This window comes from Paraburkholderia sp. BR10954 (genome assembly GCF_040965775.1).
GTDB classification, from domain to species: domain Bacteria; phylum Pseudomonadota; class Gammaproteobacteria; order Burkholderiales; family Burkholderiaceae; genus Paraburkholderia; species Paraburkholderia youngii.
Map to the genome: position 1 here is coordinate 114,453 of NZ_JBFRCK010000019.1, position 45,791 is coordinate 160,243.

Below are 45,791 nucleotides of genomic sequence, written 5' to 3' on the forward strand. Positions count from 1 at the left end.
ATCGAATACTGCGGGGCCAGCGTCACCCCCGACTCGTGCGTCGCGGGCGACCCATCGCCATACCCGCCGATGTCCCAATACTTCGCATTCGGATCGCAATATCCGGTCTTCTGGCCCTTCTGGTTCAGCGTCGGGTTCAGTGTGACCGTGTTCTGCAAGCCCGGAATGTTCGGATTGAGTCCAGCCACGGTGATATAGAAGGAGCGGTTTTGCCAGAACACGTTGTTCGTCAGCACCGGGTCGGAGAACGTCTGGCAGTCCGTCACGTTGCCAGGACACTTCAGGTTTTTCGAGCTCGCGAACGCACTGATGAAGTTCGCCGTATGCCGCGCGACCTCGAGACCTGCCGGCTGGAACGTCGACGTCGTGATCGGGCTGCAGGTCGTTTCGGCGCCCACCGTCGTGCAGTTCGGCGGCCCGACGTTCGCCTGTGCAGCCAGCGCCGTGTTGAACAGCACGCCGGCCGACGAGGTCGAATCGTTCGAGATCACCGTGTTATTGATGAATTTCACCGCCACCGCGTCCTGCAGCGACACGCCTCCGCCCGCCCAGCCCGCCACGTTGTTCGCGATGATGTTGTTGATGACGGTAACGTCGTTCCACGATTTGCTGTCACTCGGACTGCGCTGCACGTCCGTGCCGTTGATGTTCTGCAAGCGCAGACCGCCGCCTTTACCGCTTTCCGCGGTATTGCCGACAATCAGGTTGCCGTCGATCACGAGGCCCGGACCGACGCCATCGGAAAGCTGCGGCGCGCAGTCGATGTCGACCGTCGAGTTTTCACAGAAGGTGCCGTCCGGCGGCACGCCCTGGGCGATGATGCCGCCGCCGTACGTCGGCAACGTCGGGTTGTTGCTCTGGTTGAAGATCACCCAGTTGTGCGAGATGTCGCCGTTGTAGCTGAACCCGAAGTGAGCGATGCCGCCGCCGTCGCCGCTGCTGATATTGCCGCACACAAAGTTGTAGTTGAAGTGATAGTTGTCGGCGCCCGAGCAGAACGTCACGCCGGCCGCGGACGAAGGCGTCGTCGAGTTGATTTCATCGCCATACGACGCGTTCGAGGTCACCGCGTTGTGGTGCACGTTCACGAATGTGTTGTACCCGAACGGCAACTCCGTGACGCCGTTCGCCGAGATCGTGCCGTCCGGCACTTCGACCTGGCCGACCGTGATGCCGCCCGTGAGCGTACCGGCGTTGCTCGACACGCGGTTGTTCGACACCTCCGTGTAGTGGTTCCAGCCGTGCAGGAAGATCCCGCCGCCGCCTTGCGAACTATTCGTGAAGGTCATGCCGTCCACCCGCGACGGATTGCACAGGAAGTTGCTGGGGTTCTGAGCACAATCCGTTTTACTGCTGGTGAGCGGCGTGCAGATGCCGTTCGCCGTGCAGTTCGGATCTGCCTGCCGCACGCCGCCTACGGTCACGTCGGCCACGCCCTTGCCAAGCACCGTGATGGCGGCGCCTTCGTAGGCTCCCATCAGCGTGGGTTCGATCAGCAGTTCACCGAGATTGCCGTTGAGCGTGTTGTCCCAGCCTATCGTCGGTTCCAGCGGAATCGCATCCACTTGCCGTTGCATCGTGCTGCTGCACGAGTACGTGCCGGTCGGGTCGTACGAGTTACTGGAACTGATCAGGCCACCGTTGAGCGCCACGCCGAACAGGCAGTCGACCTGCCTGCGCCACGGGTCCATCTTGCCGGACGGGTGGGGATTCGCGTTGACCGTCACGGAGCTCGCGCCGACGCCTTGCAAACGAACCGGCTTCCACATCAACAGCATCTCCTTGTAGACGCCGGGGCCGACGATGATCATGTCGCCCGGGGTTGCTTTGTCGATGGCAGTCTGGATGGCGTTGCTCGTGCCGTTCTCGCCAGCTACATACGTAGGTGCCTTACCGCCGATCGTGACAGTGACGGTATCGATCGACTTCTTGCCGTTGCCGGCCGTGATCACCAGTTCACCGCAGCTCGTCGCCGCGGTTACGCCCATCTGCTGGATCGTGCAGCTCGACTGCGCCGGGCTCAGGTTCGGCACCGTCACCGTGATCTGCATGTCGCTCCACGAGGTCACCGTCGCGGCGGCACCGCCGATCGTGACCGTGCCAGTGCCCTGCGCGGCCCCGAAGCCATAGTGGCGCGTGACGAACTTCTGGTTGAACGGCGCCGTGGTCGCAGCCGGTCCGGTATAGGCATGGTTGACTACGGTCTGATCGCCGAGCGCTTTGATCGTCAGCGTACGGCCGGCCGCACTGACCCACGGACCTGCCCCGCCGCCGCTCGAGTCGCCGGTCACCGTCGAGATGGCGGGAGTTCCGTCTGGATACGCGCAGTCAGGCTGGTTGTAGCCATCCGCGAAGGCCTGGACCGGCACGACCGGGGTATCCATGTACTGCGTCTGACCGGGCATGAACGGAATCTCGTAGCAGAACTGGCTGTACGCCGGGTTAAAGAGCGGGTCGCGTATCGTCTGGCCGGGGTGCGCCGGATCGGGCTTGTCGGGATCGTTCATGCAGGCCACCATCATGTTCGGCGAGTAACCCGTCGGGTTCGGCGGATTCACTTCCCACGTCGAATATTGCAGCCCGTTGAAGATGCCCCACTGATCCGCATACACACGCGACACTTCATTGCCGGCGAAGTCCTTCAGCGAAACCGGCACGTTCGGCACCGCGAACTTTTCGCCGAACTGCGGCGAGTACGGGTCGAACTCCGACGAGAAGTCATCCAGCATGAAGCCCGTGAAGTGAGCGGCGACGTGCGTGGAGCTGAACACCCAGAACTTCACGACCGCCGACATCTGGTTGGTCAGCGTGACCTCCTTGCGGTCGCACAGGTGCCGGGACGCGCCCGCGAATGGTGCGACTTCCTGCGAACCCGGGAACAGGCTGATGAAGTCGGGCACGATCCGCAGCGCACCGACGCACGGCCAGGACGGTTGAATGACGCCCGTAACCTCTTCGTTGCGAGTCTGCATGCCGAGATCCGTGGTCGGGTTCTGCGCATTGTTGGCGTTGTAGCTCGAATTCACCGCCGCCTGGTCGGGCAGGATGAAGATGTTGCCGAGACTGCCGAACTGTTGCGTCACCGGCGCGATGTAGTTGTCGCCGATCAGGATGTTCTTGTCCTCCTCCTTCACGAGTTCATAACCCGGCGGCACGATGACTTCGACCACGTACTTGCCCGCGGGCAGCATCTTCGTGCCGTCGCCGGACGGATTCGCCACGCAGATCGTGCAGTTCGTGCCGGTCGGCTTGCCGGTGGTCGTGTGGCGGCCCGTCACGCTCGGGAACTGGTACATCCCGTCATACGGCGCGGGCTGCAACTGGTTGAACGCGTGCATGCCGTCATAGCACTTGAATTGCGAGTCGTACGGCAACGGGCGCTCGGGATCGAGCCACTGCTTCGAGCCTTTCAGCGTGAAGAAGAACGGGTCCGTGGTTTCCTGGCCCGGACAGTTCATGTTCGGCACACCGTCCGAGCGGAAGCCCTGCGCCCACTCGTCCCAACTACTCGTCTTGGTCGTATCCACGAGCGCGAGGCTCTGGGTGCCGTCCGCGGCAACGCTCTCCTGATAGAGGTTCACCGTGACGTTCGGCACATTCGGCGTCCAGCTATTGTGAGAGAGTTGGGCCGGGTCGTCGAACGGCCGTGTCGACGCATAGACCACTTCGCCACGAATGCCGCCATTCTCGGTCGGGCCGAACGGCGTCTTGCCGAATTCGAGGAACGAGCTCTGACCGGAGAAGCCTTGCCAGCCCATGGTCGTCACCCATGGCGGATCGATCCGTCCCGTCGATGGATTGGTGCCTGAGCGATCGTTGCAGTCCGCGTCGTTGCAATACACCGAGCCGGGGAAGCGCAGCTTGGTCGGCAGGTGTGCCGTCGCGGATTCCTTCGTATTGGCGTAGTGAGCCGCAATGGTCGAGGTACCGCCGCCAGGTGTGCCATCAGGCGGGCCGCCCGCGTCGTAGACCGCATGGACGCCGGTCTGCTTGTAGCGCGTCGTATCGGCCTCGGCGATGTACCAGTTGAACAGCGGGAATACTTCGTTAAACGACGCATATCCGTTCATGTCGGTGGTCAGGAAATTCGAAAAGCTGCCGTCGCGGAACCGGATCGTGGTTGGCACGAGCGCGAGACCGGGCTTGCTGGCATCCGACACGCCATTGCCATTGGTGTCGAGGAAGGTTCGCGTGTACAGATTGGTGTGCCATTGAAGCACCGACAGCTCGCCGACGTTCGCCGTCTGCCCCCCCTTCACCGCGACGGCCGTCGCCAGCCCGTCGACGATCTGATCGTTCCACTGATCGAACACCGTGATTCTGTAGGTGCCATCGGGCAAGCCGCTGATGCTGAACGAGCCGTCGGCCGCGCACTTGGTGAAGGCGACATCCTCGCCGTCCGGATCGCCGACGCTCACGTAGCACTGCGTGAAGCTGAGCGAGTTGCGCGAGCCGGCGCCGTAGAGGTTTTCGTTAGGCGGCCGGCTGTAGTGCAGGTTGGTGATCTGGCCTTTGATGCCGTTGTTGCAGGTCACGCCCTTGCAAAGAAGCGGCAGTCGCGCATTGATGATCTTCGGATTGGCAAAGCCGATCGTCACGTGAAAACCCGCCGGCCCGAATTCCTGGAAGTACGCCGGGCCGCCGACTTTGATGAACGCATCGTGCGCTTTCTGGCCGTCGAGCGTGTTGGTCTGCAGCCATTCTTCGCCGCGTGCGATGCGGTCGGCCGCAGGGTACGCGGCCACACCGAAGCGCCCCGGCATCAGATTGGCGATGATCGCCTGACCCACCAGCGGTGACAGCGTCTTGCCGTCGGACTCGTATTTCGGGCATGTCGGGATCATGCCGACGATGCCGTCACTTGACGTCTTCGAGATCGGGCAAGCGTCGAGACCGGTGGCCGGGTCCTTCATTCCCGCCAGCGAGTTGGACAGCGGATTGTTGAACATGTCATAGGTCATCTGTCCGGTCGCATCGCCCGTGCCGCCCGCGTCGTCGAAGAGCTTGATTTCGAAGCCGCCGAGGCCCGGTTCGCGCGCCGTGCCGAATGCATCCGTACCGCCGCTCACGTCCACTTCACCGTTGACCGGCGCGTCATCTTCAAACACGAACACCGAGATTTTCGCGGTCTGCAGCGGGGTCTGTTGCAACAGCACGTTCACTGCCGTTTGCGCTGCTGCGATCGGCGCGCCGCCCATTGCGTGACCGCATTTGCCGGTACCGGGCGCGAAGTCCGCGCCGCCCGGACCGGAGGGGCAGTCCTTCGAGATGTCGAATTGCCGTGGCTTACCGTTCGACCCCGTTACCGGCGCGCCGGAGCCTTGCGCGAACGTGTTGCCCGCGTCGCCTGGCAGGATCGAAATGTAATAGTGCTTCGTTGGATCGAGCGCGACTTGCGACGGATCGACCGCAGTCTGTTGCGCGGCGGTCGTGCGGCATGCTCCGTCGCCGACGTCGCACACGGCCGGCACATGCGAGTTGGTGGCCGGATCGAAAACCGTCTGCCCCGATTCGCACGCTATGGTTCCCACGCAGCCCGCCGCGACGACCGGCATGTAGCTGGTATGGAAACTGGTGCCGAGACTCGGCACCGGCAGCGGCGGGCAGGTAGGCGGACGCCCGGCGCCGTTCACCTGGCAGGCAGGATCGATCTGGAACGTGCGGTCCTCTTCGATGATCCACCGATAGTCGTTGAGCGCTATGCCGGTCGGCGCGTCCTTCACCGCCACTTTCAGTCCGCTGCCGCCCTTGAACGTCACGGTGACCTTCGCCGGTGAGCTAGCCGTGTTCTGCGAATTGACCGCCTTGTAGCGGAACGTGACCTTGGCCGTCGCGTTGCCCACCGGCGGCGTCGACGGGACGGCGTTGAACGAACCATCGGCGTTCAGCGTGACGGTGCCGCCCGGGTCTGTGCTCGTCAGGACCGCGGTGAGCGGCAGGCCAGACGGGTCCGTGTCGTTGGCGAGCACGCCCGGAGCGCCGATGTGCAGGAGCGAAGCGACATTGCTGGTGTACGTGTCGTCGTTTGCAACGGGTCCGTCGGACAGGCAATGAGCCTTTTCCGTGCAGGCCGCCAGCGTCACGGTTGCCGTCAGCTTGGGATTGCCGTTCGCCTGATAGACGAAGCTGTCCGTCGTCGTGCCGCTGTTCGGCACATACGTGAAGGTGCCGTTCTGATTCAGCGTGAGCACGCCGCCTTTCGGCGGGGTCTTGACCTGCACGCCGGAGACGCCCACATCGTTGGCGATCACGCCGCGGGCGGGATCCGTCACGCTCAAGGTCTTGCCGGGCACGAGGTAATACAGGTCGGGGTTGGCCTTGGCGCCTGTGTTGGCAGCCGCCGACAGCGACGTTGCGCCGCCGTTCACGCTGATGTACCCCTGCATGCCGCCATCGCGTTGATTATTGGTGGACAGGCTCAGCTGGCGATCGAACACAGGCAACGCGGGTGCGCCCGTTGCAGGCGCATTCATCAGCACGTCATAGGTTTTGCCGGCAGCGAGGAACACCTCCGACTGAACCCGCAGATTGCCCGGCAATACGTTGCCGTCTTCCGCCAGCAGCGAGAAGCCGGACACCGGGGGGGTGCCGGTTTGCGCGCCCACCACCGACGGCACGTGCATGCGCAGCCCGGCATTGACGAAGCGCAGCAGCACGAGCCCCGTCGAGGCCGGCGCGGCAGCCGCAAAGCTCGAAGCGGACGCGTTGGTGCGGTCGAACGCGATGCCGTTGATCAGGTAATAGCGCGGGTCGTAGTTCACCGCCGGCGGATAGCAGGTGCCAAACGTGGATGACGACGGATTGCCGCAACCGCCTGGCTGACCGGACCAGACTGTGGTCTCGCTGAAGCCGGACGTCGTCACCGCCGAGGCCACGGCGGCGTTCTGCACCGGATCGATTTCGCTCAACACGAGCGGCACGTCCGCGTCATAGCTGACGCCGGGATAGGCCAGCGCGCGCGTCGAGCCATTGGCCGGCGTTCTGACCACCAGTACGCCATACAGGCCCATCGGCCCCTGAATGGACGGATGCGTACCCGACTCGATCAGGTAAGTGCCGGGGCTGAGATTGTTCCAGGTCAGGGAGGTCGTCTTGCCATGCGTCACTTCGTTGGCGAACGACTGCACCCGCGGCGGCTGGGCGGGTGGCGTGAAACTCGCGCCGCTCGCGCTGCTGGAGATCGGCCAGGTGGTCGCGGTTTGCGTCGCATGCACCGGGCTTGCCGTGCTCGTCGCTGTCGTGCCTTGGCCGACACCGAGTTGGCCGACCACGACAAGCGAAGTCGGTATCGAGCCCGGCAGACTGTTCGTGAGATTGATGGTCAGCGAGCCGGGCGGCACCGTGATCACGACAGGCGACCAGTTTGCGCCCGCGCCCGCATTCGACGCCGCGCATGTAGCGGGCGCCGTCGCCGCCGCTGAACAGGCGTAACCCCACATCGGTACGACCTGTCCGTCGGGAAGCGCAATCGTCGAGGCCTGCGCCGTCAGACTGACACTTTGCGCGAAGGCCATGCCGCTCGCCGTGAGCAGGATCGTTGCGGCGACGCCCGCCTTGATCAGACCGAGGAGCGTCCCTCTGAACTGGGTGGATCTCATCGCGTTTCTCCCCGCCTCTAATTTCCTTCGTTGATCGTGAAAGCTTGTGGATCCACGAGCATCATCATCATCATTCCGCCTGGGAAGATGTTGTTCGTGGTGATCTCGCGTTCATTGTGTGAGTGCCACATAAAGGCGAAGCCGGCTTCGCTAGTCGGTGGGTTCGCGACCGTGCCCGTGGGCGGCGTCGACCCAGTGAAAGAAGTCGCGCGAATGGTGGCATCGGGCCCGAGGTAGGGACTGCCACCGTACCAGGCACCGTTGGTCAGCACACGCGCATCCGGCAAGGTGACCGGACCGCCGCTGCCTACGTTGCCAAATGGATGAGCTTCCAGCGGCTTGTTGTGATCGGCGCACCACTCGTAGTAATTCGGCGCTTTCGGGTCGGCCGTGTAGTAGCCGTTCGCATCCGGAATACAGACGCTGCCGTCGCCCGGCTTGTGCCCGTACACGTCCCAATTCAGGCCCTTGCCGGTCCAGTAGAAGATGCCGTCCATCGCGAGGCCCGGCGTCGTCGTGGTCGTGAACAGCAAGGGGCCGGCGAGCTTGGTCGCATCCGTCTTGCTCAGCAGCAGGTTGCCGTCACGCGCCAGCACGCGCACGTGATTGCCGTGTTCGTGGAACGGATGCTGCCAGCGCCCCGCGCCGATCACCCGCAGCAACACCAGTTCGCCAGGATGCATGTGCGGATTGCCGTTGTACGGCTGATTCGGATATTGCGGCGCGTAGTTCGCGTCCATGTCGTCAGGCATGGAGCGCCCGTTGATCAGGAAATAGGCCGGGTGATAGGGCTCGGTTTCGACGGTCATGCAACCGGTGGACTGGGTGCACGCTTTGGCCGCTTGCTGTTCCGCCTGCGAATGGATGCGCGGATCCATTTCGGCAAACTGGAACAGATACTCGCGGTCGTAGCAGGTCGCGCTATGGTTGTAGGCCGCCGCGGCATTCCGGTAATCGGGCTGGCCGTCGGGCAGCGTCGAGGATACGGCGCGGCAGCCCGTCGGCACCGCGAGGGTCCCGGGCGCGGAAGTCGGCAAGACGATCAGCGCGCCGGACAAGCCCATTTCGATCTGCAAATCGCCCTGCGTGCCGCTGTAGTAGCTATGCGTTCCCGGCGTCGCCGCCACGAAGCTGTAGGTGACCGTTTTGCCGTGGGTCGCCTCGCGTGTCAACACGCCTGGCACGCCGGTCTGCGTCGCTGGACAGGTGCCATCCGAATTCAGCACCGCCGCGCACACCTGGAAGCCCGGGAACAGGATCGAGGTATTGCCCGCGGCGGCCGGCAGGTTGTTGGTGAGCGTGACCGTCACGACGTCGCCCTGTTTGACGATCAGTGTCGGCCCCGGAACCTGCATGCTGGGACAGTTCGCGCCCGCAATGCCCGACGGCGAAAACCCCGTGGGCGCCGTGCGGCACCCGTAGCCCCACGCGTAAATGCTCGCGCCGTCCGGTTGATTGATACGGTTCGCCTCGGCGCTCAGATCGAACGACGTTCCGGTGATACCCGGCGCGGCAGCCTGCGCATGCAGGCAGAACAGTGCCGCCAGCAACGCGGCGCCGAATCGCGCGAAGCGTGTCAAACGCGCGATGCATGCGGGGTACGCACGCAGGGCGATCCACCTTGCGTTGATGAAGTTACCCACGGTTGTTCTCCTAGGAGCAGGACTTCGTGGTCGGGTCCACCGAGTGGCAGATGTGGACCTCGGTCATCAACCCGCCGAAGTTCTCGGCGTCGTTGGACAGGTGATCGAGGTTCGGCGTGTACAGGTAATAGACCGAGCCCGGCGCGTACCTGGTCGTATCGCTCGCGTCGAGAATCACGTCGATCGACTCGCCGCCGCCCAGGGTGACCGAGTTCGTGTTGTAGGTCATGTCGTTGCCGGCCAGGTCGCGCAGCAGCCGCGCATTCATGCCAATCACGTGCATTGGAATGCCGAGCGAAGCGAGCGTCTGAAACTCCGTGACGTCGAGGTCGGAGATTCTGAGCAGCGCGCGGCCGCCGGCCGGAATGTTGATCAGCGCGGGCAGCGGTTGCGAAAAGTGCTTCGTTCCGTCAGCCACCGGCGTTTGCATCGGTCCGGGCGTCACCGTGTCCGGATAGCTGCGGCCATTCAACATGAAGTGCTTGTCCTTCATGTCGACGAAGGGCTCCGGATTGAACGTCATGCCGATGAAGTGGAAGTTCGGATCGAAGCCGTGGATCTGGATCGGATACTCGACGTCGTACGCAGTCGAACCGTCGCCGTCGTTGTAGGCGTAAAGCGTCGGCGTGCCGCTCTTGTTGTTCATATGCATCACGCTGTTTTGCGGCGGCAGCGGCGTCGAGCACAGAATGTCGCTGCCGCATGCGGTGCGCGGATCGAGCTGCTGCGACTGCAGCGACGCGTAGAGCGTCCCCGTCGTGACGCGGTTCTGCCTGGGCCGCACGTAGATCTGCCCGACCATCCCCATCTGCAAATGCTCAGGCGGCGTGATGTGGCAGTGCCAGAAGTAGGTGCCGGCATCCGGTGCGAGGTAGTAGTACGTGAAGCTCGCACCGATGTTGATCGCCACCGACGCATCCGGCACGCCGTCGAAGAACGAGGACGCATTCGGATAGCCGTGGAAGTGCACCGTGTGCTGCTCGAAAAGGTCCGGGCGCATGATCATCCCGACGTTGGTGAGCGTCAGGAAGAACTCGTCGTCCTCGTCGATGGCCATCATCGGCGCGGGAATGTTGCCGTTCATCACGCCGATGTCCATGATCGGCCGCGGGTCGACGTGACCCGTCATCTGACCGGCCGGCACCGAATCCGGGTCGGGCGCGATGCCTACCGCGCCGTTGTAGTTCGGATTGGTTTTCGCATCGCCCTGGACATTGAACACCGAGGGGAACTCGGTGCCGGGCAGTCCGTTGCGAATATCGGCGAGACCGGATAACGGGCCGAACGAGAACATGTAGGTTTGCGTGCCGTCGCCCATTGTCGCGTAACCATCGCCGCCCGAAATCTGCTGGCACTTGATCGCGCCGTTGACGTTCTTCGTCGGGGTCGAGTTCGATCCGGTCACGGACGGACCGACGTAGGCCGGTTCGCCCGCACCAGCCGGCAGCGCGGTCGGATGAAGCGTCGTTGTCGGTGGACATTGCACGCGGAACGACTGAGCAAACGACGGCAACGAGAATAGCAATAACAGCAGCGCTGCAAAGCCGTTCCGACAGATTGGAATACTGAACATATGACCTCCGTCCAGGGGGCAGCCAGCGCGAACCGCGCTGGAGGTCATGCTCTACGGTGGGGCACTCACCGGGTACCGACGACCTGAACCCGTAGATTGATTCTGCAGACGCGTGCAGGCGTCTGGGATGGGTCAACTCCCTACACTTGCGGTAGGGGCGAACCCAGCGGGGGGCGGGAAGGTCTGCTGCAAGCGGGGCTCATATACCCGCCATGAGCTGCGACCGCACAAGGCGAAGCGGCGCTCGCGATGCCCAGTGGATCTCTTCGTGTTGGATCACACGCCCGGGATGCGATGAGGTTGACCCTTGACCGCGTTGCCCGCTAGATTTGAAGGTTCAAGCGCCGCCAGTGCGAAATCACTTCCCGTACAAGATATCTGTAGAAGAACTCGATGGGATTGCGATGCGGGTTGCGGGGTGACGGAAACGACACAGCGTTTCGCGATGTCACCCGAAGCGACGGCAGCGAACTCCTTGCTGTTCACAATACGCGTGTATCGGTGTCCGGCGCCTGCGTTAGAACGGCGCGCAACGCCAGTTATCAGGCGCCGGTCCTAGGCGCAAGGCGCCAAGTTGCCGGTTGCACTACCTGAATTCACCTATAACAAGGACAGAACAGGTGGCAAACATGCTTCAACCGGCTCTCGAATTGCGTATCGCCTATTGCCTGTTGGCCTTGCGCAAAGCACCGTCAGCCTCTCGGGCACAAGTCCTGAGGTGCTCTATCCGTCAGTTCGACCCACCTGCCACGACACTTCAATCAGCCGGAGAAACGGCCGGAGAAACGACATGAAGATGATTGCTTTGCTGGGACTGCTGGCGAGTGCCGCTGTGCAGGCTCAGGCCACCCTGCCGTTGCCAGAGGCATACCCGACGCTGCTCGGGGTCTCGTGCGGCGGTGTAAATGTGACCAGCTATGTGACGGGATTCGACGCGAACGGGTATATCCGCGGCGAGGTCTACGCGTGGACCCGCTGCGGCGCATCGGGGCGCGGCGGCGGCTACCACGCCCAAACCTATCAGTCCTGGCACACCATCGTGTGGGACATGCGCCAGAACTACAAAGTGCTGCCTTATGACAACATGGTTCCGGACCCGGCATTCACTGCCACCGACGCGTACGGCAATAGCATCCGGAACACCTGTTCCGTTACGACCGACGGGCAGCCGGCCTGCGTCGCCAGTGCCTATATCTACTATGCTCCGCCCACTATGACGCCGATTTCGGACACCGTGACCGTTAGCCCGGTGTGCGGGCAATAGCCGGCGCCGGACGCTGTCGTTAATGACCGTTCGACGGTCGGCGCTAGCTTGCCCCGACCGGCAGACAGCGCCAACTTTTTGCGCGCCGCTGAAATTTGTCCGAGAGCCGACGCGATTACGACCGCATGCGAAACGGGTCGACGAGTTCGTTCATCATGTCAAGCAGCATGGCGCGATCGCGTTTGATTTCATCGATTGGGCCGCCCAAACTCAGTGTCATCGCGTCGTAGCCGCGCTTCATGGGCAGAAGCATTGCCAGTGCAGCGGCTCCGGGCATGGACACGCCGGTGGAAAGAGCAAAGCCGTCGCGGAGCGTCTGCGCGATGCCTTTGCGTACGTCCTCCAGTGCAAGATGCAAGTCGGGATTGCGCTCGAGCGCGTTGACCTTGCGTAGCAGGTTCGCGACCTCCCTATCTGTTCTCGTGGTCAGCAACATCTTGCCGGCGGCGCTGTGAAACAGGGGACGCAGCGCACCGCTCGAACTCGTGAAGCTGCCGGCGCGGGTTGCTTGCAGCACGTGCAGATAACGCACATGGGTTCCGTGCTGCGCGCCGATCATGACCGTGTGACCGCAGCGATCGCGCACGCTCCTCATCAGGCGCAACAGGCTTTGCGCGCTGTACATCTCCTCCTGAATCCAGGCCGTTGCGAGCGCAATCCGCAGATTGGGCACATACAGCCCGGTGCGCGCTTCGTGATCGAAATAGCCCGCTTCCGTCAGGCTATTCATTAGGACCGAGGTACTCGATTGCGGATAGCCAAGCGATTGCGAAATCTCCTTGATCGTCGCGGGGCTTCGCGTTTCCGCGAAATATTCGAGCACTTCGAGAACCCGGTGGGCTGATTTGACCTTAGGAATGGAGTCCATAACGATGATTTTGAATCACATATGTGATTGTTGTGTTCCACGGATTATAGGCGGACTAAGCTGCATGCCAGCTCGCTGCAATCGGCGAGTGCAATGCACCGGACCAGCCATGTCATTGGTGCGCAGACATCCAGAAAAGGTCAGGGTCGCGCGGTTGCCGCGATCCATCAAGGCCAGGAGGAGGCAGAGTTCTATGGAAAACGTCGGAAACGTACTGTCCGCGGTTGAGGTCAAGAGAAGCTCGCGGTATCGTGCATGGCTCTTGTTGCTGCTCAGCCTGATCTACGCATCGAGCTTCATCGATCGTATTTTCATCGCCGTCGTGGGGCAGTCGATGAAGGTCGACATGAACCTGAGCGACCTGCAGATCGGGGTGCTCGGCGGCCTCGCATTCTCGCTGTTCTACGCGACGCTGGGCATCCCGATGGCCCGGCTCGCCGACCGGATGAGCCGGGTCACGCTGATATCCCTGTCGATTGCGGCATGGTCGGTGATGACCGTGCTGTGCGGCACGGCGGGCAATTTCGCGCAGTTGCTTCTGTACCGGCTTGGCGTCGGTATCGGCGAGGCTGGCAGCACGCCCACCGCTCATTCGCTGATCTCGGACGAGTTCCCCGAGGGACGCCGCGCGACTGCCCTCGCGATCTATGCGCTCGGTCCTCCGCTTGGTGCGATCGGGGGCGCGATCGGAGGCGGAATGATTGCACAACATTTCGGCTGGCGGCCGGCTTTCTGGGTCGTCGGCGCACCGGGGCTCGTCCTGGCCGTCATTGCTTTCCTGAGCTTGCGCGAGCCCGAACGCGGCGCCATGGACCGGATTACCGCCGTTGATGCGCAGCGCAATGCCTCGCTGGGGGCTATCGCGGCCATCCTCTTGCGCAGCCCGTTGTTCGTGCAACTCCTGCTGGGCACGGTGATCGGCGCGTTCGCACAGTACGGCATCAATCTGTTCATTCCGGCGTATCTAACACGCGAATTCGGCCTCAATGCCGCGCAGGCCGGGATGATGTTCGGTCTCACGATCGGTGTCGGTGGAGCGATCGGCACGACGCTCGGCGGATGGATTGCCGACAGGGCCGGATCAAGCGACAAGCGCTGGTATGCCTGGGTACCGGCTTGGGGCACGCTGCTTGGCTTCGTGCCGGCGTCCCTCGCGTTCATGCAGTCCGACTGGCATCTCGCGGCGGCGTTGCTGTTTCTCGCCACGATCCTGTTGAGCTCCTGGAACGGACCGACTTTCGCGGCGATTCACGGCCTCGTTGCGCCACGCATGCGCGCCACGACCTCGGCCTTCGTGTTCCTGATGATGAACTTCATCGGCCAAGGCGGCGGTCCGACGTTCATTGGTTTCCTTAGCGACCGCATTGCCGCCCATCTGTTCACGGCCGGCGACTACTCGAAAGTCTGCCGGTCCCCGCATGGCGCTCATGGTGCGATTGGAGCGGTGGCAGACTCGCCGCTCGCGCATGCTTGTGCGGACGCTTCGTCGGCCGGTCTGCGCTACGCGATGCTCTCGATGAGCATCGTCCTCGTGTGGGCTGCGTTCCACTACTTCCTCGCCGTGCGCCATGTCGACAAACGGCATTGACCCTGGCCTCCTCGACTCCCAATTACGAACACGATCATTATGCTTACCGAAGAACAGAATCGCCAACTGACTCAGGTTGGCCTGGGCACGCCGATGGGCGAGCTAATGCGGCGACACTGGCATCCGATCGCCGGCATCGACGAACTCGAGCGAGAGGCGATCAAGCCGGTGCGTCTGCTTGGCGAAGATCTGGTGCTTTACAAGGACCTGAGCGGACACTACGGCCTGATCGAGCGCTACTGCGCGCATCGCGGCGCAGATCTGGCCTACGGCTTTGTCGAAGACCATGGCCTGCGCTGCAACTATCACGGCTGGCAATACAACTATGGCGGGCAGTGCGTGGCGCAGCCTTACCAGGATCTGGTGGCACCGCAAGGCACCATGCGTGAGCGGATCAAGCTCAAGGCCTACGAGGTCCGTGCGTGCGCTGGCTTGCTGTGGGCCTATCTCGGTCCTAAACCGGCTCCTGAGTTGCCGGATTGGGAACCGTTCCACTGGCGCAACGGCTTCGTGCAGGCTGCGTTCGCAAGCGTGCCCTGCAATTGGCTGCAAACCCAGGAAAATTCGATCGATCCGCTTCATTTCGAGTGGATGCACGCCAACTGGGGACGCCGGCAGCGCGGCGAGCGCGACTATGCGCCGGCGCATCTCAAGATGGCATTCGAGGAGTTCGAGCACGGCTTCATCTACCGGCGCGTGACCGAGGATACCGACGAGTCGCATCCGCTCTGGACGGCCGGTCGTGTCTGTCTCTGGCCCAATGGCTTTTTTCTCGGGGACCATTTCGAGTGGCGGGTGCCCATCGACGACGAAAACACGCTCAATGTGACGTGGTCGTACGTACGCGTGCCCCGCGAGTCCGAGCCCTATGTCCAGGAGAGCATTCCAACCTGGCATGCACCGGTCATGGATCCGCAGAGCGGCAAATGGATCAGCTCGCATGTGATCAACCAGGACATCATCGCGTGGTGCGGACAGGGGCGTATAGCAGACCGTACCCGTGAAAACCTGGCTGCCAGCGACGCCGGCATTGTGATGATTCGCCGTCAGTACTTCCGGGACATGGAAGCCGTAGCGCAGGGGCGTGATCCGAAGGGCGTCCTGCGGGAGTCTGCCGGACCTCAGGGCATTCCGCTGCCCTGCGGCGACTGGCGGGATTTCTTCACCAACAGTCTGCCTCGCGGCGAGTATGAGCGTCATCCCAAGTGGAGCAAGCTACTGCATCATTTCCTGTTCCATCCGGGGCAGCCCCAGGCGGTTCGCGAGGCGTGCGAAGCTGCCACCGGTGTGGCCATGAAGGACGTTGAAAGCGCGGCTGTGGCTGTTTGAGGTTGGTCGCGGCTTCCGGTATGCCGGAAGTCGCGAGGCAGATTGAAACGCAACTCAGTGTTCAATGAACGCCACTTTGATGGAGAGGTTATCGCGATGAGGCTCACGTGAAGATCCGCGGCAATCGGGCCTATCTTTATTGCTCTTTTGCACAGACTCCAGGTCCCCATCCGCAGCTCTGATTTCCATCCCACGCGCGAGACCGCGTCGTCGCAACGTGCGCTATCACGCCAGTGCATCGAGATCGCTTATAAGTTCCGGCACGATGGTGAACAGATCGCCGACGAGGCCGTAGTCGGCCACGCTGAAGATCGGCGCTTCTTCGTCCTTGTTGATCGCGACGATGACCTTCGAGTCCTTCATGCCGGCCAGATGCTGGATCGCACCCGAGATGCCGACCGCGACATACAGTTGCGGTGCGACGATCTTGCCGGTCTGGCCGACCTGATAGTCGTTCGGCACGAAGCCCGCGTCGACGGCTGCGCGCGATGCGCCCAGCGCCGCGCCGAGCTTGTCGGCCAACGGCTCGAGCACCTTCGTGTAGTTCTCGCCATTGCCGAGACCCCGGCCACCCGACACGATGATCTTCGCGCTCGTCAGTTCCGGACGATCGAGCTTCGTCACTTCGCGGCTCACGAACTGCGAGATGCCTGCGTCGGCTGCGGCTTCGATCTTTTCGACCGCTGCGCTGCCGCCTTCGGCTGCAACGGCGTCGAAACCGGTCGAGCGCACGGTGATGACCTTGATCGGATCAGCCGATTGCACGATCGCAATGGCGTTGCCCGCGTAGATCGGACGCTCGAACGTGTCGGCGCTGTCCACCGCGGTGATGTCGCTGATCTGCGCGACGTCGAGCTTTGCGGCGATACGCGGCGCGACGTTCTTGCCGTACGCGGTAGCCGGCGCGAGGATGTGCGTGTAGTTCTTGGCCGCATCTTGCACAAGCGTCAGCACCGTCGCTTCGACGTTTTCCGCGAGACCCGCTTCGAGTTGCGGCGCGTCGGCGAGCAGTACCTTGGCGACGCCGGCGATCTTCGCTGCGGCATCGGCCGCGGCCTGCGCGTTGTGACCCGCGACCAGCACGTGAATCTCACCGCCGATCTTCTGTGCCGCTGCGATCGTATTCAGCGTCGCGGCCTTGATCGACGCGTTATCGTGTTCTGCTACTACCAGGTTAACCAGATTCGTCATTTCTTGCGTCTCCTCACAGCACCTTGGCTTCGGTCTTCAGCTTCTCGACCAGCGTCTTCACGTCCGGCACCTTCACACCGGCGGAGCGCTTCGGAGGCTCGGCGACCTTCAGCGTCTTCAGACGCGGCGTGACATCGACGCCGAGGTCTTCGGGCTTCACCGTTTCCAGCGGCTTTTTCTTGGCCTTCATGATGTTCGGCAGCGTCACGTAGCGCGGCTCGTTCAGGCGCAGATCGGTCGTGATCACGGCCGGCAGCGTCAGCGACAGCGTTTCCGCGCCGCCATCCACTTCACGCGACACCGTTGCCTTGCCATCCGCCACGACCACCTTTGACGCGAACGTCGCCTGCGGCAGGTTCGCCAGCGCGGCGAGCATCTGGCCGGTCTGATTCGAATCGTCGTCGATGGCCTGCTTGCCCAGAATGACGAGCGAAGGCTGCTCCTTGTCGACCAGTGCCTTGAGCAGCTTCGCGACCGCCAGCGGCTGCAGGTCTTCGTTCGATTCGATCAGGATCGCGCGATCCGCGCCGATCGCGAGCGCGGTGCGCAGCGTTTCCTGCGACTGCATCACACCGGCCGACACGGCGATCACTTCGGTCGCGACACCCGCTTCCTTCAGACGCACGGCTTCTTCAACCGCGATTTCGTCGAACGGATTCATCGACATTTTCACGTTGGCGATGTCGACACTCGTGTTATCCGACTTCACACGGACCTTCACGTTGTAATCGACGACGCGTTTCACCGACACCAAAACCTTCATTCATTTTCCTTTGACAATCAAATGAACAACCGAAGTTGCCCGAACGCTGGCGTCGGATCTCAGGCCATCAGGCTCAGTCATCACGATGACGGCCTCTAGAACGCAGGTAGAAACATCTGCAACCACCGTAACGGGCACACTCCCCCAACCGCAATGGCGCTACGATGCGACCGGTTCAGACGTCTCAGCCGAGCACCGCTGAAATCAGGCGACCAGATTGACCGCCGTTGCCGTCGCGAGCAGCTTGTCGTCCTGCCAGAGTTCGCCCTCGACATTGACGACGCGCGAACCCTGACGCACGAGGCTCGCGCGGCCGGTAATCAGGCCGGCCTTGCCCGGGCGCAGAAAAGACACATTCAGGCTCAACGTCGCGCAATGCTTGTCCTCGCGGAGCGAGGCCATGCACAGCAACGCCGTGACGTCGTCGAGCATCGCCGCGAGCATTCCGCCCTGAACCTGCCCGGCAGGATTCGCGAATGCGGGCAAGCCCTGATATTCGCATTCGATGCGGCCCGCCTCGATATCGACCAGGACAATCCTGTTGCCGAGCGTGGTGCTGATCGGCGGTGCCGCCAGTTCGCCGTCCATAATCTTGCGTATGTACGGATGGATCGCCGCAATCATTGCCAGATGAACCCCGAAGAAGATCGGGCGCAACATGCGCCCTCGATAAAAATGCGTTCAGCGCCTCTCAGCACCCCTTGAATGCGGGCGCGCGCTTTTCCTGCCAGGCCAGCGCACCCTCGCGCAGATCGTCGGAGGCATCGGCGCGGGCCAGATCCTGCGCGTAATCGACAGCATCGAAGCGACCCGCCGCGATGCGCGTCAGATGCTTCTTCATGCCGAGCAGCGCGAGCGGCGCCATGCCACCCAGTTGCGCGCCCAATGCGCCGGTCACCTGTTCCAGACGCGCGGGTTCGACCACCTCGTCGAGGAAGCCGCAATCGCGCATCTGCCCGGCATCGAAGCTCGCGCCCGTGAGCAGCAGACGCTTGGCCACGTTCACGCCAAGCCGCGAAACATAGCGGTGCAGTCCGCCCTGATAGAACAGCAGGCCGAGCTTCGCGGCCGGCACGAACATCTGCGAATTCGTGACGCCATAGCGAAAATCGCAGGCCAGCGCGAGATCCGTCGCGCCGCCATAGACGCCGCCGTTCACCGCAGCAATCGTCACCGGCCGCGCGGTTTCCAGCTCTCCCGCGAGGGCCTCGAAGGCTTCGCCGATATTGCCGGCGCCGACGCTGTGGATATTGAAGCCCGAGCAGAAATGCCTGCCCTCGGCGCGCAGATGCAGAACGAGCACGTGCTCCATCGCATTCACTTCGCGCAGGTAGCCGCGAATCGTCTCGAGATCGGAGAACTCAAGGCGGTTCGCGACCTGTGGACGGCGCAGCGTGATGACGGCCTCGCGGCCATTGACCACCAATTCCGGCGCCTGGCCCGGTGCCATCTCACTCATTGCCATCTCTCCCGTATGTTCGATTCAGTGAAAGCCGTAGATCTGCATCGTGGTCTCTCCGGCCTCGATGCGCTTGCAGATTGCCGCTTCATCGATTTCGCGCTGCGCGGCTTTCGCGACCACTTCGGACGCACGAGCACGCGGTACCGCAACCACGCCGTCGCGGTCGCCGACGATCAGGTCGCCGGGCTCGACCGTCGTGTTGCCGAGCAGCACCGGCGCATTGAGCCAGCCGATCGCGCCATAGTCCTTGCCCGTGCCGCGAATCGACAGACCGCGTGAGAACACCGGGAAGCCGATCTGTTCCAGCAGGTCGGCATCGCGCACGCAGCCGTCGATGACGAGGCCCGCAAGACCACGCACCTTGGCCGCCGTGGTCATGACCTCGCCCCAATAGCCATGATCGTACGCACCGTTCGCGTAGACGACGAGTACGTCGCCCGGCTTGGCCGCGAGGATGGCACGGTGCAGCCAAAGGTTGTCACCGCCCGGCGAATGCACGGTGAATGCCGTGCCGCAGATCCGGAAGCCCGGCGCGACCGGCCTGATCGAAGTCGGCAGCACGCCGATCTTGCCGCCGGCCTCGTGCAATGCGGCTGCCGGCACGTTGCGCGCGGCTTCGACGACCTTCGCGTCGACGCGCTCGAAATCGGTGCGAATCGTCGTCGACGAATCGTGTTCCTTGACGTTGTTCGTGGCGCTCATTACTTCCCCTTGGTCTGCAACTGGTGGTACTTGAACTGCCTGCGTGCCTCGTCGAGACGCATGCCGCCACGGCAGGCCTCGCGGATCGCTTCTTCAGCGTTGTGAATCGTTTCGGCAGCCTCGAGCACAGCCTCCTCATGCTCGCGCGGAATGACGATCACACCGTCGGCGTCGCCGCGCAGCAGGTCTCCCGCCGCGACACGCGCCTCACCGATGTTGACCGGCACGTTCACGGCTTCGACCTGCACGCGGTCCTTGCCGGTGCGCATCCAGTGGTCGCGGCTGAACACCGGGTAGCCGAGCTTCAGGCACAGTGCGACGTCGCGGCACACTCCGTTGATCACGGTGCCGGCAATGCCACGGCGGTGCGCGATCTCGGTCATGATGTCGCCCCACACGGTGGCGTCTTCACGGCCGTTGTTGTCGAGCACGACAATGCTGCCGACCGGCACGTCGTCGATGAAGTCGCCCACGGTGCCCGGCGGGTTCGAAGGCGGACCGTATTTGATCGTGTAGGCGCGGCCGGTGGTGCGAAAATTCGAGCTGCGGGGCTTGATCTTGTAGCACTGGCCCACGATGCCGAGCTTGTCGAGTGCGTCGGAAAGGGTCGCCGTGTCGAGCTTTGCTGCGCGCTCGACGTTCTTGTCCTGAGTCGTCATGGAATGGATTCCTGCGTATTTCGTGAGTTTGTCCGGATGCCGCTTACTTGAGCATATGCTCGTAGCTGCCGCCCATCACCTGCCCGACCGACGTGCCGGCCAGAATCGCCTTGGCCATCGCGGCCTCCTTGTTGACGATCATTTCGGCAACTTCCAACACGGCTTCCATGTCGGCTGCGCGAATGAAAATCGCGGCGCTGTTGTCCGCCACGACGTAGTCGCCGGCTTCCACGCGAACGTCACCGATCTGCACCGGAATATTCGTGCCCTTCTCGACCACGCGGCCGCGCGCGGTGCGAGCCGTCGTCGAGCGGCTGAACACGGGCAGCTCGTACGCCACGGCTTCGTCGATGTCGCGCACCGCGCCGTCCGCGACCACGCCGGCCACGCCGCGGACCTTCGCCGCGAGCGACAGCAGACCGCCCCAGCAACCGGCTTCCACGCCGCTCCTCTGCTCAATGACGATCACGTTCTCGCCGTCGGCCTGTTCGACAGCCGTGCAACCAAGGTGCACCGGCGGCCCCAGGGGCGCTTCGCCCGTGCCAAGCTTGACGGTGATCGCGCGGCCCGCGACGCGGCCCGCACCGGCGCGTTGCGGCAAACCGCTCACCACACCGCTCAGCTTGAGTTTGTCGAGCGCGTCCGAGACGGCGCAGCAATCGAGCCGGCGCAGGCGCTGTACGTTTTGGTCAGCCATGATGTGTTGTACTTTCCTGAAAGAAACTTGAAGTGCCATGCGAGCGCCCGTCCTGAACGGACCGCGCTGCCGCGTTCAGTCGAGCGTATGCCAGGCCGCGAAAGCGAGGCCCGTGCCGGTCAGGGCCGGCGTGCGGTAACCGGGCACGTAATTGACCCATTCGAGCTCGAGTGACTTCAGTGCCTCTACGCCAATGATCCAGTTACGGATCTCCGAGCTGCCAGCCTGCAGCTTCTTCGGATCCAGCGCGGCCAGCCATTCACTGTCCTTGCGGCGGATTGCATCGATGATGCCGGTGTCCAGGTCCTCGTCCACGACGAAGTGCGACAGGCCGCCGGAAGCCAGCACGCCCACTCGCAGGTCTTCCGGATAGGCCTCGATCAGCTCGCGCAGCGCACGGCCGAGCTGGATGCAGCGGCGCGGCGTGGGCTGGTTCGGCGGATCGAACGTGTTGACGATCACCGGAATCACTGGCAGGTCGAGACCCTGCAAATAGCGGCGGTGAATGAATGAGAACGCATGGCCCTCGTACTGGTCGCGCTCGAGACCATCCATCGCCGCGATGTCGAAATCGCGGTCGCACAGTTCGCGGATCAGCCAGCGCGCCATGTCGGCCTTAACGGGGTAGTGCACGTCGGCATCGGGCTCCTGGCGCATCGTGCGAGCGCGCGCATACCAGTTCGCGTTCGGGCTCACCTCGCGCTTCGCGTTGCGGATCGTCTCGCCGTAGTAGATCGCGAATGCCGGGTTGTTGGTCGTGCGAAACAGTTCGGTCTGGTCGTCGCCGACCACGAGCAGCACGTCGAGTTTCGCCGCGCGGATACGATCGCGCACTTCGTCCATGGCGGCTTCGGCCTGATCGTAGCGCTCGCCCATCCTCTCGGCCGACACCATCGCCTCGGAATCCGTCGGGGCGATCTCGAGCAACGCTTCATACGTCGTGGGGTTGCCGAGGCGATCGAAGTAATGCGGATTCTTCGGATCGACCTGCTTGAAACCATGCTGCCAGTCTTCGCGCTGGCAAACCAGCATGATGCTGTGCGATGAACCGAATCCGGCGACCAGTCGTGCCATTTCGTCTCCCTCTCTTCAATACGTGCCGTGAGCGTGCGTCAGACCACGAAGGCCGAGCGCCACTGCTCTATCTGTTGATCGTCGTAGCCAAGCTCGTTCAGGATCGCCTGCGTATGCTCGCCCTGCTCTGGGGCGAGGCGCGGCGTCTGCGCGCGCGGGTAGCGCGACAGACGGAACGGCGTGCCGACGAACGACACCTCGCCCTTGCCCGGCACATCGGCCGGCCACGCGACGCCCAGATGCTTGACCTGCGGATCGTCGAATACTTCGTTGACCTTGTAGATCGGGCCGCACGGCACGCCGACCTTGATCAGCAGCTCGGTCCACTCCCGCGTGGTGCGCGTGAGGAACACATCGCCGACCGCCTTGTTGACCGCATCGCGGTTCTCGACGCGGGCAGGATCCGATTCGTAGCCAGGCTGGCCGACCAGCTGCTGCAAGCCGAGCGCCTCGCACAGGCGCCCGAACATCGCATTGCCGATCGCGGCCAGGTTCAGGAAGCCATCGCTGGTCGGGAACACGCCGGTCGGCACCGTGAGCGGATGCTCGTTGCCGGCCTGCTGCGGCACCTTTTTGTCCACCAGCCACTGCGCGGCCTGGAAGTCGAGCATCGCGATCTGTGCTTCGAGCAGCGAGGTCTGCACCCACTGGCCCTCGCCCGAAGCTTCGCGCTCGAGCAACGCGGTCATGATCGCCTGCGCGCAGAAGTGCCCCGAGCACAGGTCTGCAATCGGGATGCCGACGCGCATCGGACCTTCGCCCGGCTTGCCGGTGAGGCTCATCAAGCCGCCCATGCCCTGTGCGATCGAGTCGAAGCCGGGCCACTTCGCGTACGGGCCATCCTGACCGAAGCCCGAAATGCTTGCATAAACGAGGCGCGGATTGATGGCGCGCAGCGTTTCGTAGCCGATGCCGAGGCGATCCTTGACGTCGGGGCGGAAGTTCTCGATGAAGACGTCCGCACGCTTGACCAACTCGCGAAGAATCCCGAGGCCGGCCGGGTCCTTCATGTTCAGCGTCAGGCTTTCCTTGTTGCGGTGCAGATTCTCGTAGTCGGCGCGGTTATGGTCACGCCCGCCGATCATGTCGTCGCCGCCCGGCGCGCCTCGCGGAATCTCCAGTTTGATCACGCGCGCGCCCATGTCCGCGAACACGCGCATGGCCGTGGGGCCCGCGCGTACGCGCGAGGCGTCGATGATCGTGAAACGCGACAGCGGACCTCTGTTCGGATCGTGGCGGCCGTGCTGTTCCTTGAAATCGGCTGACATGCCGTATCTCCTCTCTGGATTTCGTTCAGGCCGGCGTGAACATCGGCACTGGGTATTCGCCTTCGCTCGGCTTGAAGACGAGCTTCACGCGCTGGCCAACCGAGAGCGCCGCGGGATCGCAGTCGACCAGATTGGTCAGCATCGTCACGCCTTCGTCGAGCGTCACGTAGGCGAGCGTGTAGCGCGCCTCGTCCTTGCCCATCGTGCTGAACGAATAGACCGCGCCCAGCCCCTTCGTATCGAACCATTCGGTGTTCGAGCTCATGCAGTGCGGGCAGATGTCGCGCGGGTAGTAATGCGTTTCACCGCAGTCCTGGCAGCGCTTGATAAGCAGGCGCCCTTCCTTCGCGGCGACCCAGAACGGCATGGCCTCGGGTAGCACGCGCGGCGCGTGGATGCGGCGCGGGCCAGCGGGCTTCGCGGTGGGTCTGGCAGCAGGCGCCGCGCCCTGAGCCGGTGTGCCGGTGGTCGATTGGGTTGTGCTCATGATTACTCCCGTTCCATGATCAGCGTGCCCGCGGTGTGACGCGACGCCAGCGCGCCGCCGATACCGTTCGCGAGCGCGATATCGCAATCTTTGACCTGCACGGCCGGATGAGCCTCGCCGCGCAGTTGGCGCACGGCCTCGATCACCTTCGTGACGCCACCGCGGTTCGCGGGATGGTTGTTGCACAGACCACCGCCATCGGTGTTGAACGGCAGCTTGCCGACGCCCGAAATCAGGTTGCCGTCCATCACGAACTTGCCGCCCTCCCCCTTCTTGCAAAAGCCGAGGTCTTCGAGCTGCATGAGCACCGTGATCGTGAAGCTGTCGTACAGCGACGCGTACTTAATGTCCTCCGGCGTGAGGCCAGCCTCGGCGAACGCGGCCGCGCCCGACCACTTCGCCGCCGACCAGGTCAGGTCGATCTTGCCGCCGGCCGCGTGCTTGGGCGCCTCGCCCGTGCCCCGCACCTTGACGAGCGGACGGTTGAGCTTCTTCGCGATCTCCGGACGCGCGACGATCAACGCACCGCCGCCGTCGCTCATCACGCAGCAGTCCAGACGATGCAGCGGAGCGGACACCATCGGCGAATTGACGACGTCTTCCACGGTCACGACGTTGCGCAGCATCGCGTTCGGGTTGTGCTGCGCGTGGTGCGAGGCCGCCACCTTGATCCATGCGAGTTGTTCGCTCGTGGTGCCGAATTCGTACATGTGACGCTTCGCGACCATGCCGTACAGGTTCTGCGTAGCCGGCCCGAACGGCAGCTCGAACTGCACTTCCGGCGCGTCCGGGTCCGGCGCCTTCAGCGACAGCGCGGCGCCTGCTGCGCGCGGACGGCCCGCTAGCGTGATCAGCGCCACGTTGCAACGGCCGGCCTTGATCGCTTCGGCCGCGTGCGCGACGTGAAGGATCGGCGCGGAGCCGCCGCATTCGGTCGAATCGACGTGGCGAAGCTTGAGGCCGAGGTATTCGGCGACTGTCGTGGTGCCGAGGCCAGGCGCGTCACCGGCGCAGAAGTAGCCGTCAATGTCGTCCTTGGTCAGGCCCGCGTCGTCGAGCGCGCCCTTCGCCACATCGGCGTGCAGGCGCAGCACCGACAGTTCGTCGGCCTTGCGCGTCGGGTGCTCGTAAGCCCCGACGATATAAGCTGCTCCGTTCAGGCTCATGCTTCCCCCTGGGCAAGACGCTGCGAAGTAAAGCGCTGCAGATGCCAGCTCGCGTCGCCATAGGTCATGTTGATCGCGAACATGCGCTTCGCGTAGTGGCCGACGCGGCACTCTTCGGTCATGCCCATGCCGCCGTGCAGCTGGATTCCCCATTCGCCCGCTGTTCGGCATGCGTCGCCGACATAGGCCTTCGCCGCCGACACGAAACGGCGGCGCCGGTCAGGATCGTTCCCATCCACGGCCAGCGCGGCGGCGCAGGCCATCGACTTGCTCTGTTCGAGCGAGATCAGCATGTCGGCCACCCGGTGTTGAAGCGCCTGGAACTTCGCGAGTGGCGCGCCGAACTGTGTGCGTGTGCTCAGGTGTTCGGACGTGTGTTCGAGCAGTGCTTCGAGCACGCCGACCGACTCCGCCACCAGCGCGGCGTTCGCGCGGTCGAGGGCAGCTTCGATGAGGTCGTGGGCCGCACCGGGCGAACCGATCAGATCGGCCTTGGTCACCGACACATTGGCGAACGTGACGTGCGCGGCTTCACGTGCGTCGATTGTCTCGAAGTTGCGCAGGCTGATGCCGGGCGCCTTCGCTTCCACGAGGAACAGAGTCAGGCCTTGCCTGTCGCCGCGTTGGCCCGAGGTACGCACGGCCACCACGAAGGCGCCAGCGATTGCGGCGTCGAACACAATGGTCTTCGTGCCGTTGATCTTCCAGCCGTCGCCAGTTTCGGTTGCTGGCACCGCCAGACGCGTGACGTCGTAACGCGACTCGGCCTCGCTAACGGCGAACGCCAGCACCTCTTCGCCTCTTGCCACGGCTTCGAGCCATGTGACCTTCTGTTCGTCGCTGCCGGCCGAGCCGATCAGCGTGGCAGCCGGCAGCCCGCTCGCTAACCAGCCCGCTCCACCGAGCGCGCGGCCCAACTGCTGCGCGACCAGCATCGTTTCCACCGCACCGTAACCGCTGCCGCCGTGATCGGCGTCGATCACGAGGCCGGTCACGCCCATCTCGGCCAGCCCACGGCGACGCCTGGCGGCAAGTTCGCGGTCCTCGGCGTTGCCACGCAGATGCGCGGGATATTCGCCATCGCAGAAGCGGCGCACGGCGTCTTGCAGCGTGACGTGATCTTCAGTCAGAGAAAAATCCATGTTCGTATTCCGCCTCAAGCATTGAAGAACGCGCGGCTAATCAGATTGCGCTGCACTTCGTTGGTCCCGCCGTAGATCGACGCTTTGCGAGCGTCGAAGTAGTTCGCCGCGACCGCGATCAGTTCGTCCGGGCTCGGGCCGTCGTAGCCGGCTGCATCGAGCATGGCCTGCTCGTCGAACGGCACTGCAAAAGGACCGGCGATTTCTGTCAGGAGTGCGTAGATGCCCTGGCGCAGCTCCGTGCCGCGAACCTTGAGCATCGGCGCCTCAACCGTAGGCACGCGGCTCGACTGATTCGCGCTCAGCATGCGCAGGCCCGTGAATTCGAGCGCCATCAGCTCGACTTCGAAACGGCTGATGCGCGACTGGAGCAGCGGATCGTCTTCGAGGCCCATCCGCTTCGCGAGATACCTGGCTCGGGCCAGTTGCTGCTTGCACGAGCCGATGCCAGCGATACCGGTGCGCTCATGGCCGAGCAGAAACTTGCCGTAGGTCCATCCCTTATTCAGTTCGCCGACGAGGTTTTCCTTCGGCACACGCACGTTGTCGAGGTAGACCTCGTTGAGGTCGGTACCGCCTTCGAGCATCTTGATCGGGCGAACCTGGACGCCCGGCGCATGCATGTCGATCAACAGAAACGAGATGCCTTCCTGGGGCTTCGCGCTCGGATCGGTCCGCACGAGCGCGAACATCATGTCGCACCAGTGAGCGTACGAGGTCCAGACCTTGTGGCCGTTGACGATGAAGTGCTCGCCTTCATCGTCCGTGGCAAGCACGGCCGTGGTGCGCACCGCCGCGAGGTCCGAGCCCGCGCCCGGCTCCGAGAAGCCCTGCGCCCACCAGGTTTCGCTGCGCAGGATCTTCGGGATGTACTTCGCTTTTTGCTCAGGTGTGCCAAATTCGTTGAGCACCGGGCCGAGCATGTTGATGCCGCTCGCCACGATCCGAGGCGCGCCGCCCAGCAGCGTTTCTTCGTCGAAGATGTAGCGCTGCACGTGCGTCCAGCCCGGTCCACCATGTTCTTTCTTCCACGACGGCGCGATCCAGCCCTTCTCGTACAGCAACGTGTACCACTCGACATAATCCTCGCGCTCGATGCGCAGGCCGAGCTCGGCTTTGCGCTTCAGACGCGGTGACAGATTGTTCTTCACGAACTCGCGCACTTCGCTGCGAAATGCCTGGTCCTCGGCGGAGAATTCCAGTTTCATTCGATGTGTCTCCTCAGATCCAGGGCTCAGTGATGGGTCGAGGCGCCCTGAGCGCCGCACACGACGAGCGCGTCGAGCGCGAGCACACGGTCCGGGTAGGCCACCAGTGGGTTGACGTCGATTTCTGTGATGTCGGGGTTCGCGCGCATCTGGTCGGCAATCGCCGCCACGGCCTTCGCGACCGCGCGCACGTCGACGCCTGCTGCGCCGCGCACGCCTTCGAGCATCGCGGCACCCTTCAGTCGGCCCAGCTCGACCACGATGTCGTCTTCCGACAGGTCGGCCGGCACGAGGCGCACATCCTTGAGCACCTCAATGAAAATGCCCCCGAGGCCCACGAGCACGACCGGCCCCCAGTCCGCGTCGCGTTTCGCACCCACGACCAGTTCCAGACCGCGCGGGCCCATCGCTTCGACCAGCGCGCCGTCGAGCACGAGTTCCGGACGATGCGACTTCACGCTCGTATGCAGCTTGTCCCAGCCGGCGCGCAGCGCGGTGGCATCTGCGAGGCCGACCACCACGCCGCCGACGTCGCTCTTGTGCGGCAGTTCGCTTGCCTGGGCCTTCAGCACGACCGGGTAGCCGATTTCATCGGCGATCTCGAGCGCTTCGTCGAACGACTTCGCGAGACCTCCCTTCGGCACCGGCAGACCGGCCGCGGCAAGCCAGCCCTTGCCCTGGTATTCGGCGAAGATACCGTTGGGCGGCACGGCGCCCGGCAGCGGGATCACCTTCGGCGCTTCGGTCCTCGCACGCTCGGCGCGCGCTAGCGACTCACCATATGCAGCCACGCGGGCGCAAGCACGCAGCGCACGATCCGGTGAGCGGAAAAACGGTACGCCGCTCGCGGCGATCGCTTCCGTGAAGAATTCTTCAAGCTGGTTGTTATCGCCCATTACCGCGAGCACGGCGGGCTTCGTTGCACGCGCCAGCGCCGGCACGAGGTAATCGGCCTTGTCGCGCTGAGCGATCGACGGACCGCCCATGATCGCGAGCATGAGCGAACCGATGTTCGGATCGCTTAGCACCGTGTCGATCAGTTCGCCGATCAGGCCCGGGTTGCGCACGCCAATCGTCGTGTAGTCGAGCGGGTTGTCGGCCACGGCGTAGTCGGGCAGCAGTTCGGTCAGCTTCCTGACGGACGCGTCGGTCAGGCGTGGCAGCGTCAGGCCGATGTCCTCGGCGAAATCGAGCGTGATGTTCTTGACCGCGCCCGAGGCCGTCATCACGGCCGTACCGGCCGCCGGGGGCACCGGGAAGCGGGCCAGGATCGTCGTCGTATCGAACAGTTCGTCGAGCGAATCGACGACCACTACGCCTTCGCGCTGCAGCAGGACACTCGCCGTCGCGTGATCGCCTGCCAGTGCGCCTGTGTGAGACTGCGCCGCCTCACGGGCGCGGGCGCTCTTGCCCGGCATCAGCATCACGATCGGCTTGCCTGCGGCGCGTGCTTCGCGGGCGAGCAGCAGAAAGGTCTGCGGACGACGGATCTGCTCGGCGTAGACCGCGATTGCGCTCGTCTGCGGATCGGCGATGAACCAGGCCAGGTAGTCTTCGATACCGAGGCTGGCTTCGTTACCGGTCGAAACGGTTGCCGTCATCGGTTGGCCACGGCCCTTGAACGCGTCGCGCAGGTTCGCGGCCATCGCGCCGCTTTGCGCCACCACGCCCACGCCACGGCGGCCGCCGCTCGGGTACGGCGCCACGGCTTCGAAGGTCACCGGCACGCCGGCCTCGAAGTTCGTGAAACCCATGCAGTTCGGGCCGATCAGCGCCACGCCGCCATCGGCTGCCACACGCGCCAATTCTTCCTGCTTCGCGCGGCCTTCGTCGCCCGCCTCGGCATAACCCGACGCAAAGATCACGGCAGCGCCGGCCTTTAGCGTGCCGAGCGTGCGCACCGTGTCGAGCACGCCCGACTCGGGAATACACAGCACGGCCAGATCGATACCTTGCGGCAGCGCCTCGACGCTGCTGACACAGGCGCGACCGTTGATTGCCTGGCTGCTGCGCGACACGAGATGGATATCGCCCGCATAGCCGAAGCGCTCGAGGTTCTGCAACACGAAATGACCGAAAGCGCGCGGATCGGCGGATGCACCGACGATCGCGATCGACTTCGGCTTGAGCACACGCTCGACAGGGTGCACGCCTGCGACATCTGTAAGGCTCTTGCTCATCTGATCTGACCTGTGATGTTGAATGAATGCGGATCTGGCATACCAGAATCGGCGGTGATGTGGTGCATTCTGGCATACCAGAGCTACCTTCTCAATACACCAGACTCTCAAAACCCACCCTGGTACTTTCCCTAGGCGGCGGCGCAATGCGTCCACCGGATCGACTCACCCAATTGAAACATAAGGACTTTATGGCCAGCACCGATGATTGCGAAGGGACGACTGGGATACGCCGGGGCAAACACCGTATTGCATGCCACAAACTTGTGTTGGTATATTTCTCGCAATTTCCAACATACCGAGCATCGCAACTCAATGAAACTTGCAGCAGACCCCACTCTTGAGCGTAGCGGCGCGGCGGGCGAAGCGCCCGAGCGGCCCGCCCGCGGTAGGGCCAGTCTCGCGAGCGATATTCGGGCGACCCTGCAGGCCGAAATCGAACAGGGCAAGCTCGCACCGGGCACGTTGGTCGACGAGCGTGCACTCGCGACGCGCTTCAATGTGTCGCGCACGCCGGTTCGCGAGGCGCTGCAACATCTGGCCGCGCGCGATCTGGTCGTGATCTCGCCGCGCCAGGGCATTACGGTGGCCCGCCTGTCGATTGGCAAGGTGCGCGCCATGCTCGAATACATCGGCGAGCTCGAGACACTGTGCGCGCGTTTCGCCGCGCGCCGTGCGAGTGACGAACTGCGCGAACAACTGGATCATGCGCTTCTGGCATGCCAGCAAGCAGCCGTGGAAGACGACGCCGACCAGTACGCGATCGCCAATGCGCAGTTCCACGAGCTGATCTACGAAGGCAGCCGCAACCAGTACCTGGCCGAGCAGATCCGCACGGCGCGCCGCCGCTCGGCGCGCTATCGCATGTCCGACCTGCGCAGCCGCGGCCAGATCGCGCGTTCGCTGCAAGAGCACTTCGGCATCGCGCGTGCGATCCAGAGCGGCGACGAAACCAAAGCCGCCGAAGCCATGATGAAACACGTGCCGGCCGGCACCACCGGTTTCTCGGAGTTCCTCGCGGCGGTGCCGCGCCATTTCTTCGATTTGGGCGCGGACTGACACGCGCCCTCCAACACGACTAGACACGGAGGAGACATGCCCCAATCCATCGACGTTCCCGGCCTCGGGCACAAGGTGCCGATCCCGCTCGGTGCGCGCGCCGGCAACGTGCTGTGCTCGTCGGCGATTGCGGGCAAGGATCCCGGCACCGGCAAGCTCGCCGAGACGCCGTCCGATCAGGTTCGCCTCGCATTCGAAAACCTCAAGCGCTTCCTCGACGCGGGCGGCGCCACGCTGGACCAGGTGGTGAAGCTCGCCGTCTACGTCAAGGACGACTCGGTGCGCGCACACATCGACCCGCACTGGTTGGCCTTCTGGCCCGATGCCGCGCATCGCCCGGCACGCCACGTGACCGTGCACGACCTTCAGCACGGCATGGTCATCCAGCTCGAAACCCTTGCGGTAGTCGCTTGAGCGCTACAAAAGCGCGCCGTACCCAAGTCATCGCAGTCTTTTGCTGAACACTCCGAACCCAACTGAGGCTCATCCATGATCATCGATTCCCACGCCCACGTCGTCATGCCCCCGCAAAGTTTTCGCTACATGGCCGAACTGGTCGGCGGCCGGGCGAACCCGTCGAGCGCGCCGAACATCCCCGACGAAGCCGTGCGCAAGCAGGCCGAGGAACTCGTGCGCAGCATGGATTCGGTCGGCACCGACATCCAGTTCATTTCGCCGCGCCCCTACCTGCAGATGCACTCAATCAAGCCCGCGCGGGTGACGCAGCTGTGGACGCGCCACTGCAACGACCTGATCAAGCGTTTCGTCGACATGTTCCCTGACCGCTTCCGTGGCGTGGCCGGCCTGCCGCAGTCCATGAACGACTCGCCGGCGGAGCATTGCGTGGCCGAACTCAAGCGCTGTGTGAACGAACTCGGCTTCGTCGGCACGCTGCTGAACCCGGACCCGACCGAAGGCCACGGTCCGGCGCCGGCCGGTCTCGGCGATCCGTTCTGGTACCCCCTCTATGACGCGATGACCGAACTCGACGTGCCGGCGCTGATCCACTCCGCAGGCAGCTGCAACCCGCGCGAGTCGTACACGCTGAAGTTCATCAACGAAGAGAACATCGCCGTGATCTCGCTGCTCGAATCGACGGTGTTCGAGAAGTATCCGAACCTGAAGATCATCGTCGCGCACGGCGGCGGCGCAATCCCCTACCAGATGGGCCGCTTCCGTTCGTGGGCCGCGCGCCGCAACAGCCCGCAAACCTTCGACGAGCAGCTCAGGAAGCTCTACTTCGACACCTGCAACTACTCGAAGGATTCGATCGAGCTGCTGCTCAAGGTCGCCGGCACCGACAACGTGATGTTCGGCACCGAAAAACCGGGCACGGGCAGCGCGCGCGATCCGATCTCGGGCCGTGACTACGACGACATGAAGCCGGTGATCGAAAGCATCGAGTGGCTGACCGACGAACAGCGCAAGAACATCTTCGAATGCAACTGCACGCGCGTCTACACGCGTGCCTTCCGCCACTACAAGGACTGACGCGCAAACCGCGAAGCCCGCAGAGGAGAGATCATGGCAATGACTCGTGAGGACAATGAGCTGCTGACGCGCGTCGAGAACGGCGCGCCGATGGGCGACATGATCCGCCAGCACTACTGGATTCCGGCCGTGCCGTCGGCGAAGCTCGAAGCCGACGGCGCACCGGTGCTGGTGCGCTTGCTCGGCACGAACTACGTGGCGTTCCGCGCGACTGACGGCCACGTCGGCGTGGTGGACGAACTGTGCCCGCACCGCCGCACGTCGCTGATGATGGCTCGCAACGAGGACAACGGCCTGCGCTGCATCTTCCACGGCTGGAAGATCGATGCGACCGGTGCCGTCGTCGAAGCGCCGAACCAGGTCGGGGATCAGGCGCAGTTCTGCAAGCGCGTGAAGACCGGCCAGTACCGCGTTCAAGAGCGAGGCGGCCTCGTGTGGGTGTGGCTCGGCAAGGGCGACACGTCACCGGTGTTCCCCGAGCTGCCGTTCATGGACCTGCCGCCCGAACACCGCTCGGTGACGAGCGTCGAAGTGCCGACCAACTGGGTGCAGGCCGTCGAAGCCTCGATGGATTCGTCGCACGTCGGCGTACTGCACGAATCGACCACGCAGATCACCGCGGGCGGCGGAAACGAACGCATGCTCATGTCGAAGGCGCTCGCGCCGCGCTTCGAGTTCGAAGATCGTCCGTATGGTTATCGCTATGCCGCGCTGCGCGACATGCCTGACGAGAAGGTCTACGCACGCGTGAACAACTTCGTGATGCCGTGGTACGGCATCATCTGCCCGCCTGATGCGAAAGGCCCGACCACGGTGTTTTTCTCGACCCCGGTGGACGACGTGACGCACCGTGCCTGGTTCGTGCAGTACAACCCGCACCGCCCGCTCGGCATGACGATCATGTCGGCCACGCCGGACGTCTGGAATTTCCCGCCACTGCCGCCGGGCACGCGCGAGGAATCGTTCGGCCAGAACCGCGACCTGATGAAGCGCGGCCACGCGACGGGCTTCTACCAGCACCTCGGCACGGAAGACTTCGCGATGTTCCTCGGCCAGGGCGCGATCTACGACCGCACCCAGGAACAGCTGTGCTCGGCCGACGGCGCCGTGCTGCGCGTGCGCGCATTGCTGCTGAAGGCGGCGCGCGAGTTCATGGCCGGCAAGACGCCGACCCTCGCCGAGAGCCCGGAACTCGATTACTCGAAGGCCGTCTCGGTCGGCGGCGTGATTCAGGCCGGCGCCGATTGGCGCTCGCTTGCGGACTCGAAGTAGCGCCGCGTAATAAAACCCTGCAGTAAAACCGCGCGGCGTTCCCGCGCGGCGAGACCGATGCAATATCCACGGAAAGACCACCATGCTCGCGCCTACTCTCAAGCTGCGTGTCGCGTCAGTCAGCGCGCCGACCTCGCTGATCAAGTCCCTCACGCTCGAAGCTGAGGACGATGCGCTGCTGCCCGGCTACGAGCCGGGCGCACACATTCAGGTTGAGATCCCTGCGGCCGATGGCGGCGTCGCGCAATGGCGCTCGTATTCGCTGATCAACACGGATCCGCGAGTCGATACGCGCGCGGGTGTGCGTGCCTACCGCCTCGGCGTCCGGCGCGATGACGAAGGCCGCGGCGGTTCGCGCTTCATGCACACGCTGCAGGCGGGCGCCACACTCACGGTGCGCGCACCCGTCAACCACTTCCCGCTCGCCGCACCGCCCTCGGTCATCCTGATCGCGGGCGGCATCGGCATCACGCCGATGGCGGCTATGGCGGCGGAACTGAGCAGGCAGAACCGCGACTACTCGCTGCACTTCTCGGGCCGCACGCGCGATGCGCTGCCGTTCGTCGAAGAACTGCGTGCCGTCGCGGGCAAGCGCCTCGTGCTGCACGCCGACGACGACAACGCGACGCGCCTGTCGATCGACGCGCTGCTCGACGGCGCCGAGGTCAACCAGCCGATCTACGTGTGTGGGCCGTCCGGCATGATCGACGCGGTGCTCGCGGCGGCACGCCAGCGCGGTTGGCACGAGTGCGATCTGCATTACGAACTGTTCAGCGAAGTTGCACCGCAGGACGGCGACAGGACGTTTGAAATCGAACTCAAGTCCTCGGGCAAGGTGCTGACCGTGCCCGCTGACAAGTCGGTGCTCGACACCCTGCTCGATAACGGCGTCGACGTCATGTACGACTGCCGTGCCGGTTACTGCGGTCTGTGCTCGACCCATGTGGCGAGCGGCGACATCGAGCATCGCGACACCTACCTCTCCGATACGGACAAGGCGGGGGGGAAAGTCATGCAGGTGTGCGTGTCGCGCTGCAAGAGCGAACGCCTCGTGCTCGACCTATGACCTGTCGCACGGTCATCCTGAACATCACCAGACAAACATCCAACGGAGCGCCGCATGAGCGAAACCCAGGTTACCTATGAACTCGACGGCGCCGTTGCGCTGATCGGGCTGAATCGTCCCGAGAAGCGCAACGCGATCAACGAGGAAGTGATTGCGCAACTGCGTGATGCCGTCAACCGCGCCGGCGACGAAGCCATGTGCGGCGTGATCTACGGCCATGGCGGTCACTTCTCCGCTGGTCTCGACCTGCGCGAGGCGCTATCGCGCGCCACCGGCCAGACCGCCCCGCCGAAGAAGCGCCGCCGTCATTCGTGGCACGAAGTGTTCGACCTGATTGCGCGCGGCCCTATTCCGTTCGTCGCGGCGCTGCACGGCGCCGTCGTCGGCGGCGGTCTCGAACTGGCGACGGCGGCACACGTGCGCGTCGGCGACAACTCATGCTTCTTCGGGCTTCCCGAAGGCCAGCGCGGCATTTTCGTGGGCGGCGGCGGCACGGTGCGCATCCAGCGTGTGGTCGGCTACACCGTCATGGCCGACATGATGCTGACGGGCCGTCTGCTGACCGCCGAGGAAGGCCAGCGCGAGCACATCATCACCTATCTGACGCCAATCGGCGGCGCACTCGACAAAGCCAGGGAAATCGCCGCAAAAATCGCGCAGAACGTGCCCGACACCAACTGGCGCATCACCAACCTGCTGCCGCGCGTGAACGATCTCTCGCATGAGGACGGCCTGTTCCTCGAGTACATGAGCTCGAACATGATGCGTTCTCCCGAAACCGCCGCACGTCTGCAGAGTTTCGTGGACGGAAGCGCCAAACTCGTCAAGCCGGAGTAAAGCAACGATGAATGCACCCGCAGAACTCACGCCGCAGGAAGCTGCGGCACTGGCCCATGTGAAGGCCGCCGAAAAGCTCGCCGCGCAAATCCCGGTTGCCGCCGGTGTCAAGCCGCGCGATATCAGGCGCGCAGCCGTGATCGGCGCGGGCACAATGGGCGGTGGTATCGCGATGGCGCTCGTGGCGGCCGGCATCCCGGTCACGCTGATCGACGCGAACGACGAAGGTCTGCAGCGCGGCCTCGCACGCATCAGCGACAACTATAACCAGAGCATCAAGCGCGGCAAGCTGGACGACGCCACGCGCGATGCCCGGCTCGCGCTGATCACGGGCTCGACCGCGATCGCCGACGTCAAGGACGCGGACATCGTCATCGAGGCGGTGTTCGAAGATCTCGGCCTCAAGCAAGGCATCTTCCGCGAACTCGATCGCCACGCGAAGACTGGCGCGATCCTCGCGACCAACACGTCGGGCCTCGACATCAATGAGATCGCGGCTGTCACGACGCGCGCGCAGGACGTGGTGGGCGCGCACTTCTTCAGCCCGGCGCACGTGATGCGTCTGCTCGAGGTCGTGCGCGCCGACAACACCTCCGACGAGGCGGTCGTCACGCTGATGGAACTCGGCCGCCGCATGGGTAAGGTGGCGGTGTACTCGCTCGTGTACCCGGGTTTCATCGGCAATGCGCTGTTCCGCAACTACAATCGCGAAGCCCACTTCCTCGTCGAAGACGGCGCGCTGCCGCACGAAGTCGATGCCGCGCTCAAGGATTTTGGCTATGCGATGGGTATTTTCGCGGTGCACGACATGGCCGGCAACGACGTCGGTTACCAGACGCGCAAGGCGCAGATGGCCACGCGTCCGAACGATCGCCGCTGGAACGACCTGATCATGAAACTGGTCGAGATGGGCCGCCTCGGGCAGAAGAACGGCAAGGGCTGGTACCGCTATGAAGCCGGCGACCGCACGCCATATCGCGACCCGGAGATCGAGCAGTACATCGTCGAGGAATCGGCACGCCTGGGTATCACGCGCCGTTCGATCCCGAAGGAAGAGATCATCAAGCGCTGCATGTACGGCATGATCAACGAAGGCGCGAAGCTGCTTGAACAGGGTATCGCGCTGCGCGCGAGCGATATCGACGTCGTGTACGTGACAGGCTACGGCTTCCCGGCCAAGCTCGGCGGCCCGATGTACTACGCCGACCAGATCGGCCTCGCCAAGGTCTATCAGGACATCAAGCGCCTGTACGAAGAGTACGGCTACTGGTGGAAGCCTGCGCCGCTGCTCGAAAAGCTCGCGGCCGGTAACGGCAGGTTTGCCGATCTCTGATCTCCGCCATCAACCATGCTGCCCGCTTCACGCGGCAGCATGGCTCGAATAGAAAGGCCAGACCTCATGTGAATGAGTATCTGGCCTTTCTTTCTTGACGAAGCACAACCCAGGTGTTTCGTTGTCGGCGCAAAAGCTCTCCCACACGCACAACGAGGCAACCGGGCGTGATCCGGTCTGCAGGACGAGCAAACGCCACGCATAAGCGTGGCGTCCGAGGCATGGCATGCCGGGAAACCCCATGCATACCTGTACGGCTTGTTCCTGACCGGTCAGAACAGGTGACGAATACCGACTTGCACGGCGAGCTGGTTGGCAGTGCTCGAACGCCCGTTCCCAAAGATTGCATTCGTACCGACGCTGGCGCCGTATGACATCGGCGTCGAGATCAGGAAGTTGTCAGCAAATTGGCGACCAGCAAATGCATGCTGCAGGGTGCCAAAGGCATACACGTCCGTACGCTTGGACAGGTGATAGTCGGCACCGAAGCTATACAGATTGAATTTGCCGAGCTTACGCTGATCCATATAGGTAAAACCAGCGCCGAACGTCATAAACGGCGAAGCCTCATAGGTTAGGCCTGCTTCATAGCCGCTTGACACAACGGTGCCAAGCGTCCGGCTATTCGCACTCGTGTACGTGTAGACACCGTTCAAGGCGAAACGATCACCGAGACGCACTTGACCAGCCAACGCTGCCGTGTAAATCGCATCGGCCTGTAGGGCGTATTGCGCCATCGTACCTGCGCCCGGTCCACCAGTTGCACCGACGGCACCGCCTTGCGTGCGGGTAAAGCTTGCGGCCAACGAGTACGGCGCCTTCAACGAAGCGGTCGGGCTGTACTTCAGGCCAGCACTGAATACGCTTGCGGCACCGTTGAACGTTCCGCCGAGACGTCCCGGCGTATTGCTGAAACCATACATCACGCCAGCACCGAAGCCATGCCAGATCGGCGTTTCATAGCGCACCATGTTGCTGACTGGCTCACCCGCCAGGCGGTCGACGTCATACGAACCGTGGAACGCATACGACGGCGCGAACTGGGCAACGTTCGTGTAGTACGAAATGTAATCGTAGATGAAATCGTAGTCGTAACCGGCAATCAGGGTACCGAACCTGTCGCTCGTCAGACCGACAAAAGCGCGGCGGCCGAACAGCGCGCCGCCGTGACTCGCCGTACCGGTATTCAGCGAGAAACCGTTCTCGAGCGTGAAGATTGCCTTCAGACCGCCGCCCAGGTCTTCGACGCCACGCAGACCCCAGCGCGACGCCTGATTGATGCCGTCGTCGAGCTTGAACTGCGAGCTGCCTTTTACGTTGTTCACGTAGGTCAGGCCATTGTCGATAATGCCGTACAGCGTGACGCTGCTTTGTGCATGCACCCCTACCGAAGCCAGCGCTGCAATCGCGCCTGCCAATAGTTTCTTCCTCATGTCCACGTCTCCACCTATCTCATTTTTTCGGAGCAAACGAAATTTGCTGGTCAGCTTCGCACCGGAACCCGAACCATTCCGGTTCCGGTCACTCAAGCCCGCCCGCTACACTCGCCACCGGCTCTAATATTCCACCGACCGTCTCGTGGAATACTATCCACGATTTTGATGCATACCTGTTGGTGCGCGCAAGAATACGTTTAGGATATCGACCTATCGTTTTCCCTCACCGGTCATGCGAGCAGACTACGCGGCGCGCAAAGGCTTGCCAGATTGGGGCGTTGGAGGGGATAGCGGGAGTGCAGGTGGGAACTGCAGCATGGGAATGCGTAAATCGCGCGGCTCAGCGATGTATGCGTACAACGTATACCTATTGCGTCTGGCCGTCAGTTCAGTTTGGCAGCCAAAAGAAATGCCCCTGGGAGCTCAGCTCAAAAAACCAGGGGCAACGAACGGCAGGGGAGCGGGACTCGACCATCCCGGAAGACGCCAATACGGCGCATCAACGATCGTCGTAAGGCGGTTCCGTTGAGGAAGAACCACCGTCACGCCCAGGCGTGGGCGCACTCGCGAAGTACTCTTCCGGCAAAGTGGCGAGGAACTCCGAAAAGCCCGGCGAGTGCTCGGCCATGGCGGCTTCGGCGGCGGCTTCGTCGCCGGAAAGCAACGCCTGAGCGAGCTTCTGGTGATCGTTGATGGCCTTCTCGCGGCGGCTCGGCGCGAGGAACGGCTTGGGCCGGTAACGCGAGATCAGGCGGCGGATGGAACGAATCTGATCAGCCAGATAATCGTTGTGGCAGGCGTTGCAGAGCACTTCGTGGAATGCCACATTGGCCCGGGCGAAACCGCGCGGATCGTTATCCTGCAAGGCGGCCACGCCTTCGTCGATCGCCTTTTGGAGCGCCGCTCGCTGTTGATCGTTCATTCGCCGCGCGGCGAGGCGGGCCGACACTACCTCAAGCTCGCTGAGCAGTTCAAGCACGTCACGCAGTTGCGGCACCGACATCTTGCTCACGAATACGCCCTGCCGCGGCACGATCTGTACATACCGCTGTGCGGCGAGCTGCTGAAGCGCCTCGCGGATTGGCGTGCGCGAGACATTGAAGCGAGTCGCCAGTGCTCGCTCGTCCAACGTTGCGCCCGGGACCAGCTCGCCTCGCTCAATTTCCGCTTCGAGAAGGGCCTTGATTTCAACCGACCGGCTTATTTTTGGGATCTGGCTCATCGAACGAGAATGACAGACATAAAAGGTTTAGCAGAAAACATGAATTCCTATGATACCGCATAGGTATACCAGATACGCATTTCCCGACTAGCGATAATGGGAAACGGCGCCATATTTGCATACGGCGCCGTCGGGACAATGCTCGCCAAACAGGTCTTACGAATTCTTCTTCAGATGACGCGTCGCACGGAGGTAATGGAAGGCGGACCAGATTAGCACCACGCTCGCCGTCAGCATCGCGTAGCGCACACCATTGGCCGAGGCGTCATGACATGCCGATGCAAATGGACCCTGCAACACGGCCGCGGCACCATGCGGCCCTTTCGGCACGGTACAGACCGCATGGAAATCACCTTGCGTGAACAGGTGCGATGCGAAACGATCACTGAGAAAACCCACCGTCGGCGTACCGAGGCCCTGACCGATCAGGTTCATCAGCAGGAACACAATGGCCGACGCGGTAGCACGCATGCGCGGCTCGACGATGCTCTGCACCACCGCGAAGGTCGGGCCGTTCCACACGTTAAGCAGGATCGTGCCCATGAACAGCAGCGCGACGCTCAGCTGCCACTGATCTGCGATGAAGGCTAGTGCCAGCAGCGGGAAACCAAGTCCAGTACCCAGCGCCGGGATTCGCGCATACCAGCGGCGATCGTTGACGCCGACCCGGTCCGCACACACGCCGCCGAGCGTAGTGCCGATGATGCCGCCGACGCCGAGCACCAGACCGAAAATCACACCGGCCTGGGCAAAGCTCATGCTGTAGACGCGGATGAAATACATCGGGATGAACAGGTTGATACCGTACTGGCCAAACGCACCGATCACCGTGCCGAGCAGCATCTGCACGAAGGCGCGGCTCGAGGTCAGCCGCTTGAACACCACGCTCAGGGGCGGAGCGCTGGCGCCGGTGCCGGCTGCGACACCATCGGCGCCGCCGCGCTTGGGCTCACGCAGTGTCAGCCATGCCAGCAGGCCAAACACGAGCCCCGGCAGGCCCACCACAAAGAACACTGGACGCCAGCCCAGATGCTCCACGAGCCAGCCGCCTCCGAACGCGCCGGCCAGCACGCCGATCGGCGGTCCCAGCGCATAGAGGGCGAGCGCGCTCGCCCGGCGGCGCGGACCGAACTCGTCGGCGATCAGCGAGTGTGAGGTCGGCGTGCTGCCGGCTTCGCCGATACCCACGCCGAGGCGATACAGCATCAGTTGCCAGAAGCTGCCTGCCGTGCCGCAAAGCGCGGTCATCGCCGACCAGGCGACGATCGAGACCGAGATCAGCACGACACGGTTGAATTTGTCAGCCAAACGCGCAATCGGTAGACCAAGCACCGAATAGAAAATCGAAAACGCGAGGCCGCCTAGCAGCCCGACCTGATAATCACTGAGGCCCATGTCCATCTTCACGGCCTGACCAACAACCGCGACGATGATGCGATCGACGAAGCTCGACGCATAGATCAGCACCAGGATCAGCAAAAACCATCCGCGATACCAGCTGCTGCTCGATCTCGTGCCCACATTCTGGGCGGTCAGTTCTTCCATATTGCGCGTCTCCACTCATTCGGGGCTCGGGCGGCCAGGCAAGTCAACTCACCTACCCTATATCGAACCTTCTTGTATGCCACGGTATGCATCGTGGAATTTCAATTCGATTTTGATGCATAACTGGTGGTCGCGCAATCGGAACGTGACCTTGAAGCGTCATCGTTTTCACCTAGCCCAACTTGCGAACGCGTTCCCTTTGGGCAGCCATCACAACGGACCGCGCGCTACAGATTGTTTGCTGGTATGGAGCGCCCTCACCGACAGCAGTCGCGCAGTCGAACATCGGGAGCGTCGCCAGGGAAGCCGGCACGCGGGCCACGCTCACGCTGATTCAGGCCTGAGGCCAAAAACTTACGCGTCGGGCTCTGCTACGAATTGGCCGGCTCCGCGGACGGCACCAAGCCGCTTTCCATTCCATAACGCACCAGGTCCGCGTCTCGCTCGATACTCAGTTTGAGCATTGCCGAGCTCTTTTGCGTACTGATCGTTTTTTTACTGCGACGCAAAAGCTCGCCAATTTCTGTCACAGTCATCCCGGAAACAAACAGGCGTACGACCTCCAGTTCACATCGCGTCAATGGGGCTCCGGCCGTGTTGCCGCGCGCACCCGGGTTGATCGTGTCTGAGATCGCCGCCACGCGCGGCGACAGATAGCGACCATTCGCGTAGGCGGCATGTACCGCGATCGTCAGGCTACTGATCGGATCAGCCTTGCTGAAAATACAGCAGTGGCCTCCCTGCATCAGCAACCGCACAACCGCCGGATTTTCCATCATGCTCAGCACAACCACCCGCACGTTCGGAGAGTGCTGGCGAATGGCAGCGAAAAGCGCCAGTCCGTCGCCATAACGTCCGCCGGGCATCACGTAGTCCGAGACAACCACGTCGCAAGGCGAGTTGGCCAGCGCGGCCATCAGTTCGGTCGAATTTTTCGCCGTGCCAACAACCGAGATCGTGCTGCTTCTTTCGAGTTCGTATCGCACGCCTTCGAGAATCACTGGATGATCGTCTGCGAGTATTACGCGAATTCTTGATGTGGTCATAGTCGACTTCCGTCGCAATGTAATTTGAGGCGTTAGAGACGCCATTAAAAGTGAGGGGCGGAATTCTCGTGTCGTGTCCTATTGACAACGAACGGGCAAGACTTTATCTACGCCGCATCGGATCAGTAATAGGCTTAGTCTTATAAGTGAGGAATATCAGAAAAATAGGACAGGCGTACGTTCGCGGTCTTGAGCAGTCTGTGTGCGGTCGCGACCACGTTCCCGCGCAGTGACGGTGACCAACCCAGATGTTTCGTGCAATGCGCAGTTGTTCGTCGCGATGGCGTATGTAACGCGTGACGACGGACGCGCCTATGTCACTTCGAGCGCCAGGATCCCGGACCTGCACTTGCCACGTATGCGTTCTTCAGTGCGACTATCCGGTCAACGACGGAATCCAAATCCGCAAGAATGCAAGCATCCCGTCAGGGCTTTACCTTCTCAATGTTATTTGCAAGGGCGAATCGCTTCCTGCACTTATTCTGTGGAGGAAGAACCGTCCGGCATCTTCTGCGATGAAGTCACCAGCCCATTTTCCATCGCATACCGAAACAGATCGACTTCTCGTTCAATGCCGAGTTTTTCCATCGCCTTCGATTTCTGTGTGCTGATCGTTTTCTTACTGCGACTCAATTTCTCGGCAATCTCGTTCACAGTCAGCCCGGATGCAAAAAGACGCACAACTTCGGACTCGCGCTGACTCAGCACGTCCGATGAGCCCCTGCCCCGACGGTTCCAGTCGATCGACTGGACGATCTGATTGATCGTTGGCGAATAGTATTTGCCGCCGCTATGGACGGCATGAACGGCGGGGATAAGGTGGGCGCCAGCATCGGATTTGCTGACGATGCACGTTACACCTTGTGTAACGAGCGCACGTATCACCGCCGGGTTGTCGAGCATGGTTAGAACGACGATCTTGATCTCGGGATAGCGACGTTTGATGAGAGAGAACAGCGCGATTCCGTCACCGTAGTCGCCCGCAGGCATTGCGTAATCGGATACGAGAACGTCGCACTGTGTGCTCGTTAGAAGCGCGATCAGCTCAGTCGAATTCCTCGCTGTCCCTACCAGCTGGATTGTCTTCACCTCTGCGAGCTCATGCGAAATACCGCTGAGCATGACGGGGTGGTCATCGGCAAGGATGACCCGAATCGCGAACGCATCCATATTGTCAATATCATCGAGATAGGACATTTGTATGATAGTCAGCGGCGGGATGTTTGCTCTGCGGGTTTACCTTCACGTTTTGCGATCGTTGGTTTCTTAGCAGCCAAACACCTGAGGCGTTTAATTTATTGCGTGGAAGGTCGCCGCAGTCCATCCTCGTCATCGTTCACTCCCGTATTCGAGTCTAAATCTCCAGGGAGCGCGCTTCCCGGCGCCTCAACCAGCGACCTGCCGCGGTGACCAGGCAGCGCTTGCTGAACATGATCTCTCTGCCTTGCAAAGTCGCTTCGGCGATCGTTCGATCACCTACTCTCCTTAGCGAGGGGCCGCTCTCGTCCCGTCGACGGGCCGTGTAAAGGCTTGTGACCCGAGCCGGATGCCCGCGCGCGGCAATCGAACTCGCGAAACGCCCGCCGCGCTCATTGCGGCACACGAAGTAGTATTCTCCAGTGCACACGTTCGACCGATCATCTGACTCGAGGAGCCGAGCCCATGGAAAGCACACTTGTCGTGGCGGCATTCGCTTTTGTCGGTAGCCACTTTCTCCTGTCCCATCCGCTGCGGGCCGGTATGGTCCGGGCAATCGGCGAACGGGCCGCCATGGGCGTCTATTCGCTGATCGCGATACTGACGTTCGGCTGGATGGTCATGGCTTACGACCGGACGCCCGTCTCCGAGCCGCTATGGCCGGCAGGCAACGTGGTGTGGACGATTGTGACCGTGGTGATGCTGATCGCATCGATCCTTCTGATGGGCTCGCTGATCCGCAACCCGGCGTTGCCCACCGTTGGCCGGCCCGCCGCTCTTCCCGACGCGGCGCACGGCGTGTACGCGGTGACACGTCACCCGATGATGTGGTCGTTCGCGCTTTGGGGGCTGTGCCATATCGCCGTGCTCCCGGTCACCCGGAACATCGTGCTTGCCGGGGCGATCATCGTTCTCGCGCTGGTCGGTGCCGCGTTGCAGGACCGCAAGAAGCGGCGTCTGCAACCGGATCTGTGGCCCGCATGGGAGTCGCAGACGAGCTATCTGCCGTTCGCGGCGATCGCCGCCGGCCGCGCGCGGCTGGGCGGGTTCGGCATGCACGCGCTGATTGGTGGCGTGGTGTTCTGGCTCGTGGCGACCTGGGCGCATATCCCGCTCTCCGGCTGGCCCGCGGGCATCTGGCGCTGGCTCTAGCCGGCCGATTCCACAAGATTTGTTCTCGTGGCGCAAGACTCTTTGTCCACGGTGTGTGTTCGAATTCGCGGCGGATGCGCCTACAGTGCGCTGCATCGGGTCCATCGATTCGAACGGCCAGCAGGCCGAATCAATCACACTGTGAGACAAACCACCATGTCAGTCCAGCAGAAACTCGCCGAACTTGGTCTCGAACTGCCTACTCCGCCGCAACCGCTGGGCAGCTATACGGCTGTCAGCGAAGCCGGCAATCTGCTCTTCATCTCCGGGCAGGTGCCGCTGTCCGCCGGCAAAATGATCTACATGGGCCGCGTCGGCGAGACCCTGACGCTCGAAGAGGGCCGCAAGGCGGCCCAACTCGCCGCGCTCAACGCGCTCGCGCAGATCTCGCGGCATCTCGGCGGCTTCGAGCGCCTGCATCACATCGTTCGCGTCGAGGGGCACGTCAGTTCCGCCGATGGCTTCTACGATCAGCCCGCCGTGGTCGACGGAGCTTCGGATCTGTTCGCTGCCGTGCTGGGTGACAAGGCGGGACATGCGCGCTCGGCGTTCTCGCATAGCCAGGGGCCCGCCAACGCCGCTGTGGTGATCGTCGTCATTGCTGAGATCCTGCCCGCCTGACCGACACGTGCGACGCGCGACGCATGCGGTGCCCGCCGACCACATCGGCGCGAGCGTTGTTCATGTCACCACTCCTTGATGGCCACGTCGTAGTCCTCGTCGTAGAACGCGACCAGAAACTCTTCGGGCATCAGCCACGAGTCGACGCTCACGCTTTGCGTGCCAACGTCGACCGCGACTTTCGCGTCGGGGTCCACCGACTTCATTGCATGCTCGATCATCGAAACATCGTCTGCGCGGATTTCTGTTTTCATCGAGAACTTCACGTTTCCCCTCCTCAGTCAGCAACGTTGGATACCGAACGGGACGATGCCCGTCCAGCATGGCGTGTCATCAACCAGCCGCTGACCTCGCACCGATCGCACCGTCGAATGACGATGCCGATACTAGCGCCGCCTGCCGTTTCCTGCTCTGTCGCGGCAAGCTCGCCCTGAATCGGATCAACCCGCGTTCGCGTTGCGCTGATGCGTCGCCACGCGCTGCGATTGCGATTGCGGTTGAGGTTGCGCCGCCATCGCGCGCGAGACCATTTCGTTTTGCTTGATGATCCTGTCGATCTCGGCGTCGGCCTTTGCATCGTACCGCGCAAAAACGTCGGTGCTATAGCGCGTGTTCTGCGCTGCGCCCAGCTGCGAACCGGACTCGTCGCGCG

36 protein-coding genes and 2 pseudogenes (1 of these 38 only partly in view) are annotated in these 45,791 nt (G+C 63.0%); 12 read left to right on the plus strand and 26 right to left on the minus strand.

Annotated elements, in window-relative coordinates:
- The 3 genes from AB4Y34_RS24545 to AB4Y34_RS24555 form a co-directional block, all read right to left on the minus strand.
- Nucleotides 1–7,598, minus strand: the 5' portion of a protein-coding gene (locus tag AB4Y34_RS24545; RefSeq protein ID WP_368717477.1) for an Ig-like domain-containing protein. The gene continues 493 nt to the left of window position 1, outside the view; the window shows 7,598 of its 8,091 coding nt (coding positions 1–7,598); it begins with the start codon at nucleotides 7,596–7,598; its stop codon lies beyond the left edge, outside the window.
- A 17-nt stretch (nucleotides 7,599–7,615) separates the two neighbouring features.
- On the minus strand, nucleotides 7,616–9,187 hold the full coding sequence (locus AB4Y34_RS24550; protein WP_368717495.1) for a multicopper oxidase domain-containing protein: 1,572 nt from the start codon (nucleotides 9,185–9,187) through the stop codon (nucleotides 7,616–7,618).
- A 64-nt stretch (nucleotides 9,188–9,251) separates the two neighbouring features.
- Entirely contained in the window at nucleotides 9,252–10,814 is a 1,563-nt protein-coding gene (locus AB4Y34_RS24555) for a multicopper oxidase family protein (protein ID WP_176377708.1), read from the minus strand.
- Between the two features lie 790 nt (nucleotides 10,815–11,604).
- Between AB4Y34_RS24555 and AB4Y34_RS24560 the strand changes: the two genes are divergently transcribed.
- Nucleotides 11,605–12,078: a hypothetical protein gene (locus AB4Y34_RS24560; protein ID WP_176377707.1), complete on the plus strand. Its 474-nt coding sequence runs from the start codon at nucleotides 11,605–11,607 to the stop codon at nucleotides 12,076–12,078.
- A gap of 115 nt (nucleotides 12,079–12,193) precedes the next feature.
- Here AB4Y34_RS24560 and AB4Y34_RS24565 read toward each other — a convergent pair whose 3' ends face one another.
- Nucleotides 12,194–12,703 (minus strand): IclR family transcriptional regulator C-terminal domain-containing protein, encoded by a 510-nt coding sequence (locus tag AB4Y34_RS24565; RefSeq protein WP_368717496.1) that lies wholly within the window; start codon nucleotides 12,701–12,703, stop codon nucleotides 12,194–12,196.
- A 90-nt stretch (nucleotides 12,704–12,793) separates the two neighbouring features.
- Nucleotides 12,794–12,946 (minus strand): annotated as a pseudogene (locus AB4Y34_RS24570) (helix-turn-helix domain-containing protein); the annotation flags it as partial.
- A 193-nt stretch (nucleotides 12,947–13,139) separates the two neighbouring features.
- Here AB4Y34_RS24570 and AB4Y34_RS24575 point away from each other — a divergent pair.
- On the plus strand, nucleotides 13,140–14,534 hold the full coding sequence (locus tag AB4Y34_RS24575) for a spinster family MFS transporter (RefSeq protein ID WP_368717478.1): 1,395 nt from the start codon (nucleotides 13,140–13,142) through the stop codon (nucleotides 14,532–14,534).
- 39 nt (nucleotides 14,535–14,573) lie between these two features.
- Complete coding sequence (locus AB4Y34_RS24580; protein ID WP_368717479.1) at nucleotides 14,574–15,863, plus strand: Rieske 2Fe-2S domain-containing protein; 1,290 nt, start codon at nucleotides 14,574–14,576, stop codon at nucleotides 15,861–15,863.
- Between the two features lie 225 nt (nucleotides 15,864–16,088).
- On the opposite strand, the gene AB4Y34_RS24585 is transcribed toward AB4Y34_RS24580, so the two are convergent.
- From AB4Y34_RS24585 to AB4Y34_RS24650, 14 genes are all read right to left on the minus strand, one after another.
- Nucleotides 16,089–17,045 (minus strand): electron transfer flavoprotein subunit alpha/FixB family protein, encoded by a 957-nt coding sequence (locus AB4Y34_RS24585; RefSeq protein WP_368717497.1) that lies wholly within the window; start codon nucleotides 17,043–17,045, stop codon nucleotides 16,089–16,091.
- 22 nt (nucleotides 17,046–17,067) lie between these two features.
- The gene (locus AB4Y34_RS24590) at nucleotides 17,068–17,817 is read right to left on the minus strand and encodes an electron transfer flavoprotein subunit beta/FixA family protein (protein ID WP_368717480.1); all 750 of its coding nucleotides are present in this window, start codon (nucleotides 17,815–17,817) and stop codon (nucleotides 17,068–17,070) included.
- A 204-nt stretch (nucleotides 17,818–18,021) separates the two neighbouring features.
- Complete coding sequence (locus AB4Y34_RS24595) at nucleotides 18,022–18,477, minus strand: PaaI family thioesterase (RefSeq protein ID WP_176126008.1); 456 nt, start codon at nucleotides 18,475–18,477, stop codon at nucleotides 18,022–18,024.
- Between the two features lie 31 nt (nucleotides 18,478–18,508).
- A complete protein-coding gene (locus AB4Y34_RS24600; RefSeq protein ID WP_176377702.1) occupies nucleotides 18,509–19,276 on the minus strand; it encodes an enoyl-CoA hydratase/isomerase family protein in 768 nt (255 codons plus the stop codon).
- 24 nt (nucleotides 19,277–19,300) lie between these two features.
- Nucleotides 19,301–19,981 (minus strand): 4-carboxy-4-hydroxy-2-oxoadipate aldolase/oxaloacetate decarboxylase, encoded by a 681-nt coding sequence (locus AB4Y34_RS24605; RefSeq protein WP_176369330.1) that lies wholly within the window; start codon nucleotides 19,979–19,981, stop codon nucleotides 19,301–19,303.
- Nucleotides 19,981–20,640, minus strand: coding sequence for an RraA family protein (locus AB4Y34_RS24610; protein WP_368717481.1), 660 nt, complete (start codon nucleotides 20,638–20,640; stop codon nucleotides 19,981–19,983). Before AB4Y34_RS24610 ends, AB4Y34_RS24605 begins: the two co-directional genes overlap by 1 nt.
- A 43-nt stretch (nucleotides 20,641–20,683) precedes the next feature.
- Complete coding sequence (locus AB4Y34_RS24615) at nucleotides 20,684–21,337, minus strand: RraA family protein (RefSeq protein ID WP_368717482.1); 654 nt, start codon at nucleotides 21,335–21,337, stop codon at nucleotides 20,684–20,686.
- Between the two features lie 75 nt (nucleotides 21,338–21,412).
- Entirely contained in the window at nucleotides 21,413–22,411 is a 999-nt protein-coding gene (locus AB4Y34_RS24620; protein WP_368717483.1) for a protocatechuate 3,4-dioxygenase, read from the minus strand.
- A gap of 38 nt (nucleotides 22,412–22,449) precedes the next feature.
- Nucleotides 22,450–23,679 (minus strand): CaiB/BaiF CoA transferase family protein, encoded by a 1,230-nt coding sequence (locus AB4Y34_RS24625; protein ID WP_368717484.1) that lies wholly within the window; start codon nucleotides 23,677–23,679, stop codon nucleotides 22,450–22,452.
- A 25-nt stretch (nucleotides 23,680–23,704) separates the two neighbouring features.
- On the minus strand, nucleotides 23,705–24,166 hold the full coding sequence (locus tag AB4Y34_RS24630; protein ID WP_368717485.1) for a Zn-ribbon domain-containing OB-fold protein: 462 nt from the start codon (nucleotides 24,164–24,166) through the stop codon (nucleotides 23,705–23,707).
- A gap of 2 nt (nucleotides 24,167–24,168) precedes the next feature.
- Complete coding sequence (locus tag AB4Y34_RS24635) at nucleotides 24,169–25,332, minus strand: thiolase domain-containing protein (RefSeq protein ID WP_368717486.1); 1,164 nt, start codon at nucleotides 25,330–25,332, stop codon at nucleotides 24,169–24,171.
- On the minus strand, nucleotides 25,329–26,474 hold the full coding sequence (locus AB4Y34_RS24640) for an acyl-CoA dehydrogenase family protein (RefSeq protein ID WP_368717487.1): 1,146 nt from the start codon (nucleotides 26,472–26,474) through the stop codon (nucleotides 25,329–25,331). Before AB4Y34_RS24640 ends, AB4Y34_RS24635 begins: the two co-directional genes overlap by 4 nt.
- Before the next feature lie 14 nt (nucleotides 26,475–26,488).
- The gene (locus AB4Y34_RS24645) at nucleotides 26,489–27,682 is read right to left on the minus strand and encodes an acyl-CoA dehydrogenase family protein (protein ID WP_176377694.1); all 1,194 of its coding nucleotides are present in this window, start codon (nucleotides 27,680–27,682) and stop codon (nucleotides 26,489–26,491) included.
- A gap of 26 nt (nucleotides 27,683–27,708) precedes the next feature.
- Nucleotides 27,709–29,862 carry an acetate--CoA ligase family protein gene (locus AB4Y34_RS24650; RefSeq protein WP_368717488.1) on the minus strand — a complete coding sequence of 718 codons (2,154 nt, stop codon included), beginning with the start codon at nucleotides 29,860–29,862 and terminating at the stop codon, nucleotides 27,709–27,711.
- 315 nt (nucleotides 29,863–30,177) lie between these two features.
- Here AB4Y34_RS24650 and AB4Y34_RS24655 point away from each other — a divergent pair, with 315 nt between their 5' ends.
- The 7 genes from AB4Y34_RS24655 to AB4Y34_RS24685 all read left to right on the plus strand — a co-directional run bounded on the left by AB4Y34_RS24655 (nucleotide 30,178) and on the right by AB4Y34_RS24685 (nucleotide 36,920).
- Complete coding sequence (locus tag AB4Y34_RS24655; protein ID WP_368717489.1) at nucleotides 30,178–30,921, plus strand: GntR family transcriptional regulator; 744 nt, start codon at nucleotides 30,178–30,180, stop codon at nucleotides 30,919–30,921.
- Between the two features lie 36 nt (nucleotides 30,922–30,957).
- Nucleotides 30,958–31,335: a RidA family protein gene (locus AB4Y34_RS24660; protein ID WP_176377691.1), complete on the plus strand. Its 378-nt coding sequence runs from the start codon at nucleotides 30,958–30,960 to the stop codon at nucleotides 31,333–31,335.
- 75 nt (nucleotides 31,336–31,410) lie between these two features.
- A complete protein-coding gene (locus tag AB4Y34_RS24665) occupies nucleotides 31,411–32,412 on the plus strand; it encodes an amidohydrolase family protein (protein WP_176108464.1) in 1,002 nt (333 codons plus the stop codon).
- Nucleotides 32,413–32,445: 33 nt separating this feature from the next.
- A complete protein-coding gene (locus AB4Y34_RS24670; RefSeq protein ID WP_176108463.1) occupies nucleotides 32,446–33,684 on the plus strand; it encodes an aromatic ring-hydroxylating dioxygenase subunit alpha in 1,239 nt (412 codons plus the stop codon).
- An 82-nt stretch (nucleotides 33,685–33,766) separates the two neighbouring features.
- Complete coding sequence (locus AB4Y34_RS24675; RefSeq protein ID WP_176377689.1) at nucleotides 33,767–34,750, plus strand: PDR/VanB family oxidoreductase; 984 nt, start codon at nucleotides 33,767–33,769, stop codon at nucleotides 34,748–34,750.
- Between the two features lie 54 nt (nucleotides 34,751–34,804).
- Entirely contained in the window at nucleotides 34,805–35,587 is a 783-nt protein-coding gene (locus AB4Y34_RS24680; RefSeq protein ID WP_368717490.1) for a crotonase/enoyl-CoA hydratase family protein, read from the plus strand.
- 7 nt (nucleotides 35,588–35,594) lie between these two features.
- Nucleotides 35,595–36,920 carry a 3-hydroxyacyl-CoA dehydrogenase gene (locus AB4Y34_RS24685; RefSeq protein ID WP_176377687.1) on the plus strand — a complete coding sequence of 442 codons (1,326 nt, stop codon included), beginning with the start codon at nucleotides 35,595–35,597 and terminating at the stop codon, nucleotides 36,918–36,920.
- Between the two features lie 272 nt (nucleotides 36,921–37,192).
- Here AB4Y34_RS24685 and AB4Y34_RS24690 read toward each other — a convergent pair whose 3' ends face one another.
- From AB4Y34_RS24690 to AB4Y34_RS24710, 5 genes are all read right to left on the minus strand, one after another.
- Nucleotides 37,193–38,449 (minus strand): porin, encoded by a 1,257-nt coding sequence (locus tag AB4Y34_RS24690; protein ID WP_368717491.1) that lies wholly within the window; start codon nucleotides 38,447–38,449, stop codon nucleotides 37,193–37,195.
- Nucleotides 38,450–38,855: 406 nt separating this feature from the next.
- A complete protein-coding gene (locus tag AB4Y34_RS24695; RefSeq protein ID WP_176377686.1) occupies nucleotides 38,856–39,578 on the minus strand; it encodes a GntR family transcriptional regulator in 723 nt (240 codons plus the stop codon).
- Nucleotides 39,579–39,734: 156 nt separating this feature from the next.
- Nucleotides 39,735–41,123 (minus strand): MFS transporter, encoded by a 1,389-nt coding sequence (locus AB4Y34_RS24700; RefSeq protein WP_176377685.1) that lies wholly within the window; start codon nucleotides 41,121–41,123, stop codon nucleotides 39,735–39,737.
- A 371-nt stretch (nucleotides 41,124–41,494) separates the two neighbouring features.
- Nucleotides 41,495–42,169 carry a response regulator transcription factor gene (locus AB4Y34_RS24705; RefSeq protein ID WP_176377684.1) on the minus strand — a complete coding sequence of 225 codons (675 nt, stop codon included), beginning with the start codon at nucleotides 42,167–42,169 and terminating at the stop codon, nucleotides 41,495–41,497.
- Nucleotides 42,170–42,646: 477 nt separating this feature from the next.
- The gene (locus AB4Y34_RS24710; RefSeq protein ID WP_176377683.1) at nucleotides 42,647–43,366 is read right to left on the minus strand and encodes a response regulator transcription factor; all 720 of its coding nucleotides are present in this window, start codon (nucleotides 43,364–43,366) and stop codon (nucleotides 42,647–42,649) included.
- Nucleotides 43,367–43,831: 465 nt separating this feature from the next.
- Here AB4Y34_RS24710 and AB4Y34_RS24715 point away from each other — a divergent pair, with 465 nt between their 5' ends.
- On the plus strand, nucleotides 43,832–44,518 hold the full coding sequence (locus tag AB4Y34_RS24715) for an NnrU family protein (protein WP_176377682.1): 687 nt from the start codon (nucleotides 43,832–43,834) through the stop codon (nucleotides 44,516–44,518).
- 156 nt (nucleotides 44,519–44,674) lie between these two features.
- A complete protein-coding gene (locus AB4Y34_RS24720) occupies nucleotides 44,675–45,139 on the plus strand; it encodes a RidA family protein (RefSeq protein ID WP_176377681.1) in 465 nt (154 codons plus the stop codon).
- A 65-nt stretch (nucleotides 45,140–45,204) separates the two neighbouring features.
- On the opposite strand, the gene AB4Y34_RS24725 is transcribed toward AB4Y34_RS24720, so the two are convergent.
- The gene (locus AB4Y34_RS24725; RefSeq protein WP_217709927.1) at nucleotides 45,205–45,393 is read right to left on the minus strand and encodes a copper chaperone; all 189 of its coding nucleotides are present in this window, start codon (nucleotides 45,391–45,393) and stop codon (nucleotides 45,205–45,207) included.
- Between the two features lie 186 nt (nucleotides 45,394–45,579).
- Nucleotides 45,580–45,791: pseudogene (locus AB4Y34_RS24730) on the minus strand (EmrA/EmrK family multidrug efflux transporter periplasmic adaptor subunit); the annotation flags it as partial.

Excerpts from the sequence above, each read along its gene's own strand:
- AB4Y34_RS24555 (WP_176377708.1), bottom strand. The coding sequence starts at position 10,814 with ATGTTCAGTATTCCAATCTGTCGGAACGGCTTTGCAGCGCTGCTGTTA.
- AB4Y34_RS24560 (WP_176377707.1), top strand. The coding sequence starts at position 11,605 with ATGAAGATGATTGCTTTGCTGGGACTGCTGGCGAGTGCCGCTGTGCAG.
- AB4Y34_RS24565 (WP_368717496.1), bottom strand. The coding sequence starts at position 12,703 with ATGTACAGCGCGCAAAGCCTGTTGCGCCTGATGAGGAGCGTGCGCGAT.
- AB4Y34_RS24575 (WP_368717478.1), top strand. The coding sequence starts at position 13,140 with ATGGAAAACGTCGGAAACGTACTGTCCGCGGTTGAGGTCAAGAGAAGC.
- AB4Y34_RS24580 (WP_368717479.1), top strand. The coding sequence starts at position 14,574 with ATGCTTACCGAAGAACAGAATCGCCAACTGACTCAGGTTGGCCTGGGC.
- AB4Y34_RS24590 (WP_368717480.1), bottom strand. The coding sequence starts at position 17,817 with ATGAAGGTTTTGGTGTCGGTGAAACGCGTCGTCGATTACAACGTGAAG.
- AB4Y34_RS24595 (WP_176126008.1), bottom strand. The coding sequence starts at position 18,477 with ATGTTGCGCCCGATCTTCTTCGGGGTTCATCTGGCAATGATTGCGGCG.
- AB4Y34_RS24600 (WP_176377702.1), bottom strand. The coding sequence starts at position 19,276 with ATGAGTGAGATGGCACCGGGCCAGGCGCCGGAATTGGTGGTCAATGGC.
- AB4Y34_RS24605 (WP_176369330.1), bottom strand. The coding sequence starts at position 19,981 with ATGAGCGCCACGAACAACGTCAAGGAACACGATTCGTCGACGACGATT.
- AB4Y34_RS24610 (WP_368717481.1), bottom strand. The coding sequence starts at position 20,640 with ATGACGACTCAGGACAAGAACGTCGAGCGCGCAGCAAAGCTCGACACG.
- AB4Y34_RS24615 (WP_368717482.1), bottom strand. The coding sequence starts at position 21,337 with ATGGCTGACCAAAACGTACAGCGCCTGCGCCGGCTCGATTGCTGCGCC.
- AB4Y34_RS24620 (WP_368717483.1), bottom strand. The coding sequence starts at position 22,411 with ATGGCACGACTGGTCGCCGGATTCGGTTCATCGCACAGCATCATGCTG.
- AB4Y34_RS24625 (WP_368717484.1), bottom strand. The coding sequence starts at position 23,679 with ATGTCAGCCGATTTCAAGGAACAGCACGGCCGCCACGATCCGAACAGA.
- AB4Y34_RS24630 (WP_368717485.1), bottom strand. The coding sequence starts at position 24,166 with ATGAGCACAACCCAATCGACCACCGGCACACCGGCTCAGGGCGCGGCG.
- AB4Y34_RS24635 (WP_368717486.1), bottom strand. The coding sequence starts at position 25,332 with ATGAGCCTGAACGGAGCAGCTTATATCGTCGGGGCTTACGAGCACCCG.
- AB4Y34_RS24640 (WP_368717487.1), bottom strand. The coding sequence starts at position 26,474 with ATGGATTTTTCTCTGACTGAAGATCACGTCACGCTGCAAGACGCCGTG.
- AB4Y34_RS24645 (WP_176377694.1), bottom strand. The coding sequence starts at position 27,682 with ATGAAACTGGAATTCTCCGCCGAGGACCAGGCATTTCGCAGCGAAGTG.
- AB4Y34_RS24650 (WP_368717488.1), bottom strand. The coding sequence starts at position 29,862 with ATGAGCAAGAGCCTTACAGATGTCGCAGGCGTGCACCCTGTCGAGCGT.
- AB4Y34_RS24655 (WP_368717489.1), top strand. The coding sequence starts at position 30,178 with ATGAAACTTGCAGCAGACCCCACTCTTGAGCGTAGCGGCGCGGCGGGC.
- AB4Y34_RS24660 (WP_176377691.1), top strand. The coding sequence starts at position 30,958 with ATGCCCCAATCCATCGACGTTCCCGGCCTCGGGCACAAGGTGCCGATC.
- AB4Y34_RS24665 (WP_176108464.1), top strand. The coding sequence starts at position 31,411 with ATGATCATCGATTCCCACGCCCACGTCGTCATGCCCCCGCAAAGTTTT.
- AB4Y34_RS24670 (WP_176108463.1), top strand. The coding sequence starts at position 32,446 with ATGGCAATGACTCGTGAGGACAATGAGCTGCTGACGCGCGTCGAGAAC.
- AB4Y34_RS24675 (WP_176377689.1), top strand. The coding sequence starts at position 33,767 with ATGCTCGCGCCTACTCTCAAGCTGCGTGTCGCGTCAGTCAGCGCGCCG.
- AB4Y34_RS24680 (WP_368717490.1), top strand. The coding sequence starts at position 34,805 with ATGAGCGAAACCCAGGTTACCTATGAACTCGACGGCGCCGTTGCGCTG.
- AB4Y34_RS24685 (WP_176377687.1), top strand. The coding sequence starts at position 35,595 with ATGAATGCACCCGCAGAACTCACGCCGCAGGAAGCTGCGGCACTGGCC.
- AB4Y34_RS24695 (WP_176377686.1), bottom strand. The coding sequence starts at position 39,578 with ATGAGCCAGATCCCAAAAATAAGCCGGTCGGTTGAAATCAAGGCCCTT.
- AB4Y34_RS24700 (WP_176377685.1), bottom strand. The coding sequence starts at position 41,123 with ATGGAAGAACTGACCGCCCAGAATGTGGGCACGAGATCGAGCAGCAGC.
- AB4Y34_RS24705 (WP_176377684.1), bottom strand. The coding sequence starts at position 42,169 with ATGACCACATCAAGAATTCGCGTAATACTCGCAGACGATCATCCAGTG.
- AB4Y34_RS24710 (WP_176377683.1), bottom strand. The coding sequence starts at position 43,366 with ATGTCCTATCTCGATGATATTGACAATATGGATGCGTTCGCGATTCGG.
- AB4Y34_RS24715 (WP_176377682.1), top strand. The coding sequence starts at position 43,832 with ATGGAAAGCACACTTGTCGTGGCGGCATTCGCTTTTGTCGGTAGCCAC.
- AB4Y34_RS24720 (WP_176377681.1), top strand. The coding sequence starts at position 44,675 with ATGTCAGTCCAGCAGAAACTCGCCGAACTTGGTCTCGAACTGCCTACT.
- AB4Y34_RS24725 (WP_217709927.1), bottom strand. The coding sequence starts at position 45,393 with ATGAAAACAGAAATCCGCGCAGACGATGTTTCGATGATCGAGCATGCA.